Genomic DNA, 57671 nt, shown 5'->3' on the forward strand with positions numbered 1-57671 from the left:
TGCTACCCACTCCAAAGCCTCTGCCATCGTCTTTAATCTGTAAGATACACTGTGTCTGGTTGTACACTAACTCAACCCGAATTTGGCTGGCATAAGCGTATTTAATCGCATTGGTTAATGCTTCCTGCCCAATCCGTAGCAAGTTATTCTCCACTTCGCCTGGCAAGGAATAGGCTGTGCCTTTTATTTCGTAGATCACAGAGGTATCAGCAGCAGATCTCATTTGAGCCACAAGGCGATGAAGGGCGCTATGTAAATTGCCCTCCTCCAATAGCTGAGGACGGAGTGCTGATACGGATCGCCGTGCCTCAGAAAGCCCAACGCGTGCCAGTTCATCAATCATTTCCAGATGTACTTGGGTTGCTTCCGGGTCATCCGCCAGCACTTGTGTTACTGCTCCAACTTGAAGCAGAATACCTGTGAAAGATTGAGCTAGTGTATCATGAATTTCTCGTGCCATCCGGTTGCGTTCTTCTAGAATGGAGGCTTGCTCAGCTCGTTTGCGTTCACGTAGTGCAGCGTCTCGCTGTTCGCTAATATCCAGAATTACCCCCAACATTTGCACTGGCTGTCCGGCTTGGTTATAAATGCCTCGACCTCTGCCAACTAGCCAGTGAATACTATTATCTGGGTAAATCACTCGGTATTCAGCTTCAAAATCAGTATGAGTTGCTAGAGCAGTTGTAACTGCTTGCTCGACCCGATTAATATCTTCTCGATAAACACGATCACGCCATGCCTGATAGCTGCTCTCAACCTCACCGGGAACTAACCCCAGCAATCGAGCATGATTGTCGTTCCAATTTACTGTGTTCTCCGTGATATTCCAGTTCCAACTACCGATGTGCGTGAAGTCCATCGTCAGCCTGCGTTGCTCTTCACTCTGTCGCAAGGCATTCTCCACTCGTTGGCGCTCTTCAATTTCTTGCAAAAGGAGCAAAGTCCGCTCAGTGATTTGCTGTTCTAACGTTTGGTTGTAGTCGGCTAGAAGTTTCTCTGCTTGTTTGCGCTGAGTGATATCTTGAAAGGCTACAATCGCATAAACCACATTGCCCTGTTCGTCAAAGACTGGAGTGCCCCATACCTCAACTGGAATTGTTGCGTTATTTTGGCGAATTTCTATGTCATCAACGGTGGTGCATTCGCCGCTCAACGCCCGGATAACTGGCAGTTTTTCAGTGGAATAGATTTGATCCGTTCCCGTTACATAAAATTGATAAGCCTCTGAGATTTGCTCCGCTGGCACAGCAGGATCAATTCCTTTACCCATGAGTCGAATGCCCCGTTGATTGGCATAATAAGGGCGGCCCTCTGCATTGACGATGCCAATGCCCACCGGAACTGCTTCTAGAAATTGAGTCATCCTGCTTTCGCTCTCACGTAGCTTTACATAGAGTTTGGCATTTTCGATCGCAATAGCGGCCTGAGTCGATAGCAGATTTAAGACTTGCGATCGCTCCGGTGTAAAGGCTCCAGCCGCTAATTGATTTTCTAGATACAACACGCCAACGAGCTTGCTTTGATTCAGCAGTGGCAAACAGAGCAGTGACTGAGTTTGGTTGCGTTGAATGTATGGATCGTTGATAAAATTTCCTTCACGAGTTGCATCATTAAAGATGACAGCTTGATGAGTCCGTATCACATACTGAAGGATTGATTCGGGTAGACGATTTGCAATTGGAACTGATTGTAGCACTCGTGTCGCACAAACCTGTTCACCATCATTAAATTTACAAGTAGCTTCGATCGTCCATTCTCCTGAGTTATCCAAAAGCAGGCATCCAGTTTGTGCCCCAGCATTTTCAATTAGAATCTGCATTAGAGAACTGAGCAACTGCTCCAGTTCAATTTCACTTGAAATTGCTTGTGATGCTTTCATCACCGTCGCTAAATCGAAAGCGATATTTGGGGTATTCGAGGTAGTTCCAGCAGTAGTGCGGATTGGCGTGGAAGTCACACTGGACGACTGAGGGAAAAACTGTGGATAGCGAGTTTCTAAATCTTTGACCTTTGCTGTTGCACCCCATCGCTCATAGCAGTAGTGGGCTTCCTTCATGTAGAGTTGGGCAAACTTTTCTCTACCACGAGATAAGTAATGTTTGGCGGCTAATTCATAAGCTAACGCCTCTTCCTGGATATATTCATTTTCCCTCGCTCCTTGAATTGCTTGTTCATAGAATTCCTCTGCTTCAAACCACTGACTTAGAACTCGTGCAATCTCTGCTTGCACCAGATAATATTTATGCAAACAATTCATTGGCGCATACTGTGCCCATTGCTTCATTTTTTCCTGACTAACCGTAACTTTTTTAAGGAGTTCCTCCTGCACTTTAGTGGCGCTTTCAGAGTATATGGCGAGTCTTGCCAGTGCATCATATAAATAGTAAAAAGGACCAAGAGGTGTGCCTGTTATTCGGATTAAATAACGTTCTGCTATGGTTGAGTTTTTAACTGCCTGAGCATACTCAGAAAATAGGTAGCATAGGAAAAGTTTATGGAAATAGACAACAAAGATTGCCGTTCCATCATTTGTTACTTCATGTTGTGGCAATCCATTTTCTTCATTGTAGAATTCGCCAACTAGGCAAGTTGGGCTGACAGAAAAGCCCATCAAATTTGCGGTCGCCTGCTGATATATTTGGTTCCAGGTTAGCGCCGTTTTCTGTTTGATTTGACGAATTGCTTCATTGTATTTCGTCATCTCGCGCTCAACTTCTACGAGTTCCTTTCCAACTGCGTAGAATTGGAAGCAATAACAATGAGCACAATAAGCAGCAAACTCTAAATCTCCAACTTCTAAACCTCTTTGGTAGGCTTCTAGCAAGGGCTGGGTTGTGTTTCTAATATGCTCTTTCCAATGAATAATAAAGTTATTCACAATGACTAATGTTCTAGCTCTGAGAAAATGAACATTAAGGTGTGACAATAGATTTAGCGCAAGTTGTCCAAACTCGTACCCAATCTCAATGTTCCCAATCGTTCCACAAAGAATTAATCCGTAAAATGCATAGGCAAAGGGAGATACAACAGCATTACCAGATTGAATTGATAAGTTTACTTGTTTAGACACAAGCAGAGGCATCAAATCAGGAGCCGCAACATAGGCAGCGATCGTGATGCTTGATAAGATTCGCATCGCCGCCAACTTGTCCGGTTCGGTCATTTCCGGCAAATGGAGCAAGTCCTCGATTGGCTTCTCGCCAATGAGTGATGTGATTGTGTCTAGCTCAAGCTGAATGTCTGACTGAGTTGGCGTTTCAGGAAAACTGATTCCCAGTTGCTGCAAAACTTGCAATCCAGTGTTGATTGCTTCTAATGGCTGGTTCTGCGCGATGTCAGTTTGAATTTTGACTTCGTAAACTTTCCCGATGTCGAGAACCGTTTTGGCTGCTTGCAGAACAACCACTACCCAGGATTCTACCTGCTCAAAATCGCCACACAAATACGCGACTTCTGTTGTTTCTAAATATAAATCTAATGTCAAGTCATAGTTTGTTTGCCAGCTAGAAGCTGCTAGCCAAACTCTTGATGTGGCTAAATATTTTTTAGCCATACTATAGGCGATCGCAGCTTTTGCTTTCTGTCCTGCGATTAAATTTAATCTAGCAATTTCATTGCGTTCTAGTTGATCTGTGACAATCTCAATTCCATGATTAAGATGAGCGACAATTTCAAACAGTCGGTCTGATAGTCTCTCTGGCAAAGTTTTTCCGAGGAGATTGCGACCAATTTGTAAATGAACAATTTGTTTTTGCGACTCATCGATTAAGGTGTATGAGGCTTGCTGCACACGATCGTGCAAGAATTTATACTCTTGAATTAACAAATTTTCATCTAATTCAGATAGTGGTTGAATTAATCCAACTTGTATGGCTGTTAGTAAATCTTGAAAAACCGTTTCAGGTGGTTGATCATAAACAATCGATAGAGTATCTAAATTAAATTCAGCGCCGATGCAAGCAGCTAACCGGAGAATTTGCTGTGTATTTTCTGGCAGTTTCTTCAACTTGTGAAGCATCAACTCCACAACATTATCAGTGATATCTTGGGCTTGGATCTGAGCTATGTTCCACTCCCAGCTTAAGTATTGGGCATCGAAGGTCAATAAATTTTCGCTATGCAGCATTCTCAAAAATTCACTGACAAAGAAGGGATTGCCGTCAGTTTTATGCAAAACTAACTCAGCTAAGGGACGAACAATGTCTGTATTCCGATGCAGCGTCTCGGCAATCAACTGATTCAACGGCAAGAGCGTTAAAGGTGCTAAGATAATTTCCTGAAGCACTGCCCCTTGTTTTCGCAGTCTCTCTAGCATTAATGCTAATGGATGCGTTAAATTTACTTCATTATCTCGATAGGCTCCAATTAAAAATAGTGATTTGGTTTGCTCATCCAGCAGCATCAACTCGATTAACTTCAGCGTTGCTGAGTCTATCCACTGCAAATCATCTAAGAAGATCGTCAAGGGATGTGATTCTGAACAAAACACCCGCACAAACTGCCCAAAGATTCGATGAAAGCGATTTTGAGCTTCAGTTGCTCCAACGGATGGTACAGGCGACTGCTTGCCGATAATTAATTCAACTTCTGGGATGATATCAATGATGATTTGTGCGTTATTTCCCAAAGCTGTAAGTAAGAGCGATCGCCACTGTTGCACTTTGTCATCAGGTTCACCCAGCAATTGCTGCACCAATTTTTGCAGGGCAGATGCGATCGCGCTGTAGGGAATATTGCGCCCAAATTGATCGAATTTACCAGAAATAAAATAGCCACGCTTTTGGGTAATTGGTTTATAAATTTCCTGCACTAACGCAGATTTCCCAATGCCAGCAAAGCCAGATACCAGCATCATTTCAACTTTGAATGTTGAGTTGCTATTTCGTTCCTGTTCTAAAGTTTTTTCTGCATGGCTTTGTGAAGAAGCAACGCGGTTAAAAGCCGCCAGTAACATTGCAACTTCCTTGTCCCTTCCATATAGTTTTTGGGGAATTTGAAACTGATCCCAAACGTCTTGCTGACCCAATTTAACACTGTTAATTTGACCGATGTCTGCTAATTGGTAAGCACAGATTTCTAAATCTGCTTTGATTCCCCAGGCACTCTGATAGCGATCTTCTGCATTTTTCGCCATCAGTTTGAGAATGATATCTGAAACTGGCTTAGGAATCGTTGTATTTATTTCATCAGGCGGAACAGGCTGTTTAGCTATATGACAATGGACTAGTTCCAGGATATCTGTTGTGGGAAACGGCAAATGTCCGGTTAGCAGTTCGTAGAATGTCACACCAAGGGAGTAAAAATCAGTGCGGTAATCAAGTAAGCGGTTCATCCGCCCTGTTTGCTCTGGAGATAGGTATGCAAGTGTCCCTTCTAAAACATGAGGACTTTTGAAAGTCGGATTCGTGCGGTTAAATTGGGTGGCAATTCCAAAGTCAATAATTTTGACAACGCCAGTATCCAGATTCAGGACTATATTTCCAGGGTTGATATCTTTATGAATGATATTGGCTGCATGGATTCTGCCTAGAATATCGCTTATAGCGATCGCAACACCGAGAAAAGTGGATAAGGGCATGGGGCAGAAGATATCTGGGCGCTTGTGCATCCATTTCTCTAGGGACTCTCCCCCAAAATCTTCTAAGAGAATCACCAGAGTCCTTTGATAGTCCTGCTGGCTGTATGCCTTGATCACTCCTTCCAAATTAAGGGAGCGGGTAATTTTATATTCCTGTCTGTAGCGGGTTATTTCAGTAGGTGAGGGATAATCAAGCTTTAGCATTTTTACGACGATCCCTACTCCATCGTCTCTGATGCCCCGGTACACTAGAGAATTGGAACTTTCATATATTTTGTTTTGGATAGCAATACCAGGTAGAACAATCATAGAGCAACTCTTGAGAGGATAATCTGGCATAACCCAAACTATACAGCAATCCAGCTATCTACATTTTTCATTTTTGAGGTTCTATTTGGTTTTGTTTATTTCTAGCCAGTTGCAGAGCCTTAACTGAACTCTGTTTAATGCTGTATCAATTATGTAGAGCGTTTCTACAGCACTCGTTTGGCAACTGGCGTAGCACGGGACACCATGAGCGGAAAGTTTTCCCTATCCCTCGTACAACTTCTTGACTGTCCCGTTATAGTGATATCTCCATTGAAACTGCAACCCAAAGACATTAGATGCCAAATTCAGTAGACCGAAATCAAATATTAAATGCGTTCCAGCTTCAACCAAGATGACTAATCGTACTTTGGGAAATGCGGCTTGCGTCCCAGGACGACTACTGGGACGACCAAAAACTCTTGCATTTTCATCGCTGTCTGACACATCAAAGCAAGTGCCATCAATTACCACAATTCGCTGTCCATTGAGAAACGCTCCTATGGTATCGGTGCTAGCCATTGGTCGCACCAACTGATGGAACAATTGGCTCATCACCCGGGAGCATCCCAATCGCTGTCTGGCTTGAGTGATTGCTGATTTACAAGGAAACCGCCAATATTTTCCCACTTCCACCCATGCTTTGGAAAGACCATCTTATTAAATTTTTCAGCACATCCCGCATCGAATCCTTTGACCAAAAGCTCATGGCAATTACAAGACTTACAATCAATTGTGCTGGTAACGAGCGCCTTCGTTCCTCATCAGCTTTTGTACTGGCGATCGCCTCTTCAATTGCCTTTGCTGGGATGGCTGTTTCAATTGCTTTAAATACGTCAGTACTTTGTATATTAGTAGACAGCAGCGAGAAATCCTTGAGATGCACCACACTCAGTTTCCATTCTTGAGAACAATGCTTAATTTACATGACTTTAAAGCTTAACTGAACTGTATTGCGTTATGACAACGAAATAAGACTTGATTTTATATGAATATCTGTGATAGTCTGCCTTTATTCATAAACTACAGTTATTTTGTAGATTAACCGGAGTTTTTTATTACACAGTGTGCATCAAACGGGAATCACGCATTATGCCAAAAGATTGGTATGAATGGCACGACCTATACGACACTGAGCCAAAATTGCAGCAGCGTCTAGAAATCGTGCAGGAATATATTGCTTACAGCTTGAATGCGTCGCCATCTGGAACTATCCGTGTCGTAAGTGTTTGCGCGGGTGATGGACGAGATTTACTAGGAACTTTAAAAAATCACTCTCGAATAAATGACGTATATGCACGACTTGTTGAACTCAGCCCCCAGTTAGTTGAGCGTGGACGAGCAACTATAGAGTCTTTGGGTTTAGCCAAGCAAATTGAGTTTATCAATGGTGATGCAACTCTTGCCACTAACTATGTAGGAGCAGTACCAGCAGATATCGTGATTGTGTGTGGTGTCTTTGGCAATCTGGCACAGGAAGTTGAACTCAATCGCTTACTAGATAACCTGAGTTTTCTGAGTAAACCAGGTGCTTTTGTCATTTGGACTCGTGGACACTCCAATGGTATTACCTACTCTGACAATGTGCGGAAAATTTTAAGTGCATCTGGATTTGAAGAAGTAAACTTCAAGCTTACCGCCACGGGAGATATGGGTGTTGGTCTTCATCGATACCTTGGTGAAAACTTGGCTGCACCTAAAGAGCAACAGTTATTTGTGTTTTCCGGCATTCCTAGTAAAGCGAGGTAAAAAATGTCTATTCAAAACACAGTGTCAACTTGGGAAGAAGTTTTAGAAACTGCTCAAAAAAATACCTCTGCGCGTAGGGTAAAGAGGCCGGGACAATCTCCTTCTACTGCACCAATACCCAGCAGTTTACATAAACTTCCTCCAAACACAGAACCGCCAGTCTTGCTTTATCGAGATACTAATTCCTGGTGTCCTTTCTGCGAGAGAGTTTGGTTTGCTCTGGAAGAAAAGGAAATTCCCTTTGCAACGGAGTTTATTGACTTAAGTAATAAACCCCAATGGTACACTGACTTAGTTCCTACAACCCTTGTCCCAGCAGCAAAAATCGAGGGAAAGTTAGTATATGAATCTAAAGATATTCTCTTGGCTTTAGAAGAAAAGTTTCCACATCCAGCATTATTGCCGGAAAATCCAGAGGAAAATGCTGTTGGTAGGCAGTTGGTTGAAGAAGCTGAGACTAACGGTTTTAAAGATATTGCTTACAAATTCCTGAGAGAAACACCTGTAGATGCTGATGAGTTGGCAAAATTACAAGCAGCATTTGAGGCGAAGTTAGATGAACTTGAGCAAGCTTTGGCTAAATACCCTGGTCCCTACTTTGTCAGTACATTTAGCTTAGTTGACATTGTATATAGCCCCCATCTAGATAGATTGGCGGCTAATTTACCTGTATACCGGGGATATCACCTCAAAGAAAATCCTCGCTTTCCTCGCATTAATGCTTGGTTTGATGCACTCAATCAGCGCCCTGCTTATCACAGGGTGAAGTCGGATAATATCACCAATAATTTATTGTTGCGTCGCAGATGGGGTGTAGAACCGGTTGGAAATCCTTTACCTCTAGATGTGGTAGATAGTGAGAAAATTCTATATCGAGCCGAAGCAGCTGAAAGATTGAGCGATAATCGGGAAGTTGCGATCGCAGATATTATTAAAAATTCTGGAGTCCAAGCTTTAGCCACAGACGGTGATTTTACCACAGTTAAGGACGCTGTTGATTTTCACCTGCGACAACTAGCTGATTATCTCATTCATGGCAATGGTGCAACTTTACCGGGTGGTCGGACTGGTGGCAAAAATAGCAGTGTTGATCCCCTATTCGCTGCTGTGGGAGCGATCGCTTTCGCATATTTGAGAAATCGTATCTGCGCTCCCCGTGATATGAGTGCTGGTGCAGCAACGGCGTTTCGCGCTGTGATCGATAAATTGTTGACTTCTGTTTATTAATTTTGTGGGCGTTGCTGAATGTATGAATAAAATCGTCTGAACCTATAGACATTTAGGTTGAATGTTGAAGAACAGTGATGGTAGTCTCAATGCAATACTTGCCGGGTTTTGGGTAAAGGGGAAGGTGGCTGGGGATAAGGGGCGGGGGGAAGGGGAAAGAAAAAACCTTTAACCCAAACCCAGTACCCTTTACCCCAAACCCGATTCTGAGTTAAAAATGCTTTACCCGAGAAGTATTGATCTACAGCTTACAACAGCAACAGTATCGGATCTGAAAGCTAGAAGAATATCTATGTTCATTGGCGAAAGATTCTTGTAGCAACAATACTTTTAATTTTGTCGACTTTAAGATAAGCTTTGTTGATTAATAAGTGACTATAAATTACGAAAATACATCGTCATGAGTCAGGGTGTATATCCAGACAATTGGAAAGAAATTGCGACAGCGCTAAAAGCTGACTGCGATTGGCGTTGTACTAAATGTGGTAAGGTCTGCTTACGTCCTGGCGAAAAACCACCCGATTGGACAAAATCCCAGCGCAAAGCTCATACACTTCAGGTACATCACTGAAATTGTGACCCTCGTGACAATCGGCTGGAGAACTTGGCTTGCCTATGTAGTGGCTGTCATCTTTACTACCATCGATTTGGACGTGGGAATATTTCTCCGGGACAGTTGTCACTGTTTGCCGAAAAGAAAGTTAGCTAGAATTTGACCGATTGCAGATTTGAGCGCTCACGTTTTTATTTTTGGGAATCATAACAGCAGGAATTGCCATCTGAAAATTAGGCTTGATTCCAACTGTTGTCGTAAAGTTGAGATAAATCAAGTAGTTTATTTTGTTCTTTGGTGTCAGATACTTATCCTGTATGGACAAATTGCTCCCAGAACCACTGGTCAAAGGCATTTATCAGCAACTACTGCCTAGATTACAAATTGAAAGTGTCAATCCCCGTAATCCCATTCAGATCAGCTATCTTCCACAACCTTGGCAGTTGCTTGGCAAAGGAAATTACGCCGCAGTAGTTTATCACCCCGATTATCCTGAGTGTGTAGTTAAAATTTATGCCCCAGGACGACCAGGCTTTGAAGAGGAAGTAGAAGTCTACCGTCGTCTAGGCTCTCATCCGGCATTTTCTGAGTGTTTGTACGCCAAAGATAGCTTTCTAATTTTGAAACGGCTTTATGGAACAACTTTGTACGATTGTATGCACTTAGGTTTACCAATTCCCAAGCAGGTGATAAGAGACATCGATGAAGCTCTTGACTATGCCCGACGTTGCTCCCTCCACCCTCATGATGTTCACGGGCGTAATGTTATGATGCACCAAGGCAGAGGATTAGTTGTAGACATCTCAGATTTCCTGCATCTTGAAGCCTGCTCAAAATGGAATGACTTGAAGAAGGCTTATTACTGGCTATATTTCCCTGTGTTATGCCCACTTCGACTCCGTGTGCCATACTCTGCCTTAGATATAATCCGCAAATCTTATCGTCTGGCAACCTCTTTCAAAACTTCCTGTTGTCAACTACTCCTAAGATTAACTCGTTTTAAATGTTTAAAACGTTAGGCTAATTTATTTTTGCAAACATTAAATATTTCTGTGCCAAAAAGTGAAAATAAAATGGTATTGCACGCTCTTGCTATTGCTTTGAGTTTAAGCGGCTCAATAATATACCTTTTGCAATAGCTAAATTTTATCAATAATTTCTGTAACACCTGCGGCTTTTGCGTTAATCAATTAGCCACTGCATTAATAAGTAAATTATCGAGGTGAACATAAAACTACCAAATAACATCGTCCATGTTATTGCCATAGTTATGAAACTTATCCACTTATGATGATGAAATCGTCGCACCTGCCAAATAATCAGTGTGAGATTTGTAGAAAGAGAAAACGCGATTATATTAGCTAGCAATAACCAATGGTCTTCAGTTACGCCTTGCATCCAAGGTATTAATGAACCTCCATTTGCGCTATCGGCGCGAAAAGCCGGATCTCTTAACGGTGAAACTTGATAAGCAAAAAGACTAGTAGCTATCGTTAAAACCAGCAAAAATATCAAACTGAAAATAGAAAAGTGCCGAATCCGTTGAAAACTTGTCATACAATCTCCTGAAATTTCAGCTAGCGCTCGCCTGATGACTACAACCAAAGCTGCTACTAACAGCTATGACATTGGTTATTTTGTTCATTTAATTTCTTCAGACCGGATCTAACTCTAAAAGGTTTCAAAGCTATTTATACAAGTTCTTACTTGAAGGCTCGAAGTAAGTGACTACAGCTAGATTTTAAACACTAAGTAGACAAAGTGAAAATAAGTTTCTCGGTTCAAAAACTCCATCTGACTCTGAAAACGCTTTACGCAAAAAACGAATAATCTTGAAGTTGGCATTACAAAGGTTAGAGGCAGCATCAGCCAGCGTATTACAGATGATCCGCGATTTTGAAAACATACCCTGGCGACCCACAAAACATAGTTGCTGGTGATGAATGTGGGTAAGAAAATCTGGGAGCAGAGGAAGTAAAACGAACAGGCAACAAAGTGAGAATTAGCTTGAAGCAATACGAGCAATTGCTTGTGCAACCTTGTCACGATTGTTATCTTGTTCATAGTTCGGCGATATTTACTTTAAGAAGCTACGCCCAAGCACTTCAGTTGCCCCCAATAGCCAAAATGAAGCCCAGTTGCTTTTATACAACTAGGCTTAAACTACATAATTACAAGAAGCGGGGTGCTTTAGATTAGACTTCTTAAACCTCTGGTAGCATCTAAAGTTAAACCTCAAACTTCGATTTAAATTTGTGCCAATTACTTTCTCATCAAAACCCTTCGGCTTGTTCTGTAGAACCCACTTCTAGCAAGAATCGCTAGAAAAGCAAACGCACCTAAACCAAACCAATTTTCCGGCTCAGGAACAGATTGTACCCCTAAAGAGGCAGAGTAAGAAAGCTCATCAGTATCAGGATCATTTTTTAAAGGTATGCTGTAACTTGCTTCAATAGTTTTCAATCCCTCTTGCGTCCAGGGGATGGAAAAGATGCCGTCTTTATTCACATCTTCTATTGATTGCCCCAAATATTCCACTAAAACATCTTTTATTGGCGCTCCGTCAAATAAAACCTGAACCTCAAGATTTTCTCCTGTTGCAACCTCAAAGGGATTTTCTAAAGGAACAATTTCGAGTTGAAGACCTAATGGCTCCTTTATCGCATCAGACCAGCTATAGAGGCTTTTGGGGTAATTAAAAGAGCGAAAGGCTTGAGTGTATTCGGTTGTTGCTTCTTTTTTAGAGATGTTTAGATACTGGTTATCCGGGGTGACAACGTAGAAGCCTCGGTCTACAAAGGCGGATAGTGCTGCAACGTCTTTGTTAGGAATGATAGATATTCCATTTGGAAAATTCTTGATTTCAATAGGGACAACTGCTTTGGTTAGATCGTAAGCTGTGAGTTCCTTAACACTTGCCGGAGTATAGGGAAGTACTGAGTCTTCCCCCTCCTCTGGATGACCGAACAATAGCGGGATATCTTCGCCCTGATTGCCAAAGTAGAGAGAGTGAGCTACAGCAGGCTGAACCATTATCGGTAAAATGGTAATAGTCAAAAGCAACTCTCTTAGCCGGATTGTAATCATTTTGCTTCTCGCTAATGTGTCGTTTTCGTATTGCTTTCGATACAGTTTATTTGCACCAAAAATAACTTTATTCAGGCATGACAGCGCAGCAAATAATTTGTTAATAAAGATAAAATCTCTTAAAAGCAGCGATAGTGTAACTATTACTACTTACAAGGTCTTTTTCCTTAATATCTGCGCTTGTCAATTTCCGGACTAAGTTATTAAGTAAAACTTTGCCGTTATCTGTCAAAAAATACAATGCCCCCCTTGGGCATTTACTAAGTTGTTTTCCCAAAATCAGAAAAATTTTGTACTTAGGGCTTGTCTGTAAATTGGTTGTCAAAAGAGGCAATGGGCAGGGAGAAAACTGAAACGGAGCTTGCACTTTGCCTCAGTTCAAGAGGATAAAGAAGGACGGGGTTTCTCAACTCTTGGAGAGGCTTTGCCCTAAGCGTACTCCTAGGTCGAAGCAAGCGGGAGCGGAGCGTCTCCTGTCTGAGAAGGGCTGTAGGTAGGGGAACGTGCCTCACTGGCAAGAGAATGCGATTAAAAGCTGTAACCCTTATTTCACACAGCTTAAAACTTTTCAAGCGTGCCATTCGCGTATGACCGAAAGCTGACTGGTGATGTTGGAGGTTGTCAACTGTAGTTCGTGCTGTTGGACCAGAACCTAAGGTAGCATGGGGTGCTGTGGCTAAATAACTGTGTTCTCAATCCTAACTTGACTCGATCGGAGCTTCTTCCACTGCATCAACCAGTAACTCTCTGTCTTGCCCTTCTTTACTTCCTCAATCTTAGACCTGAATACTTACGCTTATTTTTATTTCTATAAAGTATAAAAAAAGCTATTAAATGTCTAACTGAAGTGGTAATATTTCCTCAAATCTGTTTCTGTACATTGTAGCTTTATATAAAAAAATGGAAAGTAATACGATTGCTCAAACCAGTTTTTGTAGTAGCTAAAGAGGTGAAAAATTGCTGTAAATTAGAGTTTTTTGCTTGTCTCACTATGGTGGTGGCAGAATGATTTAAAAAATAGTGAGCTTTTTCACAAAAATGGGGAAAATACGCTGTGTAAGCTTCTGGAATTTAACACTAGCTGTAAAATTAAAATTTACCAGAATTTTAGGAGTGTTACTTGCTTTTAACCAAGGTAGTGCCTTGGCTGATGTCTTAGCTATTAATAGCCAGAGACAGTCTGTTAAGGAAATTGAAAACTTAACTTTATCAGGAACTCGTCTGTTAACGAGCCAGGATCAATTCCGTCAGATATCTGTGCTCACAACAGGCTTATCAAAGTTGAATCAACTAAGATTAGACCCAATTTTGTCTCAGGTTCTCGACTCAGAACCAAAACAGCCAATCCCAATCCCACAGCCACAACCAGAACCTGCCCTCGAACTTCCTCCTAAAACATTTCCCTCCTCTGAAGAAGGCTTAGACCTTCCTGAAAGTATCATCGTTAGGAAATTCGAGTTTGATGGGAACACGGCGTTTAGCGACGAAAAGTTAACTAAAATTACTGATCAATTCACCAAGCGATCGCTAACCTTTGTAGAATTACTAGAAGTTGAGGCTACTGTAACTAAACTCTATACCGATGCCGGGTATATTAATTGTGGTGCTGTCATCCCGGCTGGTCAAACCTTATCTCAACAGGGATCTGTCGTCAAAATCCAGATTATTGAAGGAGGACTAGAAGAAATTGCGGTAACGGGTACACGACGGTTGAACTCGAACTACATCCGCAGCAGATTAGCCATTGCCACCGCTAAACCCCTAAATCAAAAGCGCTTGCTGTCAGCTTTGCAACTATTGCAACTTGACCCCCTAATTCAAAATATATCAGCCGAATTGTCTGCTGGGTCGCGTCCCGAATTAAGTTTACTGACAGTCAAGGTAGTAGAAGCCGACTCCTTTAATACAGAATTTTTTATAGATAATGGTCGTGCGCCTAGTGTTGGCAGCTTACGACGTGGTGTCCGTATTAACGAAGGAAATTTATTCGGTTTTGGGGATGGCTTGAATCTGGAATATATCAATACTGATGGTAGCAACGCCTTTGACTTACGCTACAACATACCTGTTAATCCTCGTAATGGCACAATTACCCTCAGAGGTGGTTTGACGAGTACTGAAATTGTCGAACCACCCTTTGACCGCCTAGATATCATTGGTAATTCCAATTACTTCGAGTTAGGTTTTCGTCAACCTTTAATCTTATCTCCCAACAGAGAATTTGCTGTCGGTCTATCCGCGTTACGACAAGAAAGCAAATCTGAACTGCTAGGGATGCGTGTTCCCCTGTCAGCCGGTGCTAATGAACAGGGAGAAACCCGCATCTTTGCCTTGCAATTCTTCCAAGAATATCAGCAGCGTAATTCTCAACAAGCCTTAGCCCTGCGCTCTCAATTTAACCTTGGTTTAGATATCTTCAATGCTACCGTCAACAATGACCCTCCTGATAGTCGGTTTTTTTCTTGGCGCGGGCAAGGACAATATGTGCGACTTTTAGCACCGCAAACTTTACTAGTGATCCGTTCTGACCTGCAAGTGACAACCCGTGCCCTTGTGCCTTTAGAGCAATATGGGCTGGGTGGTCTGCGTAGTGTTCGAGGTTATCGACAAGATATTCTGTTGACAGATAACGGCTTTTTAGCATCAGCAGAAGTGCAATTACCAGTACTGCGGGTAGAAAACGTCGGAGGAGTTTTGCAAGTAGTGCCGTTTATTGATTTTGGTGTGGGTTGGAATAGTTCCGGGAATGCAGACCCAAATCCTAATACTTTGCTGGGGTTGGGATTGGGTTTACAGTGGCAAATGGGCGATCGCCTTAATGCTCGCCTTGATTATGGTATTCCATTAACAGATATTCAAGACAGAGGCAGGACTTTACAGGAAGACGGTATTTATTTTTCAATAGTTGCGAATCCTTTCTAAAATTTTTTGTCACAAAATCTCTGATTAACAAAGGTCTAGAAATCAAAAGTTATGCAACACTCCAAGCGATCGCTCCTGTCTTCTACTTTACCTCTATCTATAGGGGTGAATCTTATGTTGGCTTTGTTCTCTTGTATTGCTCCCTGTCCAGCAAAAGCACAAATTACAACTCAAATTACACCTGATGCGACTTTAGGCGATAAAAGTTCAGTTGTAGTAAAAGGCAAACTTGAAGGCAGTGATATTGAGCAGATTAATGGGGGAGCAATTCAAGGAAGCAACCTATTCCACAGTTTCAAAGAATTTAACGTTGGTGAAGGAGGAAAAGCCTATTTTACAAATCCAGGAGAAATTACGAATATTTTGACTAGGGTGACAGGAGGTAATCCCTCGAATATTCTCGGAACTCTGGGGGTTTTGGGCCAAGCCAATCTGTTCTTCATTAATCCTAATGGAATTGTCTTTGGTGCCAATGCCCTTTTAAATATGGGAGGATCATTTGTAGCTTCTACCGCAGATAGCCTAGTGTTTGATAATGGGTTGGAGTTTAGCGCCACAAACCCACAAGCACCGCCACTGCTAACAGTGAATATTCCTGTAGGATTGCGCTTGAGAGAGAATTCAGCGAGCATTGTCAATCAATCATCTGCTGTTCTTTACTTACCGTCGGGGAACACTTTGGGACTAGTTGGTGGAAATGTCATCCTTGATGGTGGGAGCATGGGAGTACCTGAGGGTCGGATTGAGTTAGGAGGATTAACTGGTACGGGAATAGTCGGTTTAAATGTCCAAGACGCCCAAGGAATCCCAAGAGTAGGTTCTTTAAGTTTTCCCAATGGTGTTGAACGAGCTGATGTATCCCTCTCTAATGAAGCAGTGGTGAATGTTGCTGGTAAGGATGGCGGTAGTATCGCTATTAACGGTCGTAATGTAAATATTGTGGGAGGAGGTCGGTTATTAGCTGGAATAGACCCACGTTTCGGTTCACCTGGAACTCAGGCGGGAAATATTGAAATTAATGCCACTGATCAGGTAGTTTTTAGTGGGCCCATGAGTGGAGCGTTGAATAAAGTGGAGCCTGGAGCGCAAGGCAACTCTGGTGACATCAATATTAAAGCTCGTTCTCTTGAGGTAAGTGATGGTGCTCAACTCAGTGCTAGTACTTCCGGCAAGGGAGATGCAGGTAAGATCCTTATTAATGCTGAAGAACAAGTGCTATTTGATGGAGGAAGTAACCCCAACAATCTCAGTTATGCCTTTAGCCAAGTAGAACAGGGCGCTGAAGGCAAATCTGGTGGAATTGAAATCAACGCAGGTAATCTAACAGTTACCAATGGTGCTCAACTTAGTGCTAGCACTTCCGGTAAGGGAGATGCAGGTAAGATCCTGATTAATGCCAAAGAACAGGTGCTATTTGATGGAAAAAGTGATACCGGAAATCCCGGTTACGTATTTAGCTTGGTGGAAGAGGGTGTTGAAGGCAAATCTGGTGGAATTGAAATCAACGCAGGTAGCGTTACACTGATTAATGGTGCTCAACTCAGTGCTAGTACTTCCGGCAAGGGAGATGCAGGTAAGATCCTTATTAATGCTGAAGAACAAGTGCTATTTGATGGAGGAAGTAACCCCAACAATCTCAGTTATGCCTTTAGCCAAGTAGAACAGGGTGCTGAAGGCAACTCTGGTGGAATTGAAATCAACGCAGGTAATCTAACAGTTACCAATAGTGCTCAACTTAGTGCTAGCACTTCCGGTAAGGGAGATGCAGGTAAGATCCTGATTAATGCCAAAGAACAGGTGCTATTTGATGGAAAAAGTGATACCGGAAATCCCGGTTACGTATTTAGCTTGGTGGAAGAGGGTGTTGAAGGCAAATCTGGTGGAATTGAAATCAACGCAGGTAGCGTTACACTGATTAATGGTGCTCAACTCAGTGCTAGTACTTTCGGCAAGGGAGATGCAGGTAAGATCCTTATTAATGCTGAAGAACAAGTGCTATTTGATGGAGGAAGTAACCCTAACAATCTCAGTTATGCCTTTAGCCAAGTAGAACAGGGCGCTGAAGGCAACTCTGGTGGAATTGAAATTGATGCAGGTAGTTTAACAATTACCAATGGTGCTCAACTTAGTGCTAGTACTTCCGGAACTGGAGATGCAGGTAAGATCCTGATTAATGCCAAAGAACAGGTGCTATTTGATGGAGAAAGTGACACCGGAAATTTCAGCTATGCCTTTAGTCAAGTGGAAAAGGATGCTGTAGGCGACTCTAGCGGAATTGAAATCAATGCAGATAGTTTAACAATTACCAATGGTGCTCAACTCAGCGCCAGCACCAAAAGTTCAGGTGATGCAGGTACGATCAACATTACTGCCACTGATAAGGTAATCTTTGATGGCGAATCGAGCAAAGGCGATCGCACTGCCTTACTGAGTCAAGTTTTAGAGGGAGCAGTTGGAAAATCAGGCGATATCGAGATTAAAACTCCAATTTTAGAGGTGACGAATGGTGCCTTTCTGGATGCCAGCACTGAAGGTTCAGGCGATGCAGGCGCAATCAGCATTACTGCCACTGATAAGGTAATCTTTGATGGCGAATCGAACCAGGGTAACGGCAGTGCTGCAACTAGTCAAGTCACAGATATTGCTACGGGCAATTCTTCTGGAATCGAAATCAGCGCTCCTATAGTGAGAGTGACCAATGGTGCTCAACTAGATACCAGTACTTTAGGCAAGGGCAATTCTGGTGCAATTCGAGTCACGGCTACTGATAGTCTAGTTGTTGACGGTACGAGCGATAGCTTCTTGAGTTCCGCTATTACCAGTGAAGTTGGGACTAGTGCAACCGGAGTCTCCCAAGGGATTACTATCAACGCTCCTCGTTTACAGGTAAGTAATGAGGCTTTTATCAGTGCTAACACTGCTGGACAGGGCAATGCTGGTAACATTGAAATTACGGTTAACACCATTGATCTCTCCAGAGACGGACAAATCCGCACTAACACTTCAGCTAGTTCAAAAGCAGGCGATATCACACTGAATGCACAAAATCGTGTTAGTCTAACTGACTTTGGAACCGCAGTCTTAGCTGAGACTGAAAACACTTCTACCAGTGATGGCGGTAATATCTTCGTGATTGGCTCCCCCAAAAATGTCCTGATTCAAAATGGTGCCCAACTTTCTGTGAATAGCAAAGGAAGCGGCACAGGAGGCGATATATTTATGCAAACCAATTCTCTAACTTTGGATCAGGGAACGATCTCAGCCGAAACCGCTAAAGAAAGAGGCGGCAATATCAGCCTAGAGGTAGCAGATTTATTACTGATGGAAGACGACAGCAAAATTACTACCAATGCAGGCATTGAAAGCCAACCAGGGGCAATTGGTACTGGCGGCAACATTGTCATTAACACCCAATTTTTAGTTGCACCACCCTCACAACCAAAGGGTAGTGATATAACCGCCAATGCAACTTATGGTGACGGTGGCCGTGTTGATATCACAGCTACTAGTATCTTTGGGATTGAATTTCGGGACAAGCCCAGGGATTTCTTCAATGACATCACCGCTAGTTCAGAGTCTGGTGGCAATCAGGGAGTAGTGAGCATCAATCAAAGGATTGATTCCAGGCAGAATTTAGTGGAATTACCTGCAAATGTTGTTGATCCCAATGACCAAATCGCCCAAAATCCTTGTAGTAAAGGTGTTGCGAGTGAATTCACGATCACAGGACGGGGTGGACTGCCTCCTAGTCCCAACGAAGACTTGAGCCAAGAAGCTACTCAGGTTGCTTTAGTGGAACCAGTCTCAACCGTCAGTAATGTCAAACCACCACAGAAAACCTCCTCTGGGCATAATTCAAAATCCCAAATCCCCAGCCCGATTGTGCCAGTTCAAGGATGGGTATTCAACAATAAAGGTGAAGTAGTTCTCACCGCTTACAATCCCAACGTCACTGGAACCCATCGTCTACCTAAAAATTTAAGCAGTTGTCCTGCACGATAAGGCCCAGAAAAAAGGTGAAAACAATTATTTTTGTGAATTACTTGACAGGATAAAATATGAATAAAAAAAAGCGGAGAGGGCGATGTCTACGACGGGCTACGCCTACGCTCAAAGCAAGATTTTTCTCGAAAATTATCCATTACAAATCTAGACTCTATAGTAGCCAAGTAGGATCGCTAATTTTAGTAGTTCTGTTATTTTTCTTGTCTGTGGGAGGAGTGCTGGTTACTACCCAAGTTTGGGCATCAACTGCGATCGGACAAACTCAACAAGAGCCTTTACAGTTGGTACAAGAAGCCAAATCACTTTACCAAAACAGACAATTTGAGTCAGCCCTAACCGTTTGGGAACAAGTTGCTGCGGCTTTTGCGGCGCGAGAGGATAAACTCAATCAGGCAATGGCGTTGAGCAATCTTGCCCTAACAGCTCAACAACTCGGTAGGTGGGAGCAAGCCAAAAAAGCGATCGCTACCAGCTTAAATATCCTCCAAACACAGCCAAAAACACCAGAGCGATCAAAAATCCTCAGTTCCACATTGGATATCCAAGGACAGTTGCAATTAGCAGTAGGAGAATCAGAAGCAGCCTTAGCAACTTGGAAACAAGCGGCTGAAATTTATCGAAATCTCGGCAATCAAAATGGTGCAATTAGAAACCAGATTAACCAAACTCAAGCTATGCAAGACTTGGGTCTTTACCCAATGGCTTGTAGAACCTTACTAAAAACTTTAGAGTTCGATCATCAAAACTGCCAGATCACAAAAGAAGAACTTTCAACATTAAAAAAGCGATTTGTCAACAAGGGAAATTCGTCTTCTTTAGATATCCTGGCTTTGCGTAGTCTCGGCAATGTTTTACGAGTTGTTAGTCAACTCGAACAATCGCAAATGGTCTTGTCCGCAGCTGGGCAATTAGCTCAACAATCAGGAGATTCGCAAAATCTGGCTGCTATTTACCTGAGTTTAGGCAATACAGCCCGGTCTTTGGGTAATAGAAAAATACAGTTGGAAAAACCAAGCGAACAACAGCCAGCCCTTACACAGTCTATATGCATTCAAGCAGCCAGTATAACCAATGCAGCTGGATTTTATCAACAGGCTGCTACTTGCTATCGCCAAGCTGAATCATCTACCTCATCAGATATCAAAAGACAAGCTCAATTGAATCGATTCAGCCTTTTGGTACAAACTCAACAATGGTCTGAAGTACCAACCTTGCTATCTGAAATCACGTCTCATCTCAATGACTTACCTATTACTCATCCCACTGTCTATGCTCACATCAAATTTGCTCAAAGTTTGATGTGTCTGCAATCAGGACTGAGTGAAAACTCATCAAATGCTTTATCATCCCCGATTCTGCAACTATGTAGCTTTGTAAAAAATACACCTACGGGCATTGGTGTTAAAACTCTTGAATCCTCAAAAATTCCCTCATGGTCGGAAATTGGGCAAATTTTACAAACCGCCCTCAACCAAACTCAACAATTGCAAGACAAGCAAGCCGAAGCCGATGTGCGTGGTTATCTTGGAGGAGTTTACCAGCAAATGGGGAAATTGACAGAGGCACGACAATTAACTGAACAAGCTTTACAGCAGAAATCTGCTTTTAATGATTCTAGTATTACCTATCTTTGGCAGTGGCAGTTAGGACGGATTTACCAAACTCAACAAAACCAAAAAAGCGCACTTCAAGCCTACACCTTAGCCTACGAAACTCTTCAGTCTTTGCGTAAAGACTTAGTTGGTATTAACCCAGAAATTCAATTTACTTTTCGCGATAGTGTAGAACCAGTCTATCGAGAATTGGTCAATTTGCTCTTGCAACCCCAAGCTTCTCAACAGATAAAGCAAACGGAGATTGATCAGGAAAATCTCAAGCAAGCTCGTGATGTTATAGAAGCACTTCAACTAGCAGAACTAACTAACTTCTTTCGAGAAGCTTGTATAACCAGTCAACCCCAACCAATTGACCAGGTAGATCCAAATGCTGCGGTCATCTATTCGATTATTTTGCCTGATCGCCTTGCTGTCATCTTGTCTAGACCTCAAAAGGACTTAAAATACTATGCAACGCCTCTGAAGCCTAATTCTCAGCCAGGAGAAATCGGGGAGATCGAGCGTGTATACAATGATCTGCTTGCTGGCTTCACCCGTTACAGCTACTCAGATTCACTTCGTCCACAACAAATTTTTTATGACTGGTTAATCCGACCAATTGAGCCAGAACTGCAAAAGGATGACATTAAAACTTTGGTGTTTGTACTAGATGGAGTTTTGCGTGCAGTACCCATGTCGGCACTTTATGATAGTCAGAAGCAAAAGTATCTGATTGAAAAATATAACCTTGCTTTGAGTCCAGGGTTGCAGCTATTGTATTCAGCTTCGCTTTCCCCAAACAAATTGCAAACTTTAGTAGGAGGTTTGGCTGAGGCTAGGCAAGGGTTTTCCAAACTGCCGGGAGTGGAAGAGGAAGTTCAGGAGATTACAAAAATAGTTCCCACAGAAGTTCTTTTAAACCAAGAATTTACCCGCAGTCGCTTGAAAGTTCAAATCAACAATGTACCTTTCCCCATTGTTCACTTAGCAACCCACGGCCAGTTTTCTTCCCAGGCTGAGAATACCTTTTTGTTGACTTGGGACGGTCGGATTAATGTTAAAGAATTAGACCAATTATTACAAGCACGCGATCGCCCTGGTCGAAGTCCTTTAGAATTATTAATTTTGAGTGCTTGCCAAACCGCCGCAGGTGATAATCGAGCGGTTCTGGGACTAGCAGGGGTGGCGGTGCGTTCAGGGGCACGTAGTACATTAGCAACGCTTTGGTCAGTAGAAGATGAATCTACAGTTGAGCTGATGAACAAGTTCTATTCAGAATTGAAACAACCTGGGGTAACTAAAGCTGAAGCACTTCGTCAAGCTCAGTTGTCCCTGTTGCGATCGCCAAATTATCGTCGTCCTTACTACTGGGCACCCTTTGTTTTAGTCGGTAATTGGTTGTAGCCAGCAAGTAGTATACTATTTTTTCGGAATTGAGCATTCATAATGAGTATGACTTTAATTAGAGCTTAGACTTTACCAAAAGATAACCCATGTTAAATAGTCAACAATTGATTGGTCTAATGACGATGGGGTTGTTTCTTATAGGGACGCAACCAACAATTGCCCAATCAACTGCAAATACTCCAACGCCGACTAATCGCTTAAAACCCCAAAGGATAATATTTGAAGCACCACCAAAGGAGGATAAGCCAAAATCTACGTCATCGGGTGGGTCTCGTAGTAATTGGCAATGTCCTCAAGATGCAACATCAACCACCACTCCATCTAACCAGATCCCTATAATGTCCCTTGTTCCCCCTGACAGCAACTATGGGTTGACTACAGCAGAACATCCGACATTTTTAGTGTATCTGCCGCAAACATCTGCCAAGCAACTAGTCTTAAGCTTGATGACAGAAGACAATCAGCTTTATTCCCAAACCTTGATTCCAATTAAAGGTGAACCTGGTATTATTAGCATCAAGTCAACAGATAACTCACCCCCTCTGAAAGTAGGCAAAAATTATCAGTGGGGTTTAATGTTAATATGCAAAGAAAAACCTAGCCCTAACGATCCAGTAATTACCTCTTGGGTACGCCGTGTGGTTTTACCTCAACTCCATAGTCAGCACAGGACAACTTTGGAGCAGGCAGATGCTTACAGTGAACAAGGAATTTGGTACGATGCCGTCATTACCCTAGCTCAAATCAGAAACACTCAGCCTAATAATCAAGACATAGCAAATATCTGGACAGACTTTCTTAAGTCAGTAGGGCTAGAAGCGATCGCTACTCAACCGCTTCGATTGTAGAAGTGGTTAACTGTTTTTCTCGTAACTGCTGCTCGATAAAAGCCTGATTCTCCTGGCTTTCTGACTGCTTGAGGTATTCAATGGCAATTGCTCCAGCAAGGGGATGGTCTTGGCACATTTCTAAAAGTAGTGCCAAAGTATGATGGAATTGGAGTCTTTCAAGTTGTTTGTGAGTAACCAACTCTAAGGCGACTGCTGACCCCAAAAGCACTAGCAGCGAGGGAATGATGGGTAACCACCAGCCCAAGCAAAAGGCTAAAAAGCCAATCCCCAAAAGCCCAGCACCAGCAAGGATTAGACTGGCAATGATCGCTATTGGAGACCTCAATTGTCGGCTTATTAATCCTCCTAATCCCGCCCAAACTAAAATCCACAAGCATTCTATGGGTTCTTGCCAAACCCGAAGCAAAGGTCTGCCATCAACAACAGCACTAATTATTTGACTGATAATGTTGGCATGAATACTCACCCCAGTCATCGGCTGCGAAGAACTAAATAAACCACTGTTATAGGGCGTATAAAATACATCTTTAATGCTTGCAGCAGTAGTGCCAATCAAAACTAAGCGATCGCGTAAACTATTAGGTTTAATGGGCTTTTCCAAGATATCCCTTAAAGGGAAAGTAGCAAAATTTTCCTGATTCCCTCTAAAGTTTAACAAAATCTGATAACCTCCAGAATCCGCATGGACATAGCCTCCATCATTGCCCACAAATCTTTCAAAGACTGCTTTACCCCACCTGGGGTCATTGTCAACCCATTTTGTGGTTATCCCTTCTTTATTTAAATAGTGCTGTGCCAGTTTCACTGCCAAACTGTAGCGTGTTTTATTTTGGGAGAGGTTTACTGATAATAATGCCCGACGCACCTTGCCATCTGCATCCACAACCTGATCGGCAAAGCCCACTCTTTCTGCGTTAAGGCTGGGAGGAGGCGCAATAATGGGATTTACAACTTTTTCAATTCCATATAAGTTAGGAGTTGATTTTAAGATGTTAACCAAGTCCTGATGCCCAGATTCTACAGGTAAATCTCGATAAATATCTAAACCAATTGCTCTAGGTTGTTGGGCTTTAATATTGGCAATTGCCTTAGCTAAAACTTGATCGGGGATAGGCCACTTTCCCACCTTTTTTATATCTTCTTCATCAATAGTGACAATCGCTATCCGTTTCTCTGGTGATTCTTGCAACAGCCGCCAGCGAAAAAACTGGTCAAGCATATTCCATTCGCCACCCTGCAACAGTCCACCAAAGCGCAGCAGCAGAATAGGTGCAGTCACACATATAGCAATCCGTGGTATCCAAAATAAGCCAATTCGCCGTTGCAAAACTTCCGGCTTGGCTTTTTGTCTAGCTTCTGCCAAAAGTTTATTAGCTTGTGCTAGTGCTTGTAGTGACATTTGGGCTTGGCGTTTGGCTAATTCCTGACTGGCGGCTAAAAATTGATAATCTAAATCGCCAAGGCTTTTACCTAATGCCCAAGTTAAGGTACCCTGTAAAGCTTGTCCTCGCAATAGATAGGATTCATCTTGGCAAGCTGATGCTGACCAGGCTGCGATCGCTTCTGCATAAGGTCGCAACTCTGCTAATTTACGATTAACCCAATTTTGGTTAAAGACAGCTTTGTAAATGCGATTATATACCTTGAGCTTACCTTGCTGCTCAACTACTAACCCTGACAATCGTAATTCGATTTGTTCAGGAGTACCATCAGCAGAAATTTCTCCAAGACGTAAAATTTGCTGGTATAACTCTAATAATCTACCTGTACGTTTTTCATTTCTGTACAAAATGCGATCGCGAATCGTCCTTAAATGCTCAGGTTCATCTTGAGATTCCCAATTCTCAACAATGTGCGACCTTACTACTTGCTCAACCGATGAAAATCTTTGAGCAGTTGACTCCAAAACTATAAAATGACACAGCTTTTGCGTCAGAAACGGTTGCCCACCTGTCCATTCTAATATCTGCATGAGAACTGCTTCGGGGTTACTTACTCTCTGGTTCAAACCATCCATTAATGGTTGCACTTCATCAGGCTGAAATCCTTGCAGTTCTATCGCCTTGCCAATATTGAATGGTGTCTGCGTCTTATCTTTAATCAGTTCGTTAGGATTTGCAACCCCTAATAGTGCAAAAGTCAAACGCTTATATTCATAATTAACTTCTCGTTGTTGAAAGAAGAACCTAATTAAAGCAAAAAAATCATCCAATGAAAAATTCTGACTTAAAACGCGATCAATTTCATCGATAAAAATAACTATATTTTGCTTGACCTCTACTAACAGTACTTCTTCAATAAATTGGCTCAAACACTGCACCGGTGAAAGCAAATCTCGCCGCTCACGCCACCAACTCCGCCATTGAATCTTTGAGTGCAGTTGGCAACTACTCACCAAAGATTGGACAATCCCTGCATACCACTTTTCTGGAGTTACATCCTGTGTTCCCATTCCTGTCAAGTCAATAAACGCACAAATAATTCCTTCTGCTTGTAGCCTTTGCATCATCTGCACTCGCAAGCTAGACTTGCCCATCTGCCGCGAGTTCAGCACATAACAAAACTGACCCCACTTTAAGCGCTCATAAAATTCTGTATCAGCAAGTCGTTTCACATAGCTAGGAGCGCTACTCTCAAGGCTTCCTCCAATTTGATATTCAAAGTTTGGCTTCGCTGCTGTCATCAAGGCTGTCCTTTATATTTTCCAATATATATTTTTAGTTTTAATTTCATATACAGGCATACAAATAATCTATTATCTAGCATTTATATAAAAAAAAATACTATTTTCATTCATTAACTGACTTTTCCTGACTTTTACCTATTTTCGACTTTTTAGTATTCTTTATTACTTAATAAACATCCTGATTTTTTCCTATTGTATTATTCATGATATGGCATAAACATAATGGTATGAATTAAAGAAACTTACAAATGCCATTAAATACTACTAATTAAAGGAGTCTAAAATGTCTTTTCAAACTGGAATTTTTTACTTATCTTTAGTATAAATAAAAACATTGCATTATATGAGCTTATGTCTTATGAAAACCGTTTTTCAGAAGAGAGTTAAGTACACATTTATTAGTGTATATAAGTAAGCCGTGGGAAAAATTTATAAGTATATAACAAAGAATTAAGTAAATAATTAAAGTTAAATATTATACTTTCTATATTGTATTTTTCCTTATCTGCTCTAGCTTGAACTCCATCAATCACGGTATAGACAGGCAAGGTCTAACTAGCGTTCTTGTTCTAATTTTTGGGCTATTTGAACGCTGTTATATGTACGTGGTTCTTTCTCTAAAAAAACGAAAACCATGTCAACTTCTGCCCACTTTGGTTTTCCTTCTCGCCCCTGTCTTTCCCAAAGTCCCTCTAATCCTAGTTTTCTCCATCTATGCAAAGCTTCTCGCACCCTTTAGGCAGAGCATAAGTTTTTAAATGGACTATTTTTATTACCATGTACAGAACAAAAAAGTTAGCTACCAAAAATTTTAGTCTTTTACAAGCATGGATTAATTTTGGCAAATATCCACATTTAGTTGCTGAGGGCAACGACAATAGCCAAACTGATATTGTTGGTTTTATATCTGATAATATGTTTGTCTCTTTTAAGCCAAACAATAGAAGTTTTGGTGAAGCTTTTGTAGCAAAAAATGATGATTTTACTTTCAATAAAGGAGCATGGGCTAGCTTTGATCGCTATCCACGTCAATTTGCTAAGGTGAATGGTAATAGTCGTGTAGATATTGTTGATTTTGGATATGATAATGTGTTTGTGTCTTTTGGTAAAAGTAATGGAACTTTTGATGAAATTTTTGTAGCAAAAAATGATAATTTTACAGTTAGTAAAGATTATTGTAATACCTTTGACCAAAAGCTACGCCAGCTTGGTGATGTGAATGGTGATGGAAAAGCTGATATTCTTAGTTTTGCTCAAAATGAAACTTATGTAGCTTTACTTAATAATCAGATAACACCACCTCCAATGCATAATCAGTATGTTGTAGCTGGTTACTTACCTTCCTGGGGTATTAGTAATACTACTAATCCTGAAACTATTCCGGTTAATAAGCTGACACATTTATTCTATGCCTTTGCAGATGTCGATACACAAGGTAACGTTAAACTGAGTCAAGATGGTCAAGATGGTGACATCAATCTATTAAAATGTCTCAAAGCTCAAAATTCCAAGCTTAAAATCCTTGTTTCTATCGGTGGTGCAGGAGAAAATGATTTTTCTTCAGCAGCTTCTACAGCACAATCTAGGATATTCTTCGCCCAGTCTGCCATCAATTTTATGAAAAGTAATGGTTTCGATGGCATTGATATTAATTGGGAATTTCCTAAGAAAGAGGAGAATAGTAATTACACTCAATTACTGGGTGAAATACGTCAACAACTTAATAACGCATCTACTACAGATGGAAAGAAATATCTGCTGACTACTGCCCTTTCTGCTTCTCCCTATCAATTGTCTCCATCAGATTATGCTGATGCTCCTTACGATTTAAACTCAACTGTTTTGAAAACTACTTCTGAATATGTTGACTTTATCAACGTAATGACCTATGACTATCACGGTATTTGGGAAAATACAACTAATCACCAAGCTGCTTTGTATAAAAGTAGCAGCGATCAATCATATAATAGTGATAAACTCAACGCCGACTGGTCAGTTAAAAAGTATTTGAGTGCTGGTGTTGAAGCTAAAGATATTGTTTTAGGAGTTCCTCTCTACAGCCCCAGGTGGGCGGGAGTGAAACCTGGTTCTGACAATGACGGATTGTTTCAAAGTGCTACCCCAGTAAATGATCCACTTTTGTATAGAGATATTCACGATCAGGTGGGTAGAAATGGATATCAATACTACTTGGATGATAGCGCCAAAGTTCCATATATTTATAATTCTCAAAAACAAGAATTTAGTACCTACGAAGATAAACAATCAGTCCTCGAAAAAGTTAATTATGTTGAACAACAAGGTCTAGGTGGAATATTTTTCTGGCAACTCTTAGGTGACTTGCCAATCAATCATTCTGATTCATTAGTTAATGTTGCTGCTAATTTGTTGTAGAACTTATTATGATGTATAATCCGCAGAAGCTGCATATAGTAAATATTAGGATTTGTAAAGATAAAATTTTATAGGGAGCATCCAAAATGTGGAAAAATATAATTTCTCATTGTGTTCGCCCCAAGTGTTTCCAAAGGGTAGGAAACGCAGTAAAGCAAAGCAATGGCAAAGTCCAGATGTCGCCATTGCTACCCTGCGGAAACGCCAAGGGTGAACATTCCGCAACTCTTAGAGACGCTAGCGCGTTAAGCAAAGCTATGCCGTTGGCGTACTCCTACGGAGAAGCAAGCTACGCGTAGCCTGTCGCAGACAAGCCTCTCGTAGAGAAAGCTTTGCGCTTCATTGGTAATTGACTTGTACGATTTTGGTAAAGCAGAGTTTCTCGGAATATATTCCCAGTCTTAAGGCTGGAAATAAAGCAACACAACCCTTTGGGCTTTTCTTAGTGCCATTCATCTATATACTAAGAGATCAAAACTATAGATAGAAAATAAAAACAGGTATTTCTTAAGCATCCATGAACTCAAAATCAGCCTTTACCTGGGAAAAAGCTAAACAGGTTGCCGAGCAATTTGTCTTCAACAATCTTGGAGAACACCTTAAAGATATTGAAATAGACGTGCTTCGAGGCTCGTGGGAGGGTCTGACTTATGAAAAGATGGCAGAGCAGTACCATCTTTCTGTAAATTACCTCAGAGGAGATGTGGGTCCTCATCTGTGGCGAAAGCTTTCAGAGGGGTTAGGGGAAGAGGTAACAAAGAGTAACTTTAAAGGAGGTTTGGAGAGAGCCGGGGAAAAAGAACTATATTCACATATTGATAGCAATGTCAAGCAGCCAAAAGCCTCGTTAGCAGAGGTACCCTTTCCAGACGGTTCAGTTCCTCTGGATTCTCCTTTTTATGTGAAGCGAAATGCTATAGAGTCTGTTTGTTACGAAACAGTTGTCAAACCCGCTTCCCTAATTCGGATTAAAGCACCGAAGATGATGGGCAAAACTTCATTGCTTACCAGGATTCTGGCTCATGCTGAATCCCAGAATTATCAAACAGTATATTTGGATTTAAGTAGTGTAGATCGGGCAATTTTAACGAATTTGGACAAGTTCGTGCTTTGGTTGTGTTTTATGGTGGGTCGGAAGTTAAAGTTAGAAAATCGATTAAAAGATTATTGGGAAACAGAAATTTTAGGTAGCAATGATAACTGTACAGTGTACTTTGAGGAGTATTTATTGCCACAAATAAAGTGTCCTTTGGTATTAGGGTTAGATGAAGTTGATCGGATTTTTCCCTATAACCAAGTGATTGAAGACTTTTTCGGGATGCTGCGAAGCTGGCATGAGAAAGGGAAAATTTCTGAGCAATGGAAACAACTAAGGCTAGTGATGGCACATTCTACCGAAGTTTATATCCCCTTAGACATGAACCAATCTCCCTTTAATGCAGGGTTAGCAGTGGCGTTGTTGGAATTTGACCACAAGCAGGTGATAGATTTGGCTCACCTTCATCGACTGAATTGGAATGATACTCAGGTAAAGGAATTAATGAATATAGTGGGAGGACATCCTTATCTGCTGCGGTTAGCAATGTACGAAGTTTACACTACAAAGGCAACGCTAAAGCAGCTATTACAAGATGCTTCTACAGAAGCGGGAATTTACAGCAATCATCTGCGGTGGTACTTAGAGATGCTGCACTCAGAAGAGGCTCAAGGTTTAAAAGAAGCCTTAAAAAAGGTGGTCAATTCACTTGAGCCAGTGGAATTAGATTCAATGCAGATTTATAAGTTGCACAGTATGGGATTAGTACACCAACAGGACAATCAGGTAATGCCTAGATGCAATTTGTACCGTGAGTATTTCCGCAGAGTGTTGTAAGTAGCCATCCGTCACGTAAACATAAATTAGACATCTCCGAAAACTATCAAAATTGAAATGCTTACCTAGTATAGCTTAGAGCTTTTCTTATACAAATTCTGCATGAAGATGCACATAATAAGACCCCCCTGTAGTCCCCCCTTGGTAAGGGGGGACGGCGTAGCCGGGGGGTAAATATATGCAGCTTCACAAAGAAACGGTATTAGTGCCATTTAATATCTTGTGCGTTTACCCTACTAAACCTGATTTATTCCTATTTTTTGAAATTTCTTACCTATCAATCCTGATTTTTTACTCTTTGATTAATTGTAAACCTAATTTTATATAGAATATTTGCCTGACTTTTCCCCCTTGTATTCTAGTTGAATTCTAATAATTATAGTTAGTGTAGATATCAAGAGTTGTCTTATGAATATTAAGTCCTATTTCCTACAATATCCGATAACTTCATTCCTCAAAACCAAAATATTTACCCGCACAATCAATAAAGTTCCTGCTATTGGACTGGTGCTTTGCTCCTCTTTTACTGTATTATTGGTATTACCTGAATTTAGCGATACTGTTTTGAAGAAAAGCGAAACAACAGCCCAAGCGCAACAGATAAATGGAACTCAATATACAGTACAACCTGGTGATTTTTTATCGAGTATTGCTGAGAAATTTTATGGTGATGGTAGCGAAGCTTCGTGGAGAAGAATTTATGAGGCTAATCGGGCTGTAATTGGAACTGATTCTACTCAAATAACGGCTGGAATGGTACTTATTATACCTGGAGCCAATCAATCTCAGTCCAGTCTTGTTGCTAGCAGGGGTAGTTTCCAGGACATGCTACTAGCCCTAGGGCAAAGAGAAACAGGACAACAAAATCCATCTTATAATATTGAAAACCAGTTGGGTTTTATTGGCAAGTATCAATTTGGTGAAGCTTTATTAATTGACCTTGGATACTATCAAGCTAATTTTTATTATGGCAATGGTGCTAGTAGAAATGAGTGGCAGGGTACGTGGACAGGGAAAAATGGTGTTAATAGCAAGCAAGATTTATTAAATAATCAGAATAATGTGCAAGAAAAGGCTATTCAAGAAGCTTTCGCATTGAACTTGGAGCGGATCAACAGTCAACTTCAACAGAATGGACTCTCCCTAAGGCAATTTATTGGACAACAACGAGGAGGAGTAGTCATCACTATATCTGGAATTCTTGCAGCTGCTCATCTGCGTGGCGAAGGAGGGGTTGTCCAACTGCTGTTGTATAACCAGGTTTCTCAAGACGAAAATGGCACTTCTATTCTCGATTATTTAAGAGAATTTGGCGGATTCCAAACTCCGTTTGACTAAGGAAAACACTACTACTAAAATAACGTCAGTTCGCCCTGAGAAAGCTAAGGCTTACTGAGAAGTCCCGAAACTGATTTAAGAGACTGGCTGAAAATCTCACAAGTGCCAGAATTTCGGCAGTGATTTCTGGACAAGTGTCTAAGAAAGGGGAGCAATGCGATTTTGTGAGGTTTGGTCAAAAACAAGCGATCGCTAAATTATTTTCTCAGTAATTAAAATATATTTATACTTAATAACCAATATTTATACTTCAAAATAGAGGATCTGAGTCACAACGAGTTTTCAGTTTCTTTTTCGACCTCATGCCTCTGATGACTTGGGAATTGTGGTTAGCCCGTCATATCGTGACTGACAATCCTCTACCTTCTCACATTGGGAGAGGCTAGCGCCAAGGCAGAAGTCTCTTGAGCAATTAACCCCTAGAAGAGTTGCGATAAGCGTTGGGTGGAGTTTTTGCGGTCATTGGTACTCCAACAAGAGCAGCCAAACCTCGCGGAAAGTCACCTGCTTGGGAACCAGGAAAAAAGCGTTTTCGTAAAAACCGCTATCCCATTGTTAAAAAACAGTAGCACAACCACGTAAAGAACTAAGCTGTTGCGCCTTTAATTTGCACTAATATTTTTTCAACATGGTTGTGGGGTTTAAGATTATTCATACTTTATGCTAAGTCTCTGATTCACTCAGCCCTGCTGGGTCATTTTGCATGGCTTAGTCTAAACTCCAGTTATCCAGCAAGGATTTAAAAATATTGTGCGTTTACCCTGCTGAACCTGATTTATTCCTATTTTTTTTAATTTCTCACCTATCAATCCTGATTTTTTGTTCTTTGAGTAATTGTATACCTAATTTTATACAAAATATTTGCCTGATTTTTTCCTCTTGTATTCTAGTTGGATTTTGATAATTATAGTTAGTGTAAAGATAAAAAGTTGATTTTAGATTTTAATCAACTTACTTAGGAAGCGCAATTAAACAATTAGCAATAATGCAATGAGAGTTTTATGTCTAAAATTTTAGAACGATCAATAACACAACAGATGGAAATGCCCGGAATAAAAGTGTTCAGACAAATGTTTGATAACACTTGTCAAATGATTGAACAACTTGATAGCAAGGGTAAATTTGTTGAACAACCATGGACACGTAATAACGGCACTTGGGTGGGTGGTGAGAGTAGTGGAGACTCAATCTATATTGACCGAGCTTTAGACAACGGCAATGTTTTTGAAAAGATCGGAGTCAACTATGTAGCGATCAAAGGTGAACTGCCTCCCGGAATGACTTTTGAAAAGTCAGGAGCTTTGGCAACAAGTGAAGCGGATAAAACTTATGGCGATAAAGGTACTCCCTATTTTGCTACCGGTACTAGCTTTGTTATCCATCCCCATAACCCAATGGTTCCAATCACCCATGTTAACTACCGTTATTTTCAACTGGGTCATAGCAAACAGCCAAATTATTGGTGGTTTGGTGGTGGTGCGGATCTAACCCCTGCATACCTGTTTGAAGAAGATGCAGTTCACTTTCATAAAATACACAAGGATGTTTGTGATAAACACGATGCTTCCTATTACCCACGCTTTAAAAAGTGGTGTGATGAATACTTTCATGTATCTCATCGTGGTGAAAGTCGAGGAGTTGGTGGAATTTTCTTCGATCATCTAAACAATCGCCCTGTAGAAGAACTTCTGGCGTTTGTCACAGACTGTACTGAGGCATTTGCTCTGGCCTACCTACCGATTGTAGAGAGGCGCAAGGATATGAACTTTACAGAAGAGAACAAGTACTGGCAGCGAATTGTTCGGGGACGTTATGTAGAGTTCATTCTAACTTCTGATCGCGGTGCTCGCTTTGGTATAGCCAGTGGCATGGTAAACCATCAAAGTGTTTTCAACTGTATGCCTCCGGCTGCTTCTTGGACATATGACGATCGACCCACTTTTGGTAGCCAAGAAGCAATCTTGAGAGAAGTTTTGAGAACTCCACGAGACTGGGTATAGGATTTCGGAATAGATCAAGACAGCCAACACAGTAAAGGTAGGTGTTGAGTGACATGAAAATAACACAACTGCTGAACATGGAGCGATCAAAAGTTAATAGTTGGATCAAACCTCAATCAAAAATCCACAAAAAATCCCCAGCTAAAGGAGGAAATAATGTTATTTTGCGGGCAATAAAGTTTTATTATTTGGTAATAAATGAGTTCGAAGTTGAGCTTGTATTAATTTGTCGTGATATCCTCAGATATTGTTTGATTGTCTTGATCATTTATTGCCTATTTTCCACTGTTAATGTTCATTCATAAAACTAGTTTTTGTTTGTGATAATTGTAGAATAAAAGGGAAGTGAAGATGGAAACTAAGATAGATGTAGATAAGATAGGTGCAGGCGATCTACGGATGGAAGACATCCTCAACATAGATGAATCAAAAGCTATGAGCTTGTTCCGGAATAGATTTGTAAGGTATAAAAAGCTGGCGAAGGAAATGGGAGATGAAGCCGCTTTTGAAAAAATGATGGAAAAGTATCCTGAACAGCAGAAGGCATTAATGGGTGCTTTTATCGATAACGCTACTCTAGCCGAAGGCTTCAAGAAACCAATTCCCCTCTTGAAAATGATGGGCTTCGTTACGGAAATAGTAGATATTTCTCAGAATGGAACAGACGCTACACTTGAAATTCAAAGAGTTTGCCCAGCTTTATCTCTTGCTAAAGAGTATGGTTTTGAAACGCCTTGCTATCTGCTCTGTGAGATGGAACAAGAGGCAGCCAGAAGGGCTTTTCCTGGTTTGAAAGCTTCAATTCTCAGTAAACAAGCTGAAGGTGACTGCGTTTGTGTCTTTAAGTATGAAAGACCAGAACAACAGGTGACACAATCCACGAAAAATATATCGAGCATCTTTTCCAAAGTCATAAATCTATTTCGAGTAGTTCCCGTTCTTGTTCAAATCGGTATTAAGATGCTCAAGATTCGCCTTTCTAATTAAGTGGTAGTTTTGAACAATTCGCGGTTTATAGCTATTGCAAATTTAGTAGTAGTCCAAAATTATTTTGATGCACTTAATCTGCTGCCCTCACAGTCTCAAGCTGGCTTTATGCCCATCGCACGCTTCTGTCCGCCTGAGAGGTAGTGAGTCAAAACGTTTAAATCATACGCGCATTATCAGTGTCTAGTCTCTCTCTTTGTGAGTTTTTGCATTGTCAAGGTAAATCATGAACAGTGTTATCTCAGACCTACAACACATCATCGAAGGTGAAGTTAGCGGCATAGAAGAAGATTTAATCGCAGTTTCTCAAGATTTCGGTGGCATTATTCAAAAACAACCCCAAGTTGTAGTTCGTCCTCAGAATGCAACTGATGTGGCGAAATCAATACAATATGCTGCCAAGCAGGGGATAACGGTTTCTTCGCGGGCGGCAGGACATTCGCTCAGTGGTCAATCTCTAAACCAGGGAGGCATTCTCTTAGATATGAGGAGGCTGAACCAAGTTCATGAGCTTGATGCAGACCAATTGTGTTTTAAGGCAGATGCTGGTGCAACTTGGCGACAAATTGTGAATGCATCAATTTTGCACCGTCTGATTCCTCCTGTTCTCACCAATTACTTTGATGTCACTATAGGGGGAACCCATTCGGCGGGAGGACTAGGGCAGAGTTCGTTTCGTCATGGCTCCCAAGCCGATAATTGCTTGGGGCTAGAAGTGGTTACTGGAACAGGAGAGTTGGTCTGGTGTACGCCGGAGCAAAACAGTGAGCTGTTTTATCATGCACTCTGCGGCTACGGACAATTCGGTATTATTACAAAAGTCCAGCATCGGCTTAGGCCCTACCGTCCTTTCACCCGTACCTATTTCCTCTGCTACGACGACTTAGATACCTTTCTACAGGATGAGCAATTGCTAATAGCAGAGGATCGGGTGGATGGGTTGCTGGCGTTATTTTCTCCTTGCATTATGGGCGTGGCCAAATCTGGAGAAAAAGGACTACGACCGCTCATTGAGTGGTTCTACAGGATGCAGATTACCTTAGAGGTTGATTCACTCAACGGCATCAATGAGGAAAAATTGCTCTCAAGTCTCCACTTCTACCGTCATGTTTACACCGAAAATTTGACTTTTGAGGAGTTTGTGCAACCTGTGATCCAGATTCCTCATCTTCCTGGAACGGCAAATCCTTGGATTGATGTGCTTTTGCCGGGATCGACCGCAAAAGAATATATTGAAACGGTTCTTGAACAGGTTCCCGGGTTTATTGACTTCAGGACTACTCCCATCGGTTCCTTTGGGTTGGTTTCTCACAATACCAATATGCCTATGTTCGCCTTACCAGAAGAAGAGTTGGTTATCGGGTTTGGGATGTATCCCACCGTTCCCAAAGCTCAAATTCAGCCTATTTTAGAGCAGTTGAATCTGTTTACTAATCTAGCGTACCAAATGGGTGGTAAGCGGTATGTAGCAAGTTGGGCTGAATTGGATTTAGCGCAGTGGCGACTTCAGTTTGGTGATTATTGGTTGCAAGTTAATGAATTGAAGCAGAAATACGACCCTCAGGGAATCTTGAATCCAGGGTTTATCAAATATGAAGACATAACCTATGCAGAGATAGAGCAGTTACACACTCCGTTTAATCAAGCGGTTGTCTCTGAATCTTTACTGCCAGTTCCTCTCAGCGAAGATGTTCCTGTGGTCGCACCGTCTGATTCTCGATTAACCCTTTCTCCTAGAGCGATCGCTCTAGCAGCCTTAGCAATTCTATTTTTCTTGCTGTTGGGTGTACCCTTATCCGGTCAGGCGTATCCGCTTTAATCCATTGATTGGTATGCAAATTCGTGAGTGCAATCTACAACAAACTTTTGCTTTTTGAAACTCGTGTTTACCTCTAACTCAGCAGAAACCAGTTAATAAAAGCGTCAAAGGAGGAAGGATGAACATTATCGCCGTCGGTCTTAGTCACAAGACTGCTCCGGTTGAAATTCGTGAAAAACTGAGTATTCCAGAAGATAAAATTGAACAGGCGATCGCTTGTCTATGCAACTATCCCCATATCCAAGAAGCTGCTATTCTTAGCACTTGCAACCGATTGGAAATTTATCTGGCTGTCCTATCAGCAGAGCAAGCGATCTTAGAAGTGACTCAGTTTCTTTCAGAACATAGTAAATTATCTAGCCAAGATTTGAATTATCATTTATTTATCTTGCTTCAGCAGGATGCTGTGATGCACCTGATGCAAGTCGCTTCTGGCTTAGATAGTTTGGTCATCGGAGAAGGACAAATTCTCGCTCAAGTCAAACATGCCTACAAACTAGGTCAACAGCACAATGGCATTAAACAGATTCTCAATCAACTCTTTAAACAATCGCTAACAGTTGCGAAAAAAGTCAGAACAGAAACTTCGATTGGTGCCGGAGCAATCTCAATCAGTGCGGCAGCAGTAGAACTTGCTCAAGTCAAAGTGAAAGATTTGTCAGCCTATCGAGTGGCGATCGTGGGTGCTGGCAAGATGTCTCGATTACTTGTGCAACATCTATTATCTAAGGGAGCAAACCGCATTTCAATCATCAACCGCTCTATCGAACGGGCACAGGAATTAGCCAATCAGTTCAGCGAGGCTCAACTGCAATGCTATCTCTTGGGCGAAATGATGACGGTTATTGCTGCCTCTGATCTGGTGTTTACTAGCACTGCTTCTACAGAACCGCTACTAGATAGAGCCAAACTGGAGATGATATTGGCAGCTAATCAACCATTGATGTTATTTGACATCTCCGTTCCACGCAATGTTCATGCTGATGTAAATGAGTTGGCTCACGTTCAAGTGTTTAATGTCGATGATCTCAAAGCTGTTGTAATGCAGAACCATCAAAGTCGACGGCAGGCAGCAACGGAAGGCCAAAGATTGATTACAAAAGAGGTAGAAGCATTTCGTGCTTGGTTGCGATCGCTAGAAGCCATTTCTACGATTAGCTGCTTACGAGAAAAAGTAGAAAGCATTCGTGAGAAAGAGTTAGAAAAAGCAATGTCACGCCTTGGTTCTGAGTTTGCTAAAAAGCATCAAGAAGTGATCGAAGCACTCACCAAAGGCATTGTTAACAAAATCCTGCATGAGCCGATGGTGCACCTTCGCACACAACAGGATCTAGAAGCCCAACGCCTTGCGGTTCGGACTCTGCAAATGTTGTTTAACCTAGATACCGAATTTCAAAATCGCTCTATTAGGAAAACAACCACGATCACTACTACTACTAAAATAATCACCACGATTTGATTGAATCGCTGGTTAAAAAGTCGGTTGGATCGGCGTGAATTGAGAAACTACATCTCGAACAAAAATTATCACGTCACCTTACTAACTCTGATTATTTAGAAATCATTCAAAAGTAAAAACAAAGAATTCCCCATATCTAAATTGCAGGAACTAAGGATGTTAAAAAATTTCTGGTACGCTTGCGAATTCAGCAAAGCCGTCACCAACCAACCCAAGCAAATCGTGATGCTAAAGCAGAAATTTGTCCTCTATCGCAACTCTCAAGGACAAGTGATAGCCCTCAAAGATCAGTGTCCCCATCGCGGCGCTGCCCTCTCTATGGGCTGGATTGACAACGACTGCATTCGCTGTCCTTATCATGGATGGCAATTCCAAGCAGATGGGCGATGTGTTGATATACCTTCTAATGCACCTGAAACTCCTATTCCTCCAAAAGCTCGTGTCGAGACTTACCCAGTGCAAGAAAAATATGGGTTTGTTTGGATGTTTTATGGGGATTTACCAGAGGCAGAACGTCCGCCAATTCCACCTTTGCCAGAATATGATGACCCAAATTTTCATCCCATCTTTGTGGAAGTAAAATTTAATGCTCACTATACGCGCGTCATCGAAAATGCTCTTTGCCCGTCTCACATAGCAACCGTCCACGCAAATTCATTTGGTGCAGGTTTCGCTCAAGATCCAACGATTAAACCCTATGAGGTTCAAGAAGAAAACTGGAGCTTCAACGCTAAATTGAAATATTCTAATTTCACCAAGCCCAAAGGAATCTTTCGATTCTTTTTCCGTCCATCGCGCACTGAGATAAATGCAAAGACTACCTTTTACCTGCCGAATATTACAATCCTTGAGAGTGACTTTGTTCGCGGCAAGATGTTGAATTTCGCTATCCATCTTCCTATTGATGAGAACACCACTATTACGAAGCGAATTCAATTCCGCAATGTTTTCAAACAACGCTGGGCAGATAGGTTATTTGTAAAGTTTCACTACAAGGTTTGTGATGAAGACAGGGCAGTTAGTGAGTCGCAATATCCCAGAGTTATTCCCGACAGTCTCTCAGAAGAAGTGCATACTGTTTCTGATGCCTTGCCTCTTGCTTACCGTAAACTTCGTCAAAAATATCTGAAGATGGGCTGGGGTTTGGAGCCGTCTGAGAGCAAATTGGACAACTCGAACGGAAATCTAATGCAACCTTCTTCTCCTTCACTGGTGAACTAGTATTTCAAAATTAGATTTTGAAAGGGTTTCAAGGTTTACCTCCAATAGAGACTAAAGCCGGCAAACCCTTATATTGCAAACTATCAATTTTGTAACCCTAGAGTTTTATCTCAATAAAAGCAGGAGCTAAGAGTAATGAAGAACTTGAAAAACTTTTGGTACGTTTGTGAACTCAGCACAAACATCACTAAGCAACCCAAACAAATCGTGATATTTCAGCAGAGATTTGTCCTCTATCGCAATTCTCAAGGACAAGTTGTAGCCCTAAAAGATCAGTGTCCTCATCGTGGCGCTGCCCTCTCTATGGGCTGGATTGACAACGACTGCATTCGTTGTCCTTATCATGGATGGCAATTCCAAGCAGATGGGAGATGTGTTAATATACCTTCTAACGCACCTGAAACGCCTATTCCTCCAAAAGCTCGCGTCGAAACTTATCCAATTCAGGAAAAATACGGGTTTGTTTGGATGTTTTTAGGAGAGTTACCAGAAGCAGAACGTCCGCCTTTGCCCTCAAATCTTCCGGAATATCTATTTACAAGTATGCGTTCTGCTACCCATGTGGATCTTGATCATGCTAACTATGTCCGTCTCATGGAAACGAATCTTGACTTTGCTCATGTCATTGCTGTCCATCGGAAAAGTTTTGGTCAAAGAATTCCACTGAATTCAACTGTTAGATATCAAGTTGAGGAGGATGACTGGAGCGCTGTTGCTAAATTCACCTATGGTTCTTTAAATAACTCCAAAAAAGTCTTGAACTTTTTACTGGGTGGACGTCCGCAATCGACGCTAAGATTGAGCTTTTACCTACCTAACCTTACCCTAGCTGAAATTAGTGTAGGTGGAGATACTAGATTTCCGATCAAGTTTGCAATTCTAGCAGGTTACTGTCCAATTGATGAAAACACAACTTCTGTCAAACGTATTTTCTTCCGTAACACTCTACCCCTACCCTGGTTAGATAAGTTGTTCATTAAGCTTGACTATATACTGGCTCACGAAGATACGGTAGTCGCTGAAACTTTAATTCCTCAGTCGCTTCCTGAACCATCAGAAGAACTTCACGTTGCTGCTGATGCTCTGAATATCACTTTGCGTAAACTTCAGCAAAAATATTTAGCAAAAGGCTGGAGTCTAGAGCCGTCTGGAAGCAAATCAGATTATTCAAACGGGCATTCAGCAAAACATTCTGCTGTGTTGGTGAATTAGATTGCACATCATAGGCAGTGTTATCAATTCAAACAGATAACAGAAGCCGCCAAATAAATTGCACCCAAAAAGTCATAGACAGTTCTGATTCCAGCTTACTTAATTGCTGATCCCTTCTAGTAAGTTTGTATTTACACAAGTCATTTTGTCTTCTGTCTGACAATCCATTTCTCTGTTTGATGATCTGCACGAATTCGTAAACAACTAAACAAGGAATTCTTTGATATATGCAAAACTATAGGTTATTGCAAGTAGCCCGAGGTGAAGTACTGGATCGTCCGCCTGTGTGGATCATGCGCCAAGCGGGTCGCTATATGAAGGTCTATCGGGATTTACGCCAAAAATATCCCTCTTTTCGAGAGCGTTCTGAAAACCCTGATTTGGCAGTGGAAATTTCGCTGCAACCTTTCTATGCCTTTAAGCCCGATGGGGTGATTATGTTCTCAGATATTCTCACGCCGCTACCTGGTATTGGCATACCGTTTGATATTATCGAAAGCAAGGGCCCAGTATTTGAAAACCCAATCCGTACACAGGTGCAAATTGATGCGCTCACACCCCTTGATCCCGAAACATGTTTGCCATTTGTGCGCGAGATTCTGACAACACTGCACAAAGAAGTGAATGGTCAAGCAACTATTTTGGGGTTTGTTGGCGCTCCTTGGACGCTAGCTGCTTATTGCATTGAAGGCAAAAGTTCAAAAGACTACGCCATCATTAAGGGTATGGCTTATTCACAGCCAACCATGCTGCATCAATTTCTCGCAAAACTTGCAGATGCGATCGCCATTTATGCGCGTTATCAAATTGATTCTGGGGCACAGGTAGTGCAACTGTTTGATTCTTGGGCAGGACAACTCAGCCCTCACGATTTTAAGACGTTCTCTCTACCTTATCTGCAACGGGTCGTGCAACAAGTCAAAGCAACCCACCCAGACACACCCCTGATTCTGTATATCAACAACAGCGCTGGAATCCTGGACTTCATGGCACACTCTGGCGTAGATATCGTTAGCGTAGACTGGACTGTTGATATGGCAGTGGCACGGCAACGGCTCGGTGCAGATATTGGAGTTCAAGGAAATATTGATCCGTGTGCCTTATTTGGTTCTCAAGAGTTTATCCGCAACTGCATTATCGACACAATAAACAAAGCAGGGAACCAAAAACACATTATGAACCTCGGTCACGGTATTTTACAGAACACTCCAGAAGAGAATGTTGCTTTCTTTTTTGAAACTGTTAAACAATCCAACTATTTGTGCAATAATTCTAACTAACGCTATATGACTACACTCCATTCCACTTCATCTACGATTTACAGTTCTACTCGCACAATTCGCATTGGTTCTCGTAAAAGCCAACTAGCTCTGATTCAAACTTACTGGGTGCAAGAACAACTCCAGAAACGCTTTCCTAATATTTCTTTTGAAGTTCAAACTATGTCCACCCAAGGTGACAAAATCTTAGATGTTGCCTTAGCCAAAATTGGGGACAAGGGACTTTTCACTAAAGAACTTGAATTGGCAATTTTAAACGAAGAGATTGACTTTGCTGTTCACTCCCTTAAGGATCTGCCGACTCGTTTGCCAGAGGGGTTAATGTTAGCAGCTGTAACAGAACGGGAAAACCCAGCAGATGCTTTAGTTGTGCATGAAAAATACAAAGATAAGCAAATTGATACGCTACCAGAAGGTACAGTGATTGGTACATCTTCCCTACGACGGCTAGCACAGTTGCGCCACCAATTTCCCCACTTCACGTTTAAAGATGTGCGAGGAAACTTGAATACGCGGATAGCAAAGCTGGATGATGGGGAGTACGATGCATTGATTTTGGCAGTTGCCGGATTACAACGATTGGGGATGAGCGATGGCTGCGCCGGGTTGCACCTACGCATTCATCAAGTTTTGCCAACCGACGTTTCTCTCTATGCTGTCGGTCAAGGAGCCTTGGGCATTGAATGCCGTAGCGACGATCTAGAAGTGCTGTCGCTCCTTAAGGCAATTGAACACATCCCAACCCGCGATCGCGTTCTTGCCGAACGTGCCTTCTTACGGGAACTAGAAGGCGGTTGCCAAGTGCCAATTGGGGTTGATACCCAGTTGCAGGCAGATACACTAACGTTAACGGGGTTAGTCGCCAGTGTGGATGGTAAACAGGTAGTAAAAGATTCTGTGACTGGTTTTGTTAACGAGGCAGAACAGCTAGGGATTCAACTGGCTCACAGTTTACGGCAACAGGGAGCGCAGGAGATTTTGGAGGAAATTTTTAAGACAGTCCACCGAGGCTAATACCAATTCGCAATTCGCAATTCGCAATTCGCAATGACACTCCTACGTCGCTAACGCAATTAAAAAACTTAGATACAGCAATGCTTTCAAGGTTTACATCTATATCAGATTTTTCGTGAAATGGTATAAGAAACTTGCTGGTAGAGCATATTTACCAAGAACGTAGAATAACCTGCATTGTTTCGTTACATCAAACGCATTTGATGGATGACTAATAGTAAAGGCGGGTTTAGCAGATAAAACTTTAATGCAATTAAGGTTTGATGACAAAACTCGCCTCTACAAACCGTCCTTTTTATCTTTAATCACCACTATGTTTCCAATTCATCGCCCTCGTCGCTTGAGAAGTCATCCGCAACTTCGTCGGATGGTGCGTGAGACTGTTTTGACAACCAGTGATTTTATCTACCCCCTCTTTGCCATACCTGGTAAAGGAATTGCCAAAGAAGTGAAATCTATGCCTGGTGTTTACCAGTTGTCGGTAGACAAAATCGTGGAAGAAGCCAAAGAAGTTTACGACCTTGGCATCCCTGCAATTATCCTATTTGGCATTCCTCAAGATAAAGACTTAGAAGCAACGGGCGCATGGCATGATTGTGGTATTGTGCAAAAAGCTGCTAGTGCTGTGAAACAAGCAGTTCCAGAACTAATTATCATTGCTGATACCTGTTTATGTGAATACACTAGTCATGGACACTGCGGCTATCTGGAAATTGGTGACTTGACTGGGCGCGTCTTGAATGATCCAACACTAGAGTTGCTGAAGAAAACAGCGATTTCTCAAGCTCAAGCTGGTGTAGATATCATCGCTCCTTCAGGGATGATGGACGGGTTTGTGCAGGCAATTCGGATTGGGTTGGATGAAGCTGGCCACCTTGACACTCCGATTCTTTCATATACCGCAAAGTATGCTTCGTCTTACTATGGCCCTTTCCGAGATGCTGCTGAGTCAACACCACAATTTGGCGATCGCCGCACATACCAAATGGACCCTGGTAATACCCGTGAAGCCCTCAAAGAAGTTGAACTTGATGTTGCTGAAGGGGCTGATATGCTCATGGTGAAGCCAGCCTTAGCATACATGGACATTATCTGGCGCGTTAAGGAAGCAAGCCAATTACCTGTTGCTGCTTATAACGTTTCTGGCGAATATTCCATGATTAAAGCCGCAGCGCTCAACGGTTGGATAGACGAACAGCGAGTGGTCATGGAAACATTGACTGGCTTTAAACGGGCCGGTGCTGACTTAATTCTGACCTACCATGCCAAAGATGCTGCTCGTTGGTTAGCTAAACTTGGCAATTGAACAAGAGGCAGGGGAGCAGGGAGCAGGGAGCAAGGGGGATATATTCAGCTAGGGATTACGAGAACCACTGGTGGAGAAGTGGGGGACTCAGACCCATGTTCCCCCCTTCATTACACGGCAGGAGTCAGGAGTCATTTCCCCCTGCTCCCTGCCCCCTTCCCCCTGCCTCTTTGTTGAACTTTCTAGCTCTGAAATTTTTGTGGAGTAAGAATCCTGCTTGTCCTACAAACTGAGCCGGCAAAATGCTCACCTCACAGGAATAGATATTCACCTTTCAGGAGATTAAGTTGAGATGATAATGACTGCTTCGACTTCTCAAGCAACCCAATCCAAATCTTTACCTCCAGCTGATGCAAAGGCTAGAGTCAGCCAATTTATGCAGCAGTTGCAAGATAACATTTGTCAGGACTTGCAACAACTCGATGGCGTAGCTACATTTCAGGAAGATAGATGGGAACGGGCTGAAGGGGGTGGTGGGCGATCGCGCGTTCTCCGTGACGGTGCGGTCTTTGAACAAGGTGGAGTCAACTTCTCTGAAGTTTGGGGTTCCCATCTTCCATCCTCAATTTTGGCACAACGTCCGGAGGCAGCTGGACATAAATTTTATGCCACAGGCATTTCTATAGTGTTGCATCCTCGCAATCCTTATATACCAACGGTTCATCTCAATTACCGCTACTTTGAAGCAGGGCCAGTTTGGTGGTTTGGTGGTGGTATAGATTTAACACCTTACTATCCTTTTGCTGAGGATGTGGCTCATTTCCATTCCACGCTCAAACAAGCGTGTGACGCTCACCATCCTGAGTATTATCCAGTATTTAAGCCCTGGTGCGACGAGTATTTTTATCTGAAACACCGTCAGGAAATGCGGGGGGTGGGCGGTATCTTCTTTGACTACCAAGATGGTCAAGGTCATCTGTATCGAGGCCCCAATATAGAAAATCCAGCTGCTGTTTATAGTAACCAAATTGGAACTATAGAACCACGTACCTGGGCAGAATTATTTGCTTTCGTGCATAGCTGTGGAGAGGCTTTTTTACCAGCATACGTGCCGATTGTAGAGCAGCGACGCTTTATGGAATATGGCGATCGCCAGCGTGACTTCCAGTTATATCGCAGAGGTCGCTACGTGGAATTCAACCTAGTTTATGACCGTGGAACAATCTTCGGTCTTCAAACAAATGGGCGCACAGAGTCAATTCTGATGTCGCTACCACCTGTAGTCCGTTGGGAATACGGCTATAAACCAGAACCTAATACACCAGAAGCCGAGTTGTATGAAACTTTTTTAAAGCCTCAAGATTGGGCTAGCTGGACATCTCAGGTCATATAAAAGAGCTATTAATTACTCCACACAGAACTCAAGATGAACTTCCAACTATTATCAAAGCGTTCGCATCAATGGACGTTTGCCCTGATTGTTGCTGCCACTGCCATCTCAGGCACAATTGTTTTCTATAGCATTTCCCAATTAAGACAGAATGCCCAGCCAACGGTCGTTGTAAAATCTGCTCCAATCGTTCGCAAAATCACTGCTTTAGGACGCATAGAACCAGCAACGGAAGTTATCAAAGTCTCTGTACCTGCTACTCTGAGCAATGAGCGCGTGGCTAAACTGCTAGTGGAACGGGGCGATCGCGTTAAAGCAGGCCAGGTCATTGCAATCATGGATGCACAAGCTCGTTTGCAAAATGCCTTATTTGAAACGCAAGCACAGGTCAAGGTATCGCTCTCAGAACTAGCAAAGGTGAAAGCTGGCGCTAAATCTGGGGAAATTGCCGCCCAAAAAGCTGAAATTGTTCGCCTTCAAAAGCAGTTAAAAGGTGAAATTGCTAGTCAACAAGCCACGATTGCTCGTTGGCAAGCTGAGGTGCGAACTGCCAACTCTAACTACAATCGCTATTTCTCACTTTACAAAGAAGGAGCGATCGCTTCTTCAGAGCGAGATCAAAAGCTGCTTGTTTTAGAAACAACACAAGCACAGCTTAACGAAGCTAAAGCTAAACAAAACCAAACCGCAGATACAATACAGCAGCAAATCAGACAAGCCAGAGCTACTTTAGAGAAGATTACTGAGGTGCGTCCGGTTGATATACAGGCAGCTCAAGCTGAGGTAGATAAGGCAATCTCAGCAGTCAAAAAGGCTAATGGTGACTTAGCTGAAGCATACATCCGCGCACCGATGGCAGGTCGCATTCTCGATATTTACGCTAAACCTGGAGAAGTCGTTGGCACAGATGGCATTGCTGAACTGGGACAAACTAACCAGATGCAAGTCGTGGCGGAGGTTTATCAGACTGATATTGAGAAAATTCAGCAAGGTCAACCAGCGATGATCACAAGCGAATCATTTTCTGGTAATCTTCGTGGAACCGTTCGTTTAATTGGGTTACAAGTCATCCCTCAAGAAGTGACTAGTGGCGAACCCGGAGAAAATCTTGATCGCAAGGTAATTCAAGTGAGAATTCAACTCAATCCAGACGATAGCCGACGGGTTGCGAATTTAACCAACTTGCAGGTACAAGTCGCTATTCAACCCAAGGCGTTATCAAGCAATAGTCAGTAAACACTCTAATATCAAAATTTTATGTTTCGTAAATTATTCCGTAAAACACCGCTAGCTTGGCTGCAAATGAGTCGCCAAAAAACCCGTTTGCTGGCTGCGATCGCGGGAATTACCTTTGCCGATTTTTTGATGTTTTTTCAACTTGGCGTCAGGGATGCATTGTTTGATTCACAGGTTAGTCCATACGCCACACTTCAAGGAGACTTGTTTTTAGTCAATAAGTTATCTGATAACCTTGCATCAGTCAAAAGTTTCTCAAGAGACAAGCTCTATCAAACATTAGGTGTTGATGGTGTAGCATCCGTTAGCCCGTTGTATATTGGTCAAGCAACATGGCGAAATCCTGACAGCCAAGCTAGTCGTCAAGTCTTTGTTTACGGGATTGATCCAAATCGGTCAGCCTTTAGTTCTCCAGATGTGAATCAAAACTTGGATAAACTGAAGTTATTAAATCGAGCGCTGTTCGATAAAGGAGGGCTTCCTCAACTCGGAAATGTATCTGCTTTATTAAAGAAGAAGAACCCAATTTCCGTTCAGGTCAATAACTTTGAAATTAAGGTTGTGGGATTATTTGTACTCGGTTCTTCCTTTTCTGCTGAGGGCAATATCATCACGAGTGACTCTACTTTTTTAAGACTCTTTACTCGTCGGAAAGCGGATGAAATTGATGTAGGTATCATTAAACTGCAACCTAATACATCAATTGAGCAAGTGCAGGCAAATTTGCGAACAATTTTGCCCAATGATTTGCTGGTGCTAACTCTTAATGAATTTACCGCCCGTGAACGCACATACTGGGAAACAGGTTCTCCTATCGGCTATATCTTTGGACTTGGCGTAGCAGTCGGTTTTTTAGTCGGAGCGGTCATCGTCTACCAAATTTTATACACAGATGTTTCTGATCATTTGCCAGAATACGCAACATTGAAGGCAATGGGCTACAGTGATGGGTATTTAATTGGGATTATCATTCAAGAGGCGCTTTTATTAGCGATTCTGGGCTTTATACCAGGTTTTCTGCTTGCAAATGGACTTTATACTCTTTTTAGGTCTGCAACGCTTCTGCCGATCGCCATGAAGCTGAACCGTGCGATCGCCCTGCTGGTGTTGACTATGATCATGTGTGCTGGAGCCGGAGCGATCGCTATGCGAAAGCTACGAGCCGCTGATCCTGCTGATATCTTCTAAATTTTTAATTTTTTAGGACTTCACCCTTTTGAAAGATGTGATGAAATCTTGGGTTCAAGTTTGTCAAAGCCTTACATTCTCAACTCATAACTTTCTACTCATACTAATTGTCTATAACAAAACTGAAACTCGTAATTATTGAATATTCATGCTAAAAGAATCTATTCAAGAAACTCAAAACTCAAAATCTAAAACTCAAAATTCTTATCAAAAACCTGTTATTTCTGTTCGACAGCTTAACTACTACTTTGGTTTAGCAGAGCTTCGCAAGCAAACTTTGTTTGATATTAATCTCGATATTTATCCAGGTGAGATTGTGATTATGACCGGGCCATCCGGTTCTGGTAAAACCACACTACTAACGCTGATAGGAGGTTTACGTTCAATGCAAGAAGGTAGCCTCAAGATATTAGGGCAGGAGATGTCGTGTGCAAATAAGCGGCAAATCATGCAAGTGCGGAAGCAAATTGGCTACATTTTTCAAGCACATAACTTGCTGACCTTCTTAACAGCAAAACAGAATGTACGAATGTCTTTAGAACTGCATAACAAGTATCTAGGGCAAGATATGGATAAGTTGGCAAGTAACATTCTTAACACAGTTGGTTTAGGCGATCGCGTCGATTATTATACAGACAATCTTTCTGGAGGACAAAAGCAACGAGTGGCGATCGCTCGTGCTTTAGCTAGTCATCCCCAAATTGTTCTTGCAGACGAACCGACGGCTGCCCTTGATAAGAAATCAGGACGCGATGTTGTAGAACTTATGCAGCGTTTAGCTAAAGAGCAGGGATGCACAATCTTATTAGTTACTCATGACAACCGAATCCTTGATATTGCCGATCGCATAGTTCACATGGAAGATGGACGATTGTTAAAGGAGTCCAAAGAACAGAAAATATAAAATTTCATGCTCAAATCAAAGGATGAACCATAAAAAGCTTCTTGGAGCGCACCGTTTCTTGTGTTTTCTCAGAATCAGGACAAGCTTGGGGGGCTACAAAAAGGGCTAGGATGCAGATAAAATAAGCCTCATAGCTCTCTCCCCTTGTTGATAATACTTTCGCTTATTAGGAGCTAGTGTCATTAACTCAGCCACCAATTCATAAGAATTTTCCATAAAATCCACCCAGTTAGATCCATATAATCCAATATAAAAACTGCTATGGCGGCGAACTGTCCGCCCAGATTCTTTGATTCGTCCAACATATTTTTGAACACCCATGCGTTTAATTTTTTGGCCAGATATAGTTGCAGATGTATAGGCAAGTGAGATTAATAATATTAAGGAAATTAACCGTTGCCCTGTTCGTTGGCTGTAACGACTCAAGTTGGGTATTGTTTACCTTGCCACAGGCAATTAGAATCGTGGCAAACAGCGTTGTCAATGCTTTAGAAAGCGGTTTGTGGAAAATCCCCATTTTGGTCAGTACGCTTTGTACAATTTCCATATGGCTATCGAGTCGGTGCAAGTTTTTTCTAATCAGCACCTTAATGGTTCGATAGCTTTCTTGTCTATTCCATCAACTAAAAATTGTCCGGAGTATTGATCTATGCAACAGTGCTGGAAGGTGCAATTCGTAGCAAAATCAATGAGAATCCAGAGCAGGTGTATCACCAGGGCGAACGCACGGCATTTCTGAAACCCCTGCTGGATAAGGATCTTGACGAAAAAATAGGCTAAATTTAAAAACGTTGAAACCCTTGCTATTAAAGGATTCTTATACTTTAGATGCGTTTGCCCTGGGTGTATCACGCTGGTGAGAACTTTTTTGAACTACCTGGCGATCATCATCTCAAGAGCGCAAATGCCAGTGATACTCAACCCCTGCGCTTGCTAGCCGTCTTTATCGTCGATACTAATGAAGAAAACCTGACCACACTGGACAACGAGTAAGACGCACGGATTGCACCGATATCACTCAACTTTATCTGCGTGAGCAGGACAATCCAGAACTACTTCATCACGCAGATCACCTAAAGCATATCAAGTCTAACAACTGCCGGCTCACTTCTTGTTACTTTCCTGCAATTCGAATGATTAAGTCGCGTTTTAACTCAATTAACTTGAGTGGTGTAAATTGAGCGATCGCAGAACAATGAAGTTAATCGAGGTGGGCATTGAGCTTCACTAACCAAAAGGAGAACAAGATGAGCAGCAATCACATAAACAGTCCAAACATGAAACTCGAAGTTGTGTTATTCAACGTTTCCGACGTTGATCGCGCGAAGGCATTCTACGAGAATCTCGGCTGGCGCTTCGACATTGATGTGGTGGAGGGCGACTTCCGTGGCGTGCAGATGACACCGCCCAACTCGCAAGCTTCGATCATCTTCGGCAAGGGAGTCACTCCGAACAATCCTGTCCCGGCGCACAACCTGGTTCTCGCCGTGGATGACCTCGATGCCGCCCGTAAAGACTTGAGCGATCGCGGTGTCAACGTGAGCGAGGTTTTCCACTACGCTGGCGGCCCCTTTAACAATGCTGTGGAGAACCCACGCATCCTTGGGCGTGACCCGCAAGGTCGTTCCTATTTCTCATTTGCCTCGTTCGAGGACTCGGAGGGGAACGTCTGGCTACTCCAGGAAATCACAACGCGGCTTCCCGGTCGCCTGTGGGACTCTACGCCAGCACAAAATCTAGATGTTGCCACCCTCGCAAACCTTCTTTGCGAGACGGCAGAACACCACGACCACCAGGGCGAACGCACGGTATTTCTGAAACCCTTACTGGGTAAGGATATTGACGAAAAAATAGGCTAAATTTAAAAACGCCGAAACCCTTGCTATTAAAGGATTCTTATACTTTAGATGCGTTTGCCCTGCCACGACCACTACGAGAAGACTCACGCCGAGCATCACTGGTGGGACTGGTACGCACCTTATCTGAATGCGCGTCAGAATGGCAGCAATCCAGAAGAGGCCGCCACCGCCGCTAACGCTTACATGGATAAGGTTTTGCAGGTTCTTTCCAGATGATGCGGTCAGAGTTGCCACACTCGCTGAGTACGTGGCGACTAGGTAGCGGCAGCTGACAAAGCCAACGATTTTTGCTTAGGGACGCAGACGGACCTGGCTCCCGCCCTGAGTCCGCGTCCTCACTTCCAAACCTGCCCATGTGTTAGCAGCGTTCTTCACCCTGTATCAGATTAGGAAACCGCCTATTAGCAGAGATTACTTTATCACCTGACATAAACAGTAAATTATAACACAATGAAAAACACTAAAAATATCCCTACCAGTAAGATAGTTAAAGCCGCCGCCGTGCAGATCAGCCCCGTGCTGTACAGTCGGCAGGGTACCGTCGAGAAGGTTGTGAAGAAGATTCGTCAGCTGGGTAAACAAGGAGTCCAGTTCGCCACTTTCCCCGAAACCATCATTCCCTATTACCCCTATTTCTCCTACGTGCAACCCCCGTTCGCAATGGCAAAGGAACATCTGCGGTTGCTGGAAGAGTCGGTCACAGTGCCGTCTGCTGAAACCCAGGCGATCGCCGAAGCCGCGAAGGAGGCGAACATGGTCGTCTCAATCGGCATCAATGAGCGCGACGGCAGCTCAATTTACAATACGCAACTTCTGTTCGATGCGGACGGGACGCTGCTCCAGCGCCGCCGCAAGATCAAACCTACCTATCATGAGCCGATGATCTGGGACCAGGGTGACGGCTCGGGACTACGTGCCATCGATAGCGCCGTTGGGCGCATCGGATGGACGTTGACCAATGAGCGCCCAAGTTCGACGGACAACTGGTTTGAGTCCTAAACGTGCCTCGTCCTGTGCCCAGACTTCTACACGCTTATGAGGGCATAACCAACGCATTAATCGGACGAAGGACTGGAGTTGGGCTTTAAAAAATGCCCTTTGCTCACTTGGTGGCGCTACGCTCGTGTAAAGGTCTCGGCGCTTGTAAACTAAAACCTAAGTGTTTGAGATACTTCCATGCTGTTGCCCGATGTATACTGATGCCAAACTGTTGTTTAATCAATTCTCCAACTTTTGGTCCACTCCACAAACCACCATCTTCTGGAGGTAACTTTAATTTTTCAAAAAGTTCCTCAAGTTGTCCTGTTGTTAAGGCTTTGTGTTTGCCTCCGGGGCTTTTTTGATGTCCGTCTACAATCCCCTCTGGTCCAGTAGTGTTGTAACGACGAGCAATTTTCCGCACCCAATCAGCGCTTAAGCCTGTAATTGACGCTACTTGCTCAACTTTCATCGGATTACCAGGTCAGGGCAAACGCATCTAAAGTATAAGAATCCTTTAATAGCAAGGGTTTCAACGTTTTTAAATTTAGCCTATTTTTTCGCCAAGATCCTTATCCAGCAGGGGTTTCAGAAATGCCGTGCGTTCGCCCTGATTACCAGGTCGGCTCAATAAGCGAATCGCCAACCATCAAGTCCGTTCTTTGACATCTCGACAACGACGATAGCGTTGGTTTAACTCTGCATAATCCAGGTGAGGAATGATATCGATCCGAGTCCGAGGCATCACTGCACACTGATTTTACTTCCTCTAAATAATACTATCTATCGCAACTTGGTATGAGCATGGGATAGCTAAAAAATCAAATGCCCAAGATCGAGGCGAAAGTACTTTTCTTCTGAGTAAGTGCCTGACATTAGAACTCTTGCAAGCAAACTCATCGATGAACAGAAGAAATTAGTTTTAACTCTCCAAAAGCATTTTGAGCTATTTATCTATTCGTGAGAATTTTGCTTGTAACACAGTTTCTATAGCTGTTTGTTTTTGAGGATCTACTCCTTGGGCATATTCTAGAGAAAATGGAATATTAATGTCTGGTATTACACCTTTACCTTCCAGCCTTTGATTGCCGTTAACAAATACATTCGTAACTGCAACATAAAGCAAGCTCCCATCTCGCATCAAATAAGGACGACCTGCAAGTACAGCTCCTGCCGTTTGAGTTCCAATCACTAGGCCAATCTTACTTTGTTGAAACCCAAATGCCAGAATTTCTTTACTACTACGACTGCCTGAGTTCACTAACATCACTACAGGTTTTTTCCATTGATAGTTATAAGTATAACGGCGTTGGTTTCGTGTAATGTTAGTGATGCTGAGATTATGTTTGGCAGTAAAGATATTGAGATAACTAACATCTCCTCCACCCCATCCATCTCTTAAATCTAAAACTAAACCGTTTGCATTTTTTAAGCGACCATAAATTAGTTCATCTTGAAGTTGTTGCTGGTAGGGGTCTGCTGCATTTGACCATATATGAATATAACCAACTTTCTTACCATCTTGCTCAATTAGCTTAATACTGGCTGTCTGAGCTTGCAAGAACATGGTGCTAGGATCAAAAACTTTTGGCACGACAGCAATTTCTTGCTGGCTGCTCGGTTCGGGCGATCGCTGTATCAACATTTTGACGGTTTGGCCTGCTTTTCCAGCAAAAGAGTGTATTGGATGATATGAATAACCATCAACACTTAAAATTTGATCCCCTACCTTTAAGCCAGCTTTCGCAGCAGGGCTTTCATCAAGAATAGAGCTAATAAATGTTTTGCCATTGATATCTTTGGTGAACAAGCCAATATCAGTATATTCAACTTTACCTTTAGGGAAAAACTTTTTTAATTGCTTATTTAAGTCAGAATTTTGAGGGAAGAAAATCCCTAAAAGCTGATAGTAAGCAGGTTCATCTTGAGTATAAAACCGAGTATGAGAAGATTTGAGTTGAGAAAGCATTTGATTAAGCACAACAGCAACGTCTTTAGTTGAGTTAGCTTTTATTAGCTGAGGTTGATATTGTTTTTTAATGGATTTCCAATCTACTCCATTAAAGTTGGGATCGTAAAAATTATCATTTATTGTTTGCCAAACTTGCTCAAAAAGTTGAGTTTCTGATTTTGCAAATATTGGCACAAGTAGCGAACTAAACCACAGTATAAGCAAAATAAAAACACTTAAAAGAAATACTCTAGCTGAATGTTTTAAGAAAGTAAGCTGGAATGTTCTCATGTTATTGTGTCTCTTAAATCAGCAACTTTATCACAAGGGATGAAAATCCTTAGTTACTAGTTATGCTTGGACTATTTTTAATTTTTGTAAGCTTGCTTATTGAAGCATTACTCAAAAAAAATGCGTAATTTCAAGATTGTCAAGAAATAAAGTACTTTGCAGGTCAGTGAGGTACAAATACATGACTCACGCATCAGATAGAGTTTTTACTTTCTGCCTCCTCCTACCGACGCTCTCTACGTTCCCTGCGGGATGCTATGCAAACGCGCAGCGTGTCGCAGACAGACGCTAAAAGCGAAGGCGGAGTTGCTTTGCGCGTCGCTATCGTGCCTCAAAACCCGATGCATTTATTACTAACATTTATCAGACTTTGGATAGAAGCGCTAAAAGATGTATTTTAAACTCATTAATAGTATTTTCTACTGACCAACCTTGATGATATCTTGCTAGCAACTCTATCAGTGATTTTTTCATGTTTAATAAGCTATAGCAATCTAGAACGATTAGTGAGAAAATACTGAGGCTGCATTAATTATTGTTTCACTAAAACAGACTCAAGTAATATAGCAGTCTGAAACAGAGATGATAATCAAATTATACTACTACATTACTTGAGTTTTATCGGTTAACCAAATTCCCTCTCAATCGCTGGGGTGTTTCATCCCACCTCAAACAGGATTTATCAAGATGGTTAGCGAAAAAAATTGTAAATGGGGGTGACGAATAAATGAACTTTTAAGCACTTAAATAATAGTAAAATTGTTCATTTTATCGGCAGGCTGGTAACAAAATAATCAATTCTTAATCGCTAGAACTCTTACTTTTTCGGGATCTTTAGGGAATGAAACGGCCCTGACCTCAATGGTAGGGCTGCTAATCGATACATTCAATGGAAAAATTTGTTCTGTGCTTGTGAGGCTAAAATTGGCGAATATCTCATCACTGGAGTTAAATAAGCCACTATCTTCATTCAGGGTGCTATAGCTAACTGTCGATTGAAAAATATAAGTCCCTGCACTAGTGATGTTTTGAGTTGGAAACAAGAACAAGTCATTATCTCCTCCGTTGAAACCGCCATCATCTCCAACTAGTTTAGCTCTGAGTTGAAAACCAACCTCATTCTCAATAAGAAAAGTCTCAAATGAAGTAAGTCTGACATCGACCGTTACACTTACATTCCGCTCTGAATTAGTAAAAAGATCGATTGATAGTGTAGGATTACATAAGGTTGCCATACTTAGTTATCTCTTGAAGTACTTATCTTTATTTACACTGTTAAAAAGCAAATTTGGCACTATCATCATGTATATTATTAAGGCAGATATATTAGGAAATATACTTATAATAATATCCACCAACAGATAGTTAATACCAAGTATGTAAGCTGCTAATATGGGTTTAGCTCTCCCTGCTTTGAAGCCTTCATCACTTAAAATTTCTTCATTTATTAAAAACTGTTTCCGGTGAGCCATTGGACGAGTTGAATCACAACACCATTGGGATCTGTGACTTGAAAGAACCTTTCAACCCAAGGTTCAGTCTCGATCGCATTTGTAGAGGCGCATAGCTATGCTCAAGAACTCCTCTGCTGTAAGGGCAAAGAGATGTCTTAACCGAACCGTATTGGCCCCACCCACAGTCTATGATTGTTCCCTTAGTCGGGGATGGGAGCAATTATCTGGCAAATTGCAGCATCAAAGATGTTTTAAGTAAATCGGTAGAGCGATTGAGCTAAGTTTCGTCAGTTTGATGGATGTCTCAAAATGCTGAATTTGGTGAAATTGTTGGGAAAGAAAACGTTTAATTTAAAACTTGTAGAGTATTTATGATACAAATACCAATCGTTCGCCAAATTCTATTAGATCCCGATACTGGATTGCTACCCTATCTTAGTCAACAACTACAAACACAGAGCTTTTCAGGTTTCAAGGCCCAGTTTGGTTTTCATGTAGACGAGTATTGTACGCAAGTTACCTCTAATGAGGATTCTTCACAAATACAAACAAAACTTTTGTTCACTCTCAAACTATCCATTCTTATAGATAGCCAAACTCCCTCAGATGAAGCGACGTTACACGCTCTTGAGTTTCAAGAATTGCTAAATACACAAATTATTGGATGGAGCCAAGACAACCAAAACTTGCTTAAACCAATCTCAGAAATTAAAAGCACGTTCAGCCAGTTGTCAGATATTCCATTCCACGGTGGCTATCTTCCAGGTTTTGAAATTAAAAGTCAGTTTACTATAGTTTACAGTCCTGTTACTACAGAGTTAAGCCAATCAGAGGAGGCTCAATCTTTTTTGCATAGTCCAGGGGAACGTACTCCCATCAGTGGACAGTACGAAGTAATCAATTCTAGTGGAAAAGGCACAGGGCTAGAGGTAACATCAACTGCCGGAAATCCGTTTCCTCCAACGAGTGAATCTGACCAATCATATAGATTAGTTGATCCCACAAAGCATAAAAACCCTAATAAGTAGCAATTAGTGTTGCTTTGGCGATCGCATAGAAATATGGAACCTGGCTGTTGCAGAGCATGAGTATAGGCTAGATAGCAACTTGAGATAAGCTAATGTTGTCTTTAAGAATGTCTATCTCGACTTGAGAAAGTATTTTATCTTTCGCTTGTTGTAGCTCATGTAGGGCAGCGTTAGCATCGGTAGCACCAAATTTGAAGTACTCAGTTAAATTACCAATGCGATAATTGTAATTATGATAGCGGCGTTTAAAATATAGTTCTACATTACCCCTATGTGGGCAAGTTCCAAGTATTTGAATAGCAATAGTTTGATAAGGGATAAGTAAATCCGTTTCTATTTCTGTCAATCGCTGTTGGATGGGTCTGGCGGTAACTCCTATCTTATGCAAAGTGCCTTTAGGCGTTTGAATTTCTAAAAAATACAGAGTACAAGATAAAATGCGTTGAAGTTGAGCGCGATAAAGTGTTTTGTCGGTGAGCCGATATGATTTATCTGGCGCATTTTTGTATAATGCCTGTTTGGCTGCTAGCTCTAGTTTCAGTAGCTTTCTGAGCAACAGAGGTTCTTGCACTTCGTTGAATAAACTGAATTCTAGCGCCCCAACAGGAATTTTTCCTAAACTAGTAAATTCATAAGCTGGAGGGGTTAAATACACGTTTTTTTGGAACATAAAGGCTTTGAGAAGGCTTGGAGTAACTAAACCAGGGCTGATAGGATAATTGATTGAGCCGTACTCTTTCCACAGCAATTTTAACTGGGCTAAATCTTTACGCGATAGGTAGATATTAAAATTATCGTAGAGTGGTAAAATCGGGAAATCACGGTTAGCTACAGGCAGGCAGATCGCTGAAAAATGTGCAAAATGATGTTGCTTGACTTTACCTTTTTTAGCAGTTAGCCCACCGTAACAATAAGGGCATAAAAGCTCAGTCTTACCACTACCAACATCTTCAACACAGACTAATTGTCCATCTGGAGCTACACCAAATTTGAGCCACATTGTTACACTTACTCATTAACAGAAAAACCAATCGGGGCTGATAGTAGAAAGTTCAAGCAAGCTTTAAATAATTTGCATATCTGCAAAATTTGGCTCAAACTAGTGCTAGTGTACTATAGGATTTCTAATTTAGGATTTAATTTGCTTGAAAATGGTGTGAAAAGCGAGACTATTTGTGGTGGAGCTACCCTTGGGGCAAGAATCTGTCGCTAGAACCAGAAAGATAATTCATGTTGATATGGATGCCTTCTACGCATCGGTGGAGCAGAGAGACAACCCTAGCTACCGAGGCAAACCGTTAGTCGTCGGTGGGAGTCCGAATCAGCGAGGCGTGGTTGCAGCCGCCAGTTATGAAGCTCGTAAGTTTGGCATTCACTCTGCGATGCCCTCAGTAACTGCGTTCGTCTTTGACGTTGCCGCAGGCATCGCTAAATGCCCCGCACTTATCTTTGTCAGACCGAGATTCGACGTTTACCGAGATATTTCCACTTCAATCCACGCCATATTCAAACGCTATACTGACTTGGTAGAAGGGGTTGCACTAGATGAAGCATATCTAGATGTTACTGAGAATAGGCAAAAC

36 protein-coding genes and 5 pseudogenes (1 of these 41 running past the window's edge) are annotated in these 57671 nt (G+C 42.0%); 31 read left to right on the forward strand and 10 right to left on the reverse strand.

Features of this window, described 5'->3' with window-relative positions; all coding sequences use genetic code 11:
- Together LC608_RS29820 and LC608_RS29825 are read right to left on the reverse strand one after the other, a co-directional pair.
- Positions 1-5887 (reverse strand): AAA family ATPase (locus tag LC608_RS29820; protein WP_229557024.1); only part of this gene is annotated, 5887 nt, incomplete at its 3' end.
- Positions 5888-6205: 318 nt separating this feature from the next.
- Positions 6206-6680: pseudogene (locus tag LC608_RS29825) on the reverse strand (transposase domain-containing protein); the annotation flags it as partial.
- A 296-nt stretch (positions 6681-6976) separates the two neighbouring features.
- On the opposite strand from LC608_RS29825, the gene LC608_RS29830 reads away from it, so the two are divergent.
- The 4 genes and pseudogenes from LC608_RS29830 to LC608_RS29845 all read left to right on the forward strand — a co-directional run bounded on the left by LC608_RS29830 (position 6977) and on the right by LC608_RS29845 (position 10432).
- The gene (locus LC608_RS29830; protein WP_229557025.1) at positions 6977-7633 is read left to right on the forward strand and encodes a class I SAM-dependent methyltransferase family protein; all 657 of its coding nucleotides are present in this window, start codon (positions 6977-6979) and stop codon (positions 7631-7633) included.
- Between the two features lie 3 nt (positions 7634-7636).
- On the forward strand, positions 7637-8860 hold the full coding sequence (locus tag LC608_RS29835) for a glutathione S-transferase family protein (protein WP_229557026.1): 1224 nt from the start codon (positions 7637-7639) through the stop codon (positions 8858-8860).
- Positions 8861-9260: 400 nt separating this feature from the next.
- Positions 9261-9569, forward strand: a pseudogene (locus tag LC608_RS29840) (HNH endonuclease).
- Between the two features lie 161 nt (positions 9570-9730).
- Entirely contained in the window at positions 9731-10432 is a 702-nt protein-coding gene (locus tag LC608_RS29845; protein WP_229557027.1) for a serine/threonine protein kinase, read from the forward strand.
- 163 nt (positions 10433-10595) lie between these two features.
- Here the strand turns inward: LC608_RS29845 and LC608_RS29850 are convergent, their stop codons facing one another.
- Together LC608_RS29850 and LC608_RS29855 are read right to left on the reverse strand one after the other, a co-directional pair.
- A complete protein-coding gene (locus LC608_RS29850; protein ID WP_229557028.1) occupies positions 10596-10970 on the reverse strand; it encodes a hypothetical protein in 375 nt (124 codons plus the stop codon).
- Positions 10971-11675: 705 nt separating this feature from the next.
- Positions 11676-12500, reverse strand: a complete 825-nt coding sequence (locus LC608_RS29855) for a DUF4198 domain-containing protein (protein ID WP_229557029.1) — start codon at positions 12498-12500, stop codon at positions 11676-11678.
- Between the two features lie 1038 nt (positions 12501-13538).
- Here LC608_RS29855 and LC608_RS29860 point away from each other — a divergent pair.
- The 4 genes from LC608_RS29860 (at position 13539) to LC608_RS29875 (ending at position 23277) form a co-directional block, all read left to right on the forward strand.
- Positions 13539-15422, forward strand: a complete 1884-nt coding sequence (locus LC608_RS29860) for a ShlB/FhaC/HecB family hemolysin secretion/activation protein (RefSeq protein ID WP_229557030.1) — start codon at positions 13539-13541, stop codon at positions 15420-15422.
- A gap of 51 nt (positions 15423-15473) precedes the next feature.
- Complete coding sequence (locus LC608_RS29865; RefSeq protein ID WP_229557031.1) at positions 15474-19424, forward strand: filamentous hemagglutinin N-terminal domain-containing protein; 3951 nt, start codon at positions 15474-15476, stop codon at positions 19422-19424.
- A gap of 56 nt (positions 19425-19480) precedes the next feature.
- Entirely contained in the window at positions 19481-22426 is a 2946-nt protein-coding gene (locus LC608_RS29870; RefSeq protein WP_229557032.1) for a CHAT domain-containing protein, read from the forward strand.
- Between the two features lie 89 nt (positions 22427-22515).
- A complete protein-coding gene (locus tag LC608_RS29875; RefSeq protein ID WP_229557033.1) occupies positions 22516-23277 on the forward strand; it encodes a DUF928 domain-containing protein in 762 nt (253 codons plus the stop codon).
- Here LC608_RS29875 and LC608_RS29880 read toward each other — a convergent pair.
- Positions 23255-25963 (reverse strand): CHASE2 domain-containing protein, encoded by a 2709-nt coding sequence (locus LC608_RS29880; RefSeq protein WP_229557034.1) that lies wholly within the window; start codon positions 25961-25963, stop codon positions 23255-23257. The genes LC608_RS29875 and LC608_RS29880 overlap by 23 nt on opposite strands.
- A 780-nt stretch (positions 25964-26743) precedes the next feature.
- Between LC608_RS29880 and LC608_RS29885 the strand changes: the two genes are divergently transcribed.
- The 16 genes from LC608_RS29885 (at position 26744) to LC608_RS29960 (ending at position 48527) form a co-directional block, all read left to right on the forward strand.
- Positions 26744-28360 (forward strand): glycoside hydrolase family 18 protein, encoded by a 1617-nt coding sequence (locus LC608_RS29885; protein WP_229557035.1) that lies wholly within the window; start codon positions 26744-26746, stop codon positions 28358-28360.
- 517 nt (positions 28361-28877) lie between these two features.
- The gene (locus LC608_RS29890) at positions 28878-30233 is read left to right on the forward strand and encodes an AAA-like domain-containing protein (RefSeq protein ID WP_229557036.1); all 1356 of its coding nucleotides are present in this window, start codon (positions 28878-28880) and stop codon (positions 30231-30233) included.
- 408 nt (positions 30234-30641) lie between these two features.
- Positions 30642-31571 carry a LysM peptidoglycan-binding domain-containing protein gene (locus tag LC608_RS29895; protein ID WP_229557037.1) on the forward strand — a complete coding sequence of 310 codons (930 nt, stop codon included), beginning with the start codon at positions 30642-30644 and terminating at the stop codon, positions 31569-31571.
- Between the two features lie 1001 nt (positions 31572-32572).
- Positions 32573-33571 (forward strand): oxygen-dependent coproporphyrinogen oxidase, encoded by a 999-nt coding sequence (hemF, locus tag LC608_RS29900; protein WP_229557038.1) that lies wholly within the window; start codon positions 32573-32575, stop codon positions 33569-33571.
- 351 nt (positions 33572-33922) lie between these two features.
- The gene (locus LC608_RS29905) at positions 33923-34558 is read left to right on the forward strand and encodes an L-2-amino-thiazoline-4-carboxylic acid hydrolase (RefSeq protein WP_229557039.1); all 636 of its coding nucleotides are present in this window, start codon (positions 33923-33925) and stop codon (positions 34556-34558) included.
- Between the two features lie 226 nt (positions 34559-34784).
- On the forward strand, positions 34785-36377 hold the full coding sequence (locus LC608_RS29910; protein WP_229557040.1) for an FAD-binding protein: 1593 nt from the start codon (positions 34785-34787) through the stop codon (positions 36375-36377).
- Between the two features lie 118 nt (positions 36378-36495).
- Entirely contained in the window at positions 36496-37836 is a 1341-nt protein-coding gene (locus LC608_RS29915; RefSeq protein ID WP_229557041.1) for a glutamyl-tRNA reductase, read from the forward strand.
- A 156-nt stretch (positions 37837-37992) separates the two neighbouring features.
- Positions 37993-39057, forward strand: coding sequence for an aromatic ring-hydroxylating dioxygenase subunit alpha (locus LC608_RS29920; protein WP_229557042.1), 1065 nt, complete (start codon positions 37993-37995; stop codon positions 39055-39057).
- 135 nt (positions 39058-39192) lie between these two features.
- The gene (locus LC608_RS29925; RefSeq protein ID WP_229557043.1) at positions 39193-40269 is read left to right on the forward strand and encodes an aromatic ring-hydroxylating dioxygenase subunit alpha; all 1077 of its coding nucleotides are present in this window, start codon (positions 39193-39195) and stop codon (positions 40267-40269) included.
- A gap of 227 nt (positions 40270-40496) precedes the next feature.
- The gene (gene hemE / locus LC608_RS29930) at positions 40497-41549 is read left to right on the forward strand and encodes a uroporphyrinogen decarboxylase (RefSeq protein ID WP_229557044.1); all 1053 of its coding nucleotides are present in this window, start codon (positions 40497-40499) and stop codon (positions 41547-41549) included.
- 6 nt (positions 41550-41555) lie between these two features.
- Positions 41556-42563 carry a hydroxymethylbilane synthase gene (hemC, locus tag LC608_RS29935; protein ID WP_229557045.1) on the forward strand — a complete coding sequence of 336 codons (1008 nt, stop codon included), beginning with the start codon at positions 41556-41558 and terminating at the stop codon, positions 42561-42563.
- 313 nt (positions 42564-42876) lie between these two features.
- The gene (gene hemB, locus LC608_RS29940; protein ID WP_229557064.1) at positions 42877-43869 is read left to right on the forward strand and encodes a porphobilinogen synthase; all 993 of its coding nucleotides are present in this window, start codon (positions 42877-42879) and stop codon (positions 43867-43869) included.
- A 298-nt stretch (positions 43870-44167) separates the two neighbouring features.
- The gene (gene hemF / locus LC608_RS29945; RefSeq protein WP_374108471.1) at positions 44168-45202 is read left to right on the forward strand and encodes an oxygen-dependent coproporphyrinogen oxidase; all 1035 of its coding nucleotides are present in this window, start codon (positions 44168-44170) and stop codon (positions 45200-45202) included.
- A gap of 33 nt (positions 45203-45235) precedes the next feature.
- Entirely contained in the window at positions 45236-46435 is a 1200-nt protein-coding gene (locus tag LC608_RS29950) for an ABC exporter membrane fusion protein (protein ID WP_229557047.1), read from the forward strand.
- A gap of 21 nt (positions 46436-46456) precedes the next feature.
- The gene (gene devC / locus LC608_RS29955; RefSeq protein WP_229557048.1) at positions 46457-47623 is read left to right on the forward strand and encodes an ABC transporter permease DevC; all 1167 of its coding nucleotides are present in this window, start codon (positions 46457-46459) and stop codon (positions 47621-47623) included.
- A 148-nt stretch (positions 47624-47771) separates the two neighbouring features.
- Positions 47772-48527 carry a DevA family ABC transporter ATP-binding protein gene (locus LC608_RS29960; protein WP_229557049.1) on the forward strand — a complete coding sequence of 252 codons (756 nt, stop codon included), beginning with the start codon at positions 47772-47774 and terminating at the stop codon, positions 48525-48527.
- 105 nt (positions 48528-48632) lie between these two features.
- Here LC608_RS29960 and LC608_RS29965 read toward each other — a convergent pair.
- A pseudogene (locus LC608_RS29965) lies at positions 48633-48932 on the reverse strand (IS4 family transposase); the annotation flags it as partial.
- Between the two features lie 237 nt (positions 48933-49169).
- Between LC608_RS29965 and LC608_RS29970 the strand changes: the two are divergent.
- From LC608_RS29970 to LC608_RS29985, 4 genes are all read left to right on the forward strand, one after another.
- Positions 49170-49307 (forward strand): hypothetical protein, encoded by a 138-nt coding sequence (locus LC608_RS29970; protein ID WP_229557050.1) that lies wholly within the window; start codon positions 49170-49172, stop codon positions 49305-49307.
- Between the two features lie 48 nt (positions 49308-49355).
- Positions 49356-49520, forward strand: a complete 165-nt coding sequence (locus LC608_RS29975) for a hypothetical protein (protein ID WP_229557051.1) — start codon at positions 49356-49358, stop codon at positions 49518-49520.
- A gap of 284 nt (positions 49521-49804) precedes the next feature.
- Positions 49805-50386 (forward strand): VOC family protein, encoded by a 582-nt coding sequence (locus tag LC608_RS29980; RefSeq protein ID WP_229557052.1) that lies wholly within the window; start codon positions 49805-49807, stop codon positions 50384-50386.
- Between the two features lie 450 nt (positions 50387-50836).
- Positions 50837-51385, forward strand: a complete 549-nt coding sequence (locus LC608_RS29985; protein ID WP_229557053.1) for a nitrilase-related carbon-nitrogen hydrolase — start codon at positions 50837-50839, stop codon at positions 51383-51385.
- Here LC608_RS29985 and LC608_RS29990 read toward each other — a convergent pair.
- Positions 51329-51836, reverse strand: a pseudogene (locus LC608_RS29990) (IS630 family transposase); the annotation flags it as partial. The gene LC608_RS29985 and the pseudogene LC608_RS29990 sit on opposite strands and share 57 nt — an antisense overlap.
- A gap of 474 nt (positions 51837-52310) precedes the next feature.
- Entirely contained in the window at positions 52311-53606 is a 1296-nt protein-coding gene (locus LC608_RS29995) for a S41 family peptidase (protein WP_229557054.1), read from the reverse strand.
- A gap of 257 nt (positions 53607-53863) precedes the next feature.
- On the opposite strand from LC608_RS29995, the gene LC608_RS30000 reads away from it, so the two are divergent.
- A complete protein-coding gene (locus tag LC608_RS30000) occupies positions 53864-54007 on the forward strand; it encodes a hypothetical protein (RefSeq protein ID WP_229557055.1) in 144 nt (47 codons plus the stop codon).
- 393 nt (positions 54008-54400) lie between these two features.
- Here the strand turns inward: LC608_RS30000 and LC608_RS30005 are convergent, their stop codons facing one another.
- Complete coding sequence (locus LC608_RS30005) at positions 54401-54841, reverse strand: hypothetical protein (protein WP_229557056.1); 441 nt, start codon at positions 54839-54841, stop codon at positions 54401-54403.
- A 590-nt stretch (positions 54842-55431) separates the two neighbouring features.
- Here LC608_RS30005 and LC608_RS30010 point away from each other — a divergent pair.
- On the forward strand, positions 55432-56088 hold the full coding sequence (locus LC608_RS30010) for a hypothetical protein (RefSeq protein ID WP_229557057.1): 657 nt from the start codon (positions 55432-55434) through the stop codon (positions 56086-56088).
- A 67-nt stretch (positions 56089-56155) separates the two neighbouring features.
- On the opposite strand, the gene LC608_RS30015 is transcribed toward LC608_RS30010, so the two are convergent.
- The gene (locus LC608_RS30015; RefSeq protein WP_229557058.1) at positions 56156-57088 is read right to left on the reverse strand and encodes a GIY-YIG nuclease family protein; all 933 of its coding nucleotides are present in this window, start codon (positions 57086-57088) and stop codon (positions 56156-56158) included.
- A gap of 238 nt (positions 57089-57326) precedes the next feature.
- On the opposite strand from LC608_RS30015, the pseudogene LC608_RS30020 reads away from it, so the two are divergent.
- Positions 57327-57671, forward strand: a pseudogene (locus LC608_RS30020) (transposase); its annotated part runs 642 nt beyond the window's last position; the annotation flags it as partial.

It is taken from the genome of Nostoc sp. XA010, from assembly GCF_020829625.1.
Taxonomy (GTDB): Bacteria; Cyanobacteriota; Cyanobacteriia; order Cyanobacteriales; family Nostocaceae; genus Nostoc.

What these genes read in the sequence shown, in the direction of transcription:
- LC608_RS29830 (WP_229557025.1), top strand. Translation starts at nt 6,977, where the DNA reads ATGCCAAAAGATTGGTATGAATGGCACGACCTATACGACACTGAGCCA.
- LC608_RS29915 (WP_229557041.1), top strand. Translation starts at nt 36,496, where the DNA reads ATGAACATTATCGCCGTCGGTCTTAGTCACAAGACTGCTCCGGTTGAA.
- LC608_RS29885 (WP_229557035.1), top strand. Translation starts at nt 26,744, where the DNA reads ATGTACAGAACAAAAAAGTTAGCTACCAAAAATTTTAGTCTTTTACAA.
- LC608_RS30005 (WP_229557056.1), bottom strand. Translation starts at nt 54,841, where the DNA reads ATGGCAACCTTATGTAATCCTACACTATCAATCGATCTTTTTACTAAT.
- LC608_RS29870 (WP_229557032.1), top strand. Translation starts at nt 19,481, where the DNA reads ATGAATAAAAAAAAGCGGAGAGGGCGATGTCTACGACGGGCTACGCCT.
- LC608_RS29865 (WP_229557031.1), top strand. Translation starts at nt 15,474, where the DNA reads ATGCAACACTCCAAGCGATCGCTCCTGTCTTCTACTTTACCTCTATCT.
- LC608_RS29905 (WP_229557039.1), top strand. Translation starts at nt 33,923, where the DNA reads ATGGAAACTAAGATAGATGTAGATAAGATAGGTGCAGGCGATCTACGG.
- hemB (WP_229557064.1), top strand. Translation starts at nt 42,877, where the DNA reads ATGTTTCCAATTCATCGCCCTCGTCGCTTGAGAAGTCATCCGCAACTT.
- hemF (WP_229557038.1), top strand. Translation starts at nt 32,573, where the DNA reads ATGTCTAAAATTTTAGAACGATCAATAACACAACAGATGGAAATGCCC.
- devC (WP_229557048.1), top strand. Translation starts at nt 46,457, where the DNA reads ATGTTTCGTAAATTATTCCGTAAAACACCGCTAGCTTGGCTGCAAATG.
- LC608_RS29855 (WP_229557029.1), bottom strand. Translation starts at nt 12,500, where the DNA reads ATGATTACAATCCGGCTAAGAGAGTTGCTTTTGACTATTACCATTTTA.
- LC608_RS29880 (WP_229557034.1), bottom strand. Translation starts at nt 25,963, where the DNA reads ATGACAGCAGCGAAGCCAAACTTTGAATATCAAATTGGAGGAAGCCTT.
- hemE (WP_229557044.1), top strand. Translation starts at nt 40,497, where the DNA reads ATGCAAAACTATAGGTTATTGCAAGTAGCCCGAGGTGAAGTACTGGAT.
- LC608_RS29835 (WP_229557026.1), top strand. Translation starts at nt 7,637, where the DNA reads ATGTCTATTCAAAACACAGTGTCAACTTGGGAAGAAGTTTTAGAAACT.
- LC608_RS29860 (WP_229557030.1), top strand. Translation starts at nt 13,539, where the DNA reads ATGGGGAAAATACGCTGTGTAAGCTTCTGGAATTTAACACTAGCTGTA.
- LC608_RS29995 (WP_229557054.1), bottom strand. Translation starts at nt 53,606, where the DNA reads ATGAGAACATTCCAGCTTACTTTCTTAAAACATTCAGCTAGAGTATTT.
- LC608_RS29960 (WP_229557049.1), top strand. Translation starts at nt 47,772, where the DNA reads ATGCTAAAAGAATCTATTCAAGAAACTCAAAACTCAAAATCTAAAACT.
- LC608_RS29875 (WP_229557033.1), top strand. Translation starts at nt 22,516, where the DNA reads ATGTTAAATAGTCAACAATTGATTGGTCTAATGACGATGGGGTTGTTT.
- LC608_RS29850 (WP_229557028.1), bottom strand. Translation starts at nt 10,970, where the DNA reads ATGACAAGTTTTCAACGGATTCGGCACTTTTCTATTTTCAGTTTGATA.
- LC608_RS29950 (WP_229557047.1), top strand. Translation starts at nt 45,236, where the DNA reads ATGAACTTCCAACTATTATCAAAGCGTTCGCATCAATGGACGTTTGCC.
- LC608_RS29845 (WP_229557027.1), top strand. Translation starts at nt 9,731, where the DNA reads ATGGACAAATTGCTCCCAGAACCACTGGTCAAAGGCATTTATCAGCAA.
- LC608_RS29910 (WP_229557040.1), top strand. Translation starts at nt 34,785, where the DNA reads ATGAACAGTGTTATCTCAGACCTACAACACATCATCGAAGGTGAAGTT.
- LC608_RS29975 (WP_229557051.1), top strand. Translation starts at nt 49,356, where the DNA reads ATGCGTTTGCCCTGGGTGTATCACGCTGGTGAGAACTTTTTTGAACTA.
- LC608_RS29890 (WP_229557036.1), top strand. Translation starts at nt 28,878, where the DNA reads ATGAACTCAAAATCAGCCTTTACCTGGGAAAAAGCTAAACAGGTTGCC.
- hemC (WP_229557045.1), top strand. Translation starts at nt 41,556, where the DNA reads ATGACTACACTCCATTCCACTTCATCTACGATTTACAGTTCTACTCGC.
- LC608_RS29895 (WP_229557037.1), top strand. Translation starts at nt 30,642, where the DNA reads ATGAATATTAAGTCCTATTTCCTACAATATCCGATAACTTCATTCCTC.
- LC608_RS30015 (WP_229557058.1), bottom strand. Translation starts at nt 57,088, where the DNA reads ATGTGGCTCAAATTTGGTGTAGCTCCAGATGGACAATTAGTCTGTGTT.
- LC608_RS29985 (WP_229557053.1), top strand. Translation starts at nt 50,837, where the DNA reads ATGAAAAACACTAAAAATATCCCTACCAGTAAGATAGTTAAAGCCGCC.
- LC608_RS30000 (WP_229557055.1), top strand. Translation starts at nt 53,864, where the DNA reads ATGCAAACGCGCAGCGTGTCGCAGACAGACGCTAAAAGCGAAGGCGGA.
- LC608_RS29920 (WP_229557042.1), top strand. Translation starts at nt 37,993, where the DNA reads ATGTTAAAAAATTTCTGGTACGCTTGCGAATTCAGCAAAGCCGTCACC.
- LC608_RS30010 (WP_229557057.1), top strand. Translation starts at nt 55,432, where the DNA reads ATGATACAAATACCAATCGTTCGCCAAATTCTATTAGATCCCGATACT.
- hemF (WP_374108471.1), top strand. Translation starts at nt 44,168, where the DNA reads ATGACTGCTTCGACTTCTCAAGCAACCCAATCCAAATCTTTACCTCCA.
- LC608_RS29980 (WP_229557052.1), top strand. Translation starts at nt 49,805, where the DNA reads ATGAAACTCGAAGTTGTGTTATTCAACGTTTCCGACGTTGATCGCGCG.
- LC608_RS29925 (WP_229557043.1), top strand. Translation starts at nt 39,193, where the DNA reads ATGAAGAACTTGAAAAACTTTTGGTACGTTTGTGAACTCAGCACAAAC.